This is a genomic window from Escherichia sp. WS2035 (genome assembly GCF_046487065.1).
Classification (GTDB): domain Bacteria; phylum Pseudomonadota; class Gammaproteobacteria; order Enterobacterales; family Enterobacteriaceae; genus Escherichia; species Escherichia coli.
The window spans coordinates 1-53,973 of record NZ_JBJQKD010000013.1; the positions used below are offsets into that span (position 1 = coordinate 1).

General features: G+C 49.6%; 63 protein-coding genes, 3 tRNA genes and 2 pseudogenes (1 of these 68 only partly in view). 31 read left to right on the plus strand and 37 right to left on the minus strand.

The features are described 5' to 3' along the window. Window positions 1–79, plus strand: a 79-nt coding sequence (locus tag ACJHX4_RS19245; protein WP_322967685.1) for an IS3 family transposase, incomplete at its 5' end; no start/stop codon positions are given. Between the two features lie 83 nt (window positions 80–162). On the opposite strand, the gene msrQ is transcribed toward ACJHX4_RS19245, so the two are convergent. The 3 genes from msrQ to hiuH all read right to left on the minus strand — a co-directional run bounded on the left by msrQ (window position 163) and on the right by hiuH (window position 2,325). After that, complete coding sequence (msrQ, locus tag ACJHX4_RS19250; protein WP_001240063.1) at window positions 163–798, minus strand: protein-methionine-sulfoxide reductase heme-binding subunit MsrQ; 636 nt, start codon at window positions 796–798, stop codon at window positions 163–165. Beyond that, window positions 799–1,803 (minus strand): protein-methionine-sulfoxide reductase catalytic subunit MsrP, encoded by a 1,005-nt coding sequence (gene msrP, locus ACJHX4_RS19255; RefSeq protein WP_000740067.1) that lies wholly within the window; start codon window positions 1,801–1,803, stop codon window positions 799–801. Between the two features lie 108 nt (window positions 1,804–1,911). Then, a complete protein-coding gene (gene hiuH, locus ACJHX4_RS19260) occupies window positions 1,912–2,325 on the minus strand; it encodes a hydroxyisourate hydrolase (RefSeq protein WP_000920127.1) in 414 nt (137 codons plus the stop codon). 132 nt (window positions 2,326–2,457) lie between these two features. Between hiuH and hprR the strand changes: the two genes are divergently transcribed. Next, the gene (hprR, locus tag ACJHX4_RS19265; protein WP_001347103.1) at window positions 2,458–3,129 is read left to right on the plus strand and encodes a response regulator transcription factor HprR; all 672 of its coding nucleotides are present in this window, start codon (window positions 2,458–2,460) and stop codon (window positions 3,127–3,129) included. Continuing rightward, window positions 3,129–4,487, plus strand: coding sequence for a two-component system sensor histidine kinase HprS (hprS, locus tag ACJHX4_RS19270; RefSeq protein WP_000826711.1), 1,359 nt, complete (start codon window positions 3,129–3,131; stop codon window positions 4,485–4,487). Before hprR ends, hprS begins: the two co-directional genes overlap by 1 nt. Before the next feature lie 107 nt (window positions 4,488–4,594). Here the strand turns inward: hprS and hchA are convergent, their stop codons facing one another. Both hchA and ACJHX4_RS19280 read right to left on the minus strand, forming a co-directional pair. Further along, window positions 4,595–5,446: a glyoxalase III HchA gene (hchA, locus tag ACJHX4_RS19275; protein ID WP_000218217.1), complete on the minus strand. Its 852-nt coding sequence runs from the start codon at window positions 5,444–5,446 to the stop codon at window positions 4,595–4,597. A gap of 592 nt (window positions 5,447–6,038) precedes the next feature. Beyond that, entirely contained in the window at window positions 6,039–7,154 is a 1,116-nt protein-coding gene (locus ACJHX4_RS19280) for a porin (protein ID WP_000824383.1), read from the minus strand. 649 nt (window positions 7,155–7,803) lie between these two features. Between ACJHX4_RS19280 and drpB the strand changes: the two genes are divergently transcribed. The 4 genes from drpB to vsr all read left to right on the plus strand — a co-directional run bounded on the left by drpB (window position 7,804) and on the right by vsr (window position 10,756). After that, entirely contained in the window at window positions 7,804–8,085 is a 282-nt protein-coding gene (gene drpB / locus ACJHX4_RS19285; protein WP_001441990.1) for a cell division protein DrpB, read from the plus strand. Between the two features lie 39 nt (window positions 8,086–8,124). Next, window positions 8,125–8,820 (plus strand): phosphohydrolase, encoded by a 696-nt coding sequence (locus ACJHX4_RS19290; RefSeq protein WP_001296176.1) that lies wholly within the window; start codon window positions 8,125–8,127, stop codon window positions 8,818–8,820. A gap of 66 nt (window positions 8,821–8,886) precedes the next feature. Continuing rightward, a complete protein-coding gene (gene dcm, locus ACJHX4_RS19295) occupies window positions 8,887–10,305 on the plus strand; it encodes a DNA-cytosine methyltransferase (RefSeq protein WP_001157265.1) in 1,419 nt (472 codons plus the stop codon). After that, window positions 10,286–10,756 carry a VSPR family DNA mismatch endonuclease gene (vsr, locus tag ACJHX4_RS19300; RefSeq protein ID WP_000228686.1) on the plus strand — a complete coding sequence of 157 codons (471 nt, stop codon included), beginning with the start codon at window positions 10,286–10,288 and terminating at the stop codon, window positions 10,754–10,756. The genes dcm and vsr overlap by 20 nt, the downstream gene beginning before the upstream one ends. On the opposite strand, the gene yedA is transcribed toward vsr, so the two are convergent. Then, entirely contained in the window at window positions 10,745–11,665 is a 921-nt protein-coding gene (gene yedA, locus ACJHX4_RS19305) for a drug/metabolite exporter YedA (protein WP_001212226.1), read from the minus strand. The genes vsr and yedA overlap by 12 nt on opposite strands. 172 nt (window positions 11,666–11,837) lie before the next feature. On the opposite strand from yedA, the gene ACJHX4_RS19310 reads away from it, so the two are divergent. The 3 genes from ACJHX4_RS19310 to dgcQ all read left to right on the plus strand — a co-directional run bounded on the left by ACJHX4_RS19310 (window position 11,838) and on the right by dgcQ (window position 14,881). Further along, a complete protein-coding gene (locus ACJHX4_RS19310; protein WP_000922683.1) occupies window positions 11,838–12,755 on the plus strand; it encodes a DUF808 domain-containing protein in 918 nt (305 codons plus the stop codon). 78 nt (window positions 12,756–12,833) lie between these two features. Then, entirely contained in the window at window positions 12,834–13,016 is a 183-nt protein-coding gene (locus tag ACJHX4_RS19315) for a YodC family protein (protein WP_000009307.1), read from the plus strand. Window positions 13,017–13,186: 170 nt separating this feature from the next. Continuing rightward, a complete protein-coding gene (gene dgcQ, locus ACJHX4_RS19320; protein ID WP_001531784.1) occupies window positions 13,187–14,881 on the plus strand; it encodes a cellulose biosynthesis regulator diguanylate cyclase DgcQ in 1,695 nt (564 codons plus the stop codon). Here the strand turns inward: dgcQ and ACJHX4_RS19325 are convergent. Continuing rightward, window positions 14,878–15,693 (minus strand): mannosyl-3-phosphoglycerate phosphatase-related protein, encoded by an 816-nt coding sequence (locus tag ACJHX4_RS19325; protein ID WP_000491527.1) that lies wholly within the window; start codon window positions 15,691–15,693, stop codon window positions 14,878–14,880. The two genes, dgcQ and ACJHX4_RS19325, sit on opposite strands and share 4 nt — an antisense overlap. A 295-nt stretch (window positions 15,694–15,988) precedes the next feature. Next, window positions 15,989–16,216 carry a peroxide/acid resistance protein YodD gene (yodD, locus tag ACJHX4_RS19330; RefSeq protein WP_000844800.1) on the minus strand — a complete coding sequence of 76 codons (228 nt, stop codon included), beginning with the start codon at window positions 16,214–16,216 and terminating at the stop codon, window positions 15,989–15,991. A gap of 162 nt (window positions 16,217–16,378) precedes the next feature. Here yodD and dsrB point away from each other — a divergent pair, with 162 nt between their 5' ends. Then, window positions 16,379–16,567 (plus strand): protein DsrB, encoded by a 189-nt coding sequence (gene dsrB, locus ACJHX4_RS19335; RefSeq protein ID WP_000867217.1) that lies wholly within the window; start codon window positions 16,379–16,381, stop codon window positions 16,565–16,567. 43 nt (window positions 16,568–16,610) lie between these two features. Here the strand turns inward: dsrB and rcsA are convergent, their stop codons facing one another. The 14 genes from rcsA to fliF form a co-directional block, all read right to left on the minus strand. Then, the gene (gene rcsA, locus ACJHX4_RS19340; RefSeq protein ID WP_000103992.1) at window positions 16,611–17,234 is read right to left on the minus strand and encodes a transcriptional regulator RcsA; all 624 of its coding nucleotides are present in this window, start codon (window positions 17,232–17,234) and stop codon (window positions 16,611–16,613) included. 289 nt (window positions 17,235–17,523) lie between these two features. Next, entirely contained in the window at window positions 17,524–18,309 is a 786-nt protein-coding gene (gene fliR / locus ACJHX4_RS19345) for a flagellar biosynthetic protein FliR (RefSeq protein WP_000983988.1), read from the minus strand. A gap of 8 nt (window positions 18,310–18,317) precedes the next feature. Beyond that, window positions 18,318–18,587 carry a flagellar biosynthesis protein FliQ gene (gene fliQ, locus ACJHX4_RS19350; protein ID WP_000187358.1) on the minus strand — a complete coding sequence of 90 codons (270 nt, stop codon included), beginning with the start codon at window positions 18,585–18,587 and terminating at the stop codon, window positions 18,318–18,320. A 9-nt stretch (window positions 18,588–18,596) separates the two neighbouring features. Continuing rightward, on the minus strand, window positions 18,597–19,334 hold the full coding sequence (gene fliP / locus ACJHX4_RS19355; protein ID WP_001253318.1) for a flagellar type III secretion system pore protein FliP: 738 nt from the start codon (window positions 19,332–19,334) through the stop codon (window positions 18,597–18,599). After that, window positions 19,334–19,699, minus strand: a complete 366-nt coding sequence (gene fliO, locus ACJHX4_RS19360) for a flagellar biosynthetic protein FliO (protein WP_001313947.1) — start codon at window positions 19,697–19,699, stop codon at window positions 19,334–19,336. Before fliO ends, fliP begins: the two co-directional genes overlap by 1 nt. A 2-nt stretch (window positions 19,700–19,701) precedes the next feature. Then, window positions 19,702–20,115 (minus strand): flagellar motor switch protein FliN, encoded by a 414-nt coding sequence (gene fliN / locus ACJHX4_RS19365; protein WP_001282103.1) that lies wholly within the window; start codon window positions 20,113–20,115, stop codon window positions 19,702–19,704. Beyond that, window positions 20,112–21,116 carry a flagellar motor switch protein FliM gene (fliM, locus tag ACJHX4_RS19370; RefSeq protein ID WP_001295641.1) on the minus strand — a complete coding sequence of 335 codons (1,005 nt, stop codon included), beginning with the start codon at window positions 21,114–21,116 and terminating at the stop codon, window positions 20,112–20,114. The genes fliN and fliM overlap by 4 nt, the downstream gene beginning before the upstream one ends. 4 nt (window positions 21,117–21,120) lie before the next feature. Then, the gene (fliL, locus tag ACJHX4_RS19375) at window positions 21,121–21,585 is read right to left on the minus strand and encodes a flagellar basal body-associated protein FliL (protein ID WP_000133106.1); all 465 of its coding nucleotides are present in this window, start codon (window positions 21,583–21,585) and stop codon (window positions 21,121–21,123) included. Between the two features lie 104 nt (window positions 21,586–21,689). Further along, complete coding sequence (locus ACJHX4_RS19380) at window positions 21,690–22,817, minus strand: flagellar hook-length control protein FliK (RefSeq protein ID WP_000620069.1); 1,128 nt, start codon at window positions 22,815–22,817, stop codon at window positions 21,690–21,692. After that, on the minus strand, window positions 22,814–23,257 hold the full coding sequence (gene fliJ / locus ACJHX4_RS19385; RefSeq protein WP_000807584.1) for a flagellar export protein FliJ: 444 nt from the start codon (window positions 23,255–23,257) through the stop codon (window positions 22,814–22,816). The genes ACJHX4_RS19380 and fliJ overlap by 4 nt, the downstream gene beginning before the upstream one ends. 18 nt (window positions 23,258–23,275) lie before the next feature. After that, complete coding sequence (gene fliI, locus ACJHX4_RS19390) at window positions 23,276–24,649, minus strand: flagellar protein export ATPase FliI (RefSeq protein ID WP_000213308.1); 1,374 nt, start codon at window positions 24,647–24,649, stop codon at window positions 23,276–23,278. After that, window positions 24,649–25,335: a flagellar assembly protein FliH gene (gene fliH, locus ACJHX4_RS19395; protein ID WP_001282677.1), complete on the minus strand. Its 687-nt coding sequence runs from the start codon at window positions 25,333–25,335 to the stop codon at window positions 24,649–24,651. The genes fliI and fliH overlap by 1 nt, the downstream gene beginning before the upstream one ends. After that, on the minus strand, window positions 25,328–26,323 hold the full coding sequence (fliG, locus tag ACJHX4_RS19400; protein ID WP_000067950.1) for a flagellar motor switch protein FliG: 996 nt from the start codon (window positions 26,321–26,323) through the stop codon (window positions 25,328–25,330). The genes fliH and fliG overlap by 8 nt, the downstream gene beginning before the upstream one ends. Continuing rightward, window positions 26,316–27,974, minus strand: coding sequence for a flagellar basal-body MS-ring/collar protein FliF (fliF, locus tag ACJHX4_RS19405; protein WP_000994425.1), 1,659 nt, complete (start codon window positions 27,972–27,974; stop codon window positions 26,316–26,318). Before fliF ends, fliG begins: the two co-directional genes overlap by 8 nt. Before the next feature lie 214 nt (window positions 27,975–28,188). Here fliF and fliE point away from each other — a divergent pair, with 214 nt between their 5' ends. From fliE to ACJHX4_RS19425, 4 genes are all read left to right on the plus strand, one after another. After that, window positions 28,189–28,503 carry a flagellar hook-basal body complex protein FliE gene (fliE, locus tag ACJHX4_RS19410; RefSeq protein ID WP_001274299.1) on the plus strand — a complete coding sequence of 105 codons (315 nt, stop codon included), beginning with the start codon at window positions 28,189–28,191 and terminating at the stop codon, window positions 28,501–28,503. 343 nt (window positions 28,504–28,846) lie between these two features. Further along, window positions 28,847–29,179, plus strand: coding sequence for a multidrug efflux SMR transporter EmrE (emrE, locus tag ACJHX4_RS19415; protein WP_001070440.1), 333 nt, complete (start codon window positions 28,847–28,849; stop codon window positions 29,177–29,179). 168 nt (window positions 29,180–29,347) lie between these two features. Next, on the plus strand, window positions 29,348–29,899 hold the full coding sequence (gene ybcL, locus ACJHX4_RS19420; RefSeq protein ID WP_001310919.1) for a Raf kinase inhibitor-like protein YbcL: 552 nt from the start codon (window positions 29,348–29,350) through the stop codon (window positions 29,897–29,899). Window positions 29,900–29,908: 9 nt separating this feature from the next. Beyond that, complete coding sequence (locus ACJHX4_RS19425; RefSeq protein WP_000879824.1) at window positions 29,909–30,706, plus strand: helix-turn-helix transcriptional regulator; 798 nt, start codon at window positions 29,909–29,911, stop codon at window positions 30,704–30,706. Window positions 30,707–30,862: 156 nt separating this feature from the next. Here ACJHX4_RS19425 and tnpA read toward each other — a convergent pair whose 3' ends face one another. After that, window positions 30,863–31,387, minus strand: a complete 525-nt coding sequence (gene tnpA / locus ACJHX4_RS19430; RefSeq protein WP_001347174.1) for an IS200/IS605 family transposase — start codon at window positions 31,385–31,387, stop codon at window positions 30,863–30,865. Between the two features lie 22 nt (window positions 31,388–31,409). Between tnpA and ACJHX4_RS19435 the strand changes: the two are divergent. After that, window positions 31,410–31,700 (plus strand): annotated as a pseudogene (locus ACJHX4_RS19435) (helix-turn-helix domain-containing protein); the annotation flags it as partial. Here the strand turns inward: ACJHX4_RS19435 and ACJHX4_RS19440 are convergent. The 3 genes and pseudogenes from ACJHX4_RS19440 to yedE all read right to left on the minus strand — a co-directional run. Next, window positions 31,693–32,118 (minus strand): annotated as a pseudogene (locus ACJHX4_RS19440) (SOS response-associated peptidase family protein); the annotation flags it as partial. The pseudogenes ACJHX4_RS19435 and ACJHX4_RS19440 sit on opposite strands and share 8 nt — an antisense overlap. 108 nt (window positions 32,119–32,226) lie before the next feature. After that, window positions 32,227–32,460 carry a sulfurtransferase-like selenium metabolism protein YedF gene (gene yedF, locus ACJHX4_RS19445; RefSeq protein WP_000790504.1) on the minus strand — a complete coding sequence of 78 codons (234 nt, stop codon included), beginning with the start codon at window positions 32,458–32,460 and terminating at the stop codon, window positions 32,227–32,229. Continuing rightward, window positions 32,457–33,662, minus strand: coding sequence for a selenium metabolism membrane protein YedE/FdhT (gene yedE, locus ACJHX4_RS19450; protein WP_000118897.1), 1,206 nt, complete (start codon window positions 33,660–33,662; stop codon window positions 32,457–32,459). Before yedE ends, yedF begins: the two co-directional genes overlap by 4 nt. Window positions 33,663–33,848: 186 nt before the next feature. Between yedE and yedD the strand changes: the two genes are divergently transcribed. Next, window positions 33,849–34,262: a lipoprotein YedD gene (yedD, locus tag ACJHX4_RS19455; protein WP_001296171.1), complete on the plus strand. Its 414-nt coding sequence runs from the start codon at window positions 33,849–33,851 to the stop codon at window positions 34,260–34,262. Window positions 34,263–34,295: 33 nt separating this feature from the next. On the opposite strand, the gene amyA is transcribed toward yedD, so the two are convergent. From amyA to fliD, 4 genes are all read right to left on the minus strand, one after another. Beyond that, complete coding sequence (gene amyA / locus ACJHX4_RS19460; RefSeq protein ID WP_001245699.1) at window positions 34,296–35,783, minus strand: alpha-amylase; 1,488 nt, start codon at window positions 35,781–35,783, stop codon at window positions 34,296–34,298. Window positions 35,784–35,860: 77 nt separating this feature from the next. Next, window positions 35,861–36,226 (minus strand): flagella biosynthesis regulatory protein FliT, encoded by a 366-nt coding sequence (fliT, locus tag ACJHX4_RS19465; protein WP_001057839.1) that lies wholly within the window; start codon window positions 36,224–36,226, stop codon window positions 35,861–35,863. After that, window positions 36,226–36,636: a flagellar export chaperone FliS gene (fliS, locus tag ACJHX4_RS19470; protein ID WP_000270663.1), complete on the minus strand. Its 411-nt coding sequence runs from the start codon at window positions 36,634–36,636 to the stop codon at window positions 36,226–36,228. The genes fliT and fliS overlap by 1 nt, the downstream gene beginning before the upstream one ends. A 15-nt stretch (window positions 36,637–36,651) precedes the next feature. Next, window positions 36,652–38,067, minus strand: a complete 1,416-nt coding sequence (fliD, locus tag ACJHX4_RS19475) for a flagellar filament capping protein FliD (protein ID WP_000146831.1) — start codon at window positions 38,065–38,067, stop codon at window positions 36,652–36,654. A gap of 247 nt (window positions 38,068–38,314) precedes the next feature. Between fliD and ACJHX4_RS19480 the strand changes: the two genes are divergently transcribed. From ACJHX4_RS19480 to sdiA, 8 genes are all read left to right on the plus strand, one after another. Further along, window positions 38,315–39,364 carry a flagellin FliC gene (locus ACJHX4_RS19480; RefSeq protein ID WP_000079759.1) on the plus strand — a complete coding sequence of 350 codons (1,050 nt, stop codon included), beginning with the start codon at window positions 38,315–38,317 and terminating at the stop codon, window positions 39,362–39,364. Window positions 39,365–39,527: 163 nt separating this feature from the next. After that, a complete protein-coding gene (gene fliA, locus ACJHX4_RS19485; RefSeq protein WP_001087463.1) occupies window positions 39,528–40,247 on the plus strand; it encodes an RNA polymerase sigma factor FliA in 720 nt (239 codons plus the stop codon). Window positions 40,248–40,292: 45 nt separating this feature from the next. Further along, window positions 40,293–40,844, plus strand: coding sequence for a flagella biosynthesis regulatory protein FliZ (gene fliZ, locus ACJHX4_RS19490; RefSeq protein WP_001296169.1), 552 nt, complete (start codon window positions 40,293–40,295; stop codon window positions 40,842–40,844). 87 nt (window positions 40,845–40,931) lie between these two features. Continuing rightward, window positions 40,932–41,732 (plus strand): cystine ABC transporter substrate-binding protein, encoded by an 801-nt coding sequence (gene tcyJ / locus ACJHX4_RS19495; protein WP_001296168.1) that lies wholly within the window; start codon window positions 40,932–40,934, stop codon window positions 41,730–41,732. Window positions 41,733–41,836: 104 nt separating this feature from the next. Next, on the plus strand, window positions 41,837–42,823 hold the full coding sequence (gene dcyD / locus ACJHX4_RS19500) for a D-cysteine desulfhydrase (RefSeq protein ID WP_001128232.1): 987 nt from the start codon (window positions 41,837–41,839) through the stop codon (window positions 42,821–42,823). A 14-nt stretch (window positions 42,824–42,837) separates the two neighbouring features. Next, window positions 42,838–43,506 (plus strand): cystine ABC transporter permease, encoded by a 669-nt coding sequence (gene tcyL, locus ACJHX4_RS19505; protein ID WP_001158220.1) that lies wholly within the window; start codon window positions 42,838–42,840, stop codon window positions 43,504–43,506. Further along, a complete protein-coding gene (tcyN, locus tag ACJHX4_RS19510; RefSeq protein ID WP_001273000.1) occupies window positions 43,503–44,255 on the plus strand; it encodes an L-cystine ABC transporter ATP-binding protein TcyN in 753 nt (250 codons plus the stop codon). Before tcyL ends, tcyN begins: the two co-directional genes overlap by 4 nt. A 229-nt stretch (window positions 44,256–44,484) precedes the next feature. Continuing rightward, window positions 44,485–45,207, plus strand: coding sequence for a transcriptional regulator SdiA (sdiA, locus tag ACJHX4_RS19515; protein WP_001154255.1), 723 nt, complete (start codon window positions 44,485–44,487; stop codon window positions 45,205–45,207). A 67-nt stretch (window positions 45,208–45,274) separates the two neighbouring features. On the opposite strand, the gene yecF is transcribed toward sdiA, so the two are convergent. After that, window positions 45,275–45,499, minus strand: a complete 225-nt coding sequence (gene yecF, locus ACJHX4_RS19520; RefSeq protein WP_000106474.1) for a DUF2594 family protein YecF — start codon at window positions 45,497–45,499, stop codon at window positions 45,275–45,277. Next, window positions 45,486–45,662, minus strand: coding sequence for a protein YecU (gene yecU, locus ACJHX4_RS19525; protein WP_001307856.1), 177 nt, complete (start codon window positions 45,660–45,662; stop codon window positions 45,486–45,488). Before yecU ends, yecF begins: the two co-directional genes overlap by 14 nt. 295 nt (window positions 45,663–45,957) lie before the next feature. Here yecU and uvrY point away from each other — a divergent pair, with 295 nt between their 5' ends. The 6 genes from uvrY to ACJHX4_RS19555 all read left to right on the plus strand — a co-directional run bounded on the left by uvrY (window position 45,958) and on the right by ACJHX4_RS19555 (window position 49,501). Continuing rightward, on the plus strand, window positions 45,958–46,614 hold the full coding sequence (gene uvrY, locus ACJHX4_RS19530; protein ID WP_000611328.1) for a UvrY/SirA/GacA family response regulator transcription factor: 657 nt from the start codon (window positions 45,958–45,960) through the stop codon (window positions 46,612–46,614). Continuing rightward, a complete protein-coding gene (gene uvrC / locus ACJHX4_RS19535; protein ID WP_001283421.1) occupies window positions 46,611–48,443 on the plus strand; it encodes an excinuclease ABC subunit UvrC in 1,833 nt (610 codons plus the stop codon). The genes uvrY and uvrC overlap by 4 nt, the downstream gene beginning before the upstream one ends. Window positions 48,444–48,499: 56 nt before the next feature. Further along, window positions 48,500–49,048 (plus strand): CDP-diacylglycerol--glycerol-3-phosphate 3-phosphatidyltransferase, encoded by a 549-nt coding sequence (gene pgsA, locus ACJHX4_RS19540; RefSeq protein ID WP_001160187.1) that lies wholly within the window; start codon window positions 48,500–48,502, stop codon window positions 49,046–49,048. Window positions 49,049–49,199: 151 nt separating this feature from the next. Next, window positions 49,200–49,275: transfer RNA gene (locus tag ACJHX4_RS19545), tRNA-Gly, on the plus strand. Between the two features lie 53 nt (window positions 49,276–49,328). After that, a tRNA-Cys gene (locus ACJHX4_RS19550) sits at window positions 49,329–49,402 on the plus strand. A 12-nt stretch (window positions 49,403–49,414) separates the two neighbouring features. Beyond that, window positions 49,415–49,501, plus strand: a tRNA-Leu gene (locus tag ACJHX4_RS19555). Window positions 49,502–49,631: 130 nt separating this feature from the next. Here ACJHX4_RS19555 and ACJHX4_RS19560 read toward each other — a convergent pair. From ACJHX4_RS19560 to ACJHX4_RS19580, 5 genes are all read right to left on the minus strand, one after another. Continuing rightward, on the minus strand, window positions 49,632–50,648 hold the full coding sequence (locus ACJHX4_RS19560) for a tyrosine-type recombinase/integrase (protein ID WP_001531780.1): 1,017 nt from the start codon (window positions 50,646–50,648) through the stop codon (window positions 49,632–49,634). After that, a complete protein-coding gene (locus tag ACJHX4_RS19565; RefSeq protein WP_000833838.1) occupies window positions 50,617–50,880 on the minus strand; it encodes a DUF4224 domain-containing protein in 264 nt (87 codons plus the stop codon). Before ACJHX4_RS19565 ends, ACJHX4_RS19560 begins: the two co-directional genes overlap by 32 nt. A 209-nt stretch (window positions 50,881–51,089) precedes the next feature. Beyond that, window positions 51,090–51,272, minus strand: a complete 183-nt coding sequence (locus ACJHX4_RS19570) for a hypothetical protein (RefSeq protein ID WP_000916334.1) — start codon at window positions 51,270–51,272, stop codon at window positions 51,090–51,092. Further along, the gene (locus ACJHX4_RS19575; protein WP_000100753.1) at window positions 51,272–51,841 is read right to left on the minus strand and encodes a siphovirus Gp157 family protein; all 570 of its coding nucleotides are present in this window, start codon (window positions 51,839–51,841) and stop codon (window positions 51,272–51,274) included. The genes ACJHX4_RS19570 and ACJHX4_RS19575 overlap by 1 nt, the downstream gene beginning before the upstream one ends. Continuing rightward, window positions 51,838–53,973 carry the 3' portion of a hypothetical protein gene (locus tag ACJHX4_RS19580; protein ID WP_000151806.1) on the minus strand. It continues 81 nt past the right edge of the window, so 2,136 of the gene's 2,217 nt are visible here — the last part of the coding sequence; its start codon lies beyond the right edge, outside the window; the stop codon is at window positions 51,838–51,840. The genes ACJHX4_RS19575 and ACJHX4_RS19580 overlap by 4 nt, the downstream gene beginning before the upstream one ends.

Sequence of the window (53,973 nt, forward strand, 5' to 3'; positions counted from 1 at the left end):
GAATCAAAAAAGAATAAAACTCAGTCTTGGGGGACTCAGCCCGGTAGAATACCGGACTGAGTATCAAAAAGCCGGTTAACTGAAACTGTCCAGGTTTTGGGGTTCAGTTCAGCTCGCGCCGCATCCGGCCGGGATAACGCGAAGTTTGTCGGCAATATGAAGTTATAGAGATAATTTGTTGTGGGCCTGCTTGCGTAACCGGTTGAAAAGGGAAAGCAACTTCTTATACCGTAAGGCTAAAAGCAGTACAGCCAGCCCAGCGTAGATGAGTGGCTGCGGTGAAATAATCTTCACTGACCACAGATAATGTATTGGGGTCAGGATCGCGACAAGATAGACGAAGTTATGCAACTGTTGCCAGTGTTTGCCGAGTTTTCGCTGCATCGACTGGGTTGAAGTGAACGCTAAAGCAAGCAAAATAACCCAGCTGATAATTCCTAACGTTAAATAAGGCCGGGTAATTAACTCCTTACCTAATAACGCCAGATTATTCACGCCCAACTCCAGCAATGCGTAACTGGTTAAATGCAGTGTCGCCCAGGCAAAGCACCATAAGCCTAACAGGCGGCGAGTGCGTATCAATAACGGCTGTTTTGCGTAGCGTGCCAGAGGTGTGATTAACAAGGCCGCAAGCAAAAATTTCAGTGCAGTGCGACCGGTAAAATGCTGAATATCTTTCACCGGATCGGCACCTAGTCCACCGTGATTGATCGCCCAGACCAGCCAGAGAAACGGCAACAATCCGGCAAGATGCAGGCAAACTTTCAGCCATATCACCTGTTTTGCTGTCAGGCGCATTTAGAAATTCTCCCGCAAATCCAGGCCACGATACAGCGATGCCACCTGGTCGGCGTAACCATTAAACAGTAGTGTTGGCTGGCGCTGAACATCGAGAATGCCGCCTGAACCAATAAATCGTTCGGTAGCCTGTGACCAGCGCGGGTGATCAACATGCGGATTAACGTTGGCGTAAAAACCGTATTCGTCAGGCGCTGCCAGATTCCAGGTGGTTGGCGGACGCTCGCGGGTCAGCTTAATACTGACGATCGATTTAATCCCTTTAAAGCCATATTTCCACGGCACAATCAGTCGCACCGGCGCGCCATTTTGCGGTGGTAACGCCTTGCCATAAACACCTACGGTCATCAGTGTGAGCGGATGCATTGCTTCGTCGAGACGCAATCCTTCGACATAAGGATATTTCAGCCCGCCGCCGATAAAGCGGTCCTGCTGGCCTGGCATCTGTTCCGGCGCATAAATCGTTTCGAAAGCGACATATTTCGCATTGCTGGTGGGTTCGGCAAGCGCCAGCAATTTGTGTAGCGGAAAACCAATCCACGGCACCACCATCGACCACGCTTCCACGCAGCGCATACGATAAATACGCTCTTCCAGCGGGAAGCGACGGGTTAAATCATCATGATCGAGGGTCAATGGTTTTGCCACTTCGCCGCTGATTTTCAGTGTCCATGGATCGGTTTTCAGGCTACCAGCATTAGCAGCGGGATCGGCTTTATCCAGCCCGAATTCATAGAAGTTGTTATAACCGGAGACTTTATCTGCTGGCGTCAGTGGCAGGTTATTTTGCCAGGCGGCAGGCTTGCTGAACTCCAGCGGTTTTCCGGCGGGGGCGGGCGGACGATCGTTCCCTTTAAACCAGCTAAGCAGATCGGCATGCGCAGCGTGAGGCAAAGAAAATGCAGCTGCGCTGATGCCCAGTGCTTTTAACACCTGCCGACGCTTCATAAAGAATACCGACTCGGCCGTAACATCTGATTCTTTTAAAAATTGATTCTTTTTCATAAGCCATCACACTTTTTTGTCGTTAGCCAACAAGAGCCGTTTACTGTTAATCTGTCAGGGAGTCACCTCCCTAACAGTAGCAGAGATCAGCTTTTACATATTTACGCATTAACTGCCACGATAGGTTGAATACCCATATTGGCTGAGTAACAAAGGCACATGATAATGCTCGTTCACTTTATTAATATGAAATTCAACGGGGATCTCAGGGAAGAAACTTTCAAGATTTTGTTTCTTGAAATAGTCCCCGGTTTTAAATACGACACGGTAATCGCCAGTAGTCGCAGTTTGCTCGGGCCACAGTGCCTTAATTCGTCCATCCTTATCTGTTTTGGCGGTATTAAGTTGTAACCAGCCGTTATCCGCTTTCTTTTCAAGAGTGACTGTCACGTCGGCAGCGGGTTTTCCTGTTTGCTGGTTCAAAATGTGCACGCTAAGAATGTTTTGTTGTGCGGCATAAACCAAAGAAGGTAATGAAAATGCTGCCGTTGCTACCGAGAGTACTAAATAACGCTTTAACATGTTTATATCCTTGTCATGTGAATGAGTTTTGAGGATAGCGAAAAAACGTCCAGGGTAACCTTACAGCAGCATTACAATTTTGTAATGAACCAGGTTGTTTCTATAACATATGATTTATGGCATATTATTTTCATGAAGATTCTACTTATTGAAGATAATCAAAGGACCCAGGAATGGGTAACGCAGGGGCTTTCCGAAGCGGGTTATGTCATTGATGCCGTTTCTGATGGCAGAGATGGGCTTTATCTTGCGCTGAAGGATGATTATGCATTGATCATTCTGGATATTATGCTTCCGGGTATGGATGGCTGGCAGATCTTACAAACGTTAAGAACGGCAAAGCAAACTCCTGTTATTTGCCTTACAGCAAGGGATTCTGTCGATGACAGAGTCAGAGGGCTGGACAGTGGAGCAAATGATTATCTGGTAAAACCTTTTTCATTTTCTGAGTTGCTGGCAAGGGTTCGGGCACAATTAAGGCAACATCACGCTTTGAATTCAACATTAGAAATCAGTGGCTTAAAAATGGACTCTGTCAGTCAAAGTGTGAGCAGGGACAATATCAGTATTACACTGACGCGCAAGGAGTTTCAGTTACTTTGGCTACTGGCCTCCAGAGCTGGCGAGATTATACCCAGAACGGTTATTGCGAGTGAAATTTGGGGAATCAACTTTGATAGTGATACCAATACGGTGGATGTCGCCATTCGCAGGCTCCGCGCAAAAGTTGATGATCCTTTTCCTGAAAAGCTAATCGCCACAATCCGGGGGATGGGCTATTCATTCGTAGCGGTAAAAAAATAATGAAAAGATTATCTATAACCGTCCGTTTAACCTTGCTTTTTATATTTCTGCTGTCTGTTGCTGGCGCTGGAATTGTATGGACTCTCTATAATGGCCTGGCAAGTGAGTTGAAATGGCGCGATGATACAACACTCATTAACCGGACAGCGCAGATCAAGCAGTTGTTAATTGATGGGGTAAATCCAGATACATTACCTGTCTATTTTAACCGGATGATGGATGTTAGTCAGGATATCTTGATCATTCATGGTGATGGCATCAATAAAATTGTTAACCGGACAAATGTCAGTGATGACATGTTAAATAACATACCTGCTAGTGAGACAATCAGCGCAGCAGGCATTTACAGAAGCATTATTAATGATACAGAGATAGATGCTTTACGAATTAACATTGATGAAGTTTCGCCATCATTAACGGTTACTGTGGCTAAATTGGCTTCAGCCAGACATAATATGCTTGAACAGTATAAAATTAATAGCATTATAATTTGCATTGTCGTCATTATATTGTGCTCATTATTAAGTCCGTTGTTAATCAGAACGGGGTTGCGAGAGATCAAAAAGTTGAGTGGCGTAACGGAAGCGCTGAATTATAACGATAGCCGAGTGCCGGTTGAGGTTAACGCATTACCGAGAGAACTAAAACCTCTTGGGCAGGCGTTGAATAAAATGCATCATGCTTTAGTCAAAGATTTTGAGCGCCTTAGTCAATTTGCTGACGATCTCGCTCATGAACTTAGAACGCCAATTAATGCATTACTGGGTCAGAATCAGGTTACGCTCAGTCAAACCAGAAGTATCGCTGAATATCAAAAAACAATTGCCGGAAACATCGAAGAGCTGGAAAATATTTCGCGGTTAACAGAGAATATACTGTTTCTTGCCAGGGCAGACAAAAACAATGTTTTGGTGAAACTGGATTCGCTTTCTCTCAATAAGGAAGTTGAAAATCTTTTGGACTATCTTGAATATCTTTCAGACGAGAAAGAGATTTGCTTTAAGGTCAAGTGCAATCAACAAATCTTTGCGGATAAAATTTTACTGCAACGAATGTTATCGAATCTTATTGTTAACGCCATTCGATATTCACCAGAAAAATCGCGTATTCATATAACCAGTTTTCTTGATGCCAACGGTTCTCTTAATATTGATATCGCCAGTCCTGGAACGAAAATTAATGAGCCTGAAAAACTCTTCCGTAGATTTTGGCGGGGAGATAATTCGCGTCATTCCGTAGGTCAGGGACTTGGCCTTTCTTTAGTCAAAGCGATTGCCGAATTACATGGAGGAAGTGCTACGTATCACTATCTCAGTAAGCATAACGTGTTCCGAATTACGTTACCGCAAAGAAATTAACATCGGGCTTCAGTACGCCATAAGTTAACCGTGAAAAAACGCAGCCACGTCGTGAGTATTAACGTGGCTGCGATTGATTATGCGCTTACATTACAATGTAACAGGGATTAACTCGCGTAAGCTGCCAGCATTTCCTGCGCCGCCAGTTTACCCAACGCATTCGCTGCAAAAGGACTGTCGCCGGTGAGAAGTTTACGGTCCTTATGTACTCGCCCGGTGATGTCGTCATTAATGATGTTCATGCCCATTTTCTTCAACTCTTCGCCGAAGTACCAGGTGAGATGACCCGGCATATAGCCAATATCTGGCGTTTGTTTGTCTGCGGCGTCTGGGAATGCGCAAATAGAATAACCATTCAGTGGGTTATCGCTGTGGCGAAGTGCCAGAAAAGCTGCCGGACCGTGGCAAAGGGAGATAACAAAACGGTCATTTTTGATTGCCCACTGTAAAGCGGCAGCCACGTCCTGGCTTTCTGGTAAACCAATAAGTGCGCCATGCCCACCAGGAACAAAGATTGCTGCATATTCGCTATCAGCGTTGAGGCTGGCGACAACATCCGCGAGTTTCTTCGGATTACGGAATAACGATTTATGCTGTTCAAAGAATGGCATTACTTTTTCATCTTTGTGCGGCATAGCCCAGTATTCAAACTTGGTCATCAGACCGGAAATGGTCGCCACTTCGAATTCGAAACCTGCAGCATGGAGATGATACAACGGCAGCAACGTTTCAATCGGATGGTTACCGGTCGAGAACAGTTTTCCGTTATCGGTCGGCAAATAACGTTCGTCCGCGGCGATCACCAGAATTTTATGTTTACCGCGATACGGTTTTGGATAGTCCACGCCATCAAGATCAGAGACGGGACTCGTATATTGGCTAAGCGAATATTCTGAAGGGAAGAACGCATTATCTTCAGCAATATCGACCTGCGGGTTTTTACTTGTTTGAACAGTCATAGTGTATTCCTTATTGTTGCTTAGTTAGGGTAGTCACTATATTTGCGACTGAGCTGGTCGCTATTTTTAACCAGGCTGAAAAATTGAGTCAATATATCGAAAGCGGTAGTTGGCGGGCATAAGTATGTAATGATGATGCTGCACTGGTGTTGAATATTATTCACGCCAAACTTTCCTTATTGAGTAACGTCGTCGCAAGTGGCCTCAATGATTTTAGACCATTATCAGAGGTTTGGGGGCGATGGGGAGAGATTTAGTGCTGTGGAATGTTGTGGTACTGATGAATATTTATATCCCGGATTGGTAGGGAAAAAGTTTTTTTCATGCACTATTTTTGCAAATATTTCTATATGGGAAGCGGTTTTGTTGCGGATTAATTCATAAAGAAATGCATTTGGGTGTTGGCTGGAAGAGACGCTGGTAGATTTTATTGAGCCAGGAGGGGCGGGGTAATGTGCTGTATCGATATGCTTTGGCAATTGCGTGTGCCGCAGATGGAGATGAAATGCCAATAAAAAAGCCTGAGTTCGATGAGGGACGAACTCAGGCTGGTGTTATGTTTTACAGTAACACGCCTCGGCGCGTTGGCTGATTAGAACTGGTAGACGATACCAACTGCAAACTGGTCATCAGCTGCTGCGCCAGTAATGGCGGCGTCATCTTTATCCAGCATGTTGAATTTGTATGCAGTATAAACGTTCATGTTCTTATTGAAGTAGTACCAGGTACCAACTTCAATGTAGTTCACACGGTCAGCGTCAACATATCTATGTCCAGGTACACCTTTGATATCTTTACCTTTAGAGTACACATAACCTAAGGACGGACGCAGACCAAAGTCGAATTGGTACTGAACAACCGCTTCAAAGTTCTGGGTTTCATTGATAAGTTGATCACGCATTATTGTATTGCCTTCTTGATCGGCAACACCTGTATCAATAGAACCCGGAGTCATATTACGAGTTTCACCGTACATTACAGCTGCGTAGACATTGTTCGCGTCATACTTTGCAGCCAATGACCACAGTTCAGCATTTGAACCGTTTCCATCGGCAACTTGATCGTTGGTGCGATCAGATTTGCTATATGCACCAACGATACCAAAACCATTGATGTTATAGTCTACAGACAACGCATAGCCGTCACCATTTTGTTTCTTAGTGCTACGGTTGCTGTTTTTGCCTTGGTACTGAATCGCAAAATCAAGACCATCAACCAGGCCAAAGAAATCAGAGTTACGGTAGGTTGCAACACCGTTGGTACGACCGTTCATGAAGTTGTCAGCGGAAGCCCAGGAATCGCCACCCCATTCAACTAACATATCGGTATAAGCTGCGGCATCATAAGCAACACCGTAGTTACGGCCATAGTCAAATGATCCTAACTCGTTATATTTCAAACCGGCGAAGGTTAAACGGGTTTTTTCTTGGTTTTCACCTTCAGGCTTGCTGGCGTCGAGGTTGTATTCAAACTGACCGAAACCAGTCAGTTCGCTGGTGATTTGGGTTTCACCTTTAACACCGAAACGAGCATAGGAGGTATCTTCGTTTTCGCTGTTATTATCATCAGTATTTGACCAGATGCGTTCGCCAACCATCTTGCCGTAAAAATCAACTTTATTGCCATTTTTATTATAAATTTCAGCCGCATTTGCTGCGCCAGCAACTAATAACGCCGGGACCAGCATTGCCAGAACTTTTCTTTTCATTATGTATTCCCTTGTGATTATAATCTTCATGAATATATCAATAAGTGCTGTTATCCAAAAAAAGCACATTTGGATACTATTCTATGAAGTTCATTTTATTTTAAAGATTACATGTAACAAATGTATTTAAAAGATTTCAAAATGTTTCTAATCTATTTAATATAATTCATAGTTATGAATTCTGAATATAAATATTCACGAATATTATGGATATATATCAATATTTTATGAGTTGATCGAAAAAATAGGGAGTATCAATGATTGTTGCGCTAAACGGCTGGTGTGATCTCGCGCACATTAATGAAGGCATAAAAAAAAGCCGGCATCATGCCGGCCCAAAAAATATAAACAAGACGATAAAAGGCTAATAACGGAGGCATGATGACACAGAAAAATAAAAAGGTATAATTGTAATCAGTACCAATATATTGATTGAATGAATTAATAAAGCCGAAATCAAAGATAAATAACATCGTTCAAATCGATTTTTCCTGTATTCACCGCCGTTGCGCAAAATTTATCTATTTGTTCAAAAAATGATTGAGTCTTGACTGGCTCATCCAATGTGGAAAAATGTGACTTTTATCACATAATAGTTCTAAGTCTGAATTTTCCGGGTTATCTCAAAATGGAATACGGTTCGACAAAGATGGAAGAGAGACTCTCTCGCAGCCCTGGCGGCAAATTGGCTTTGTGGGCTTTCTATACATGGTGTGGCTATTTCGTCTGGGCAATGGCGCGATACATCTGGGTGATGAGCCGGATCCCCGATGCCCCCGTGTCGGGATTTGAAAGTGATTTAGGATCTACCGCGGGGAAGTGGTTAGGAGCATTGGTCGGATTTCTGTTTATGGCCCTGGTTGGTGCCTTGTTAGGCGGCATTGCATGGTACACCCGACCTCGTCCCGCACGTTGCAGACGCTATGAATAAAAACTGCTAAGGTTGCGACTCTTTGGCAACGGAGCGCGTATGGAGTTACAACACTGGCAGGCACAGTTCGATAACTGGTTGAAAAACCATCATCAACATCAGGACGCGGCGCATGACTTGTGTCATTTTCGCCGTGTCTGGGCTACGGCACAGAAACTGGCGGCAGATGACGATGTCGATATGCTGGTGATTTTAACCGCCTGTTATTTTCACGATATCGTGACCCTGGCGAAAAATCATCCGCAACGGCAGCGTTCTTCAATCCTGGCGGCAGAAGAGACGCGTCGCCTGCTCCGTGAAGAGTTCGCGCAATTTCCGGCGGAGAAAATTGAGGCCGTTTGTCATGCCATTGCCGCTCACAGTTTCAGCGCGCAAATCGCCCCCTTAACAACGGAAGCTAAAATCGTCCAGGATGCGGATCGGCTGGAAGCCCTGGGGGCGATTGGCCTGGCGCGCGTATTTGCCGTTTCAGGGGCATTGGGCTTGGCGCTGTTTGATGGCGAAGATCCGTTCGCACAGCATCGCCCGCTTGATGATAAACGCTACGCGCTGGATCATTTCCAGACAAAGTTACTGAAATTACCGCAAACCATGCAAACCGCAAGAGGCAAGCAGCTGGCACAGCACAACGCGCAATTTTTAGTCGAGTTTATGGCGAAGCTCGGTGCCGAACTGGCGGGGGAGAATGAAGGTATCGATCACAAGGTGATAGATGCGTTTTCACCCGCTGGCTGAGCGCGTGGCCCTAAACGGCAGTAATTATGTTAACCTGTCGGCCATCTCAGATGGCCGGTTAAATCTATGCAGGAAAATATATCAGTAACCGATTCATACAGCACCGGGAATGCCGCACAGGCAATGCTGGAGAAACTGCTGCAAATTTATGATGTTAAAACGCTGGTGGCGCAGCTTAATGGTGTGGGTGAGAATCACTGGAGCGCGGCAATTTTAAAACGTGCGCTGGCGAATGACTCGGCATGGCACCGTTTAAGTGAGAAAGAGTTTGCCCATCTGCAAACGTTGTTACCCAAACCACCGGAACATCATCCGCATTATGCGTTTCGCTTTATCGATCTATTTGCCGGAATTGGCGGCATCCGTCGCGGTTTTGAATCGATTGGCGGACAGTGCGTGTTTACCAGCGAATGGAACAAACATGCTGTACGCACTTATAAAGCCAACCATTATTGCGACCCGGCGACGCATCATTTTAATGAAGATATCCGCGACATCACCCTCAGTCATCAAGAAGGCGTGAGTGATGAGGCGGCGGCGGAACATATTCGTCAACACATTCCTGAACACGATGTTTTACTGGCCGGTTTCCCTTGTCAGCCATTTTCGCTGGCTGGCGTATCGAAAAAGAACTCGCTCGGGCGGGCGCACGGTTTTGCCTGCGATACCCAGGGTACGCTGTTCTTTGATGTGGTGCGCATTATCGACGCGCGTCGTCCGGCGATGTTTGTGCTCGAAAATGTCAAAAACCTGAAGAGTCACGATAAGGGAAAAACGTTCCGCATCATCATGCAGACGCTGGACGAACTGGGCTATGACGTTGCCGACGCAGCAGATAACGGGCCGGACGATCCGAAAATCATCGACGGTAAACATTTCCTGCCGCAGCACCGTGAACGCATCGTGCTGGTGGGTTTTCGTCGCGATCTGAATCTGAAAGCCGATTTTACTCTGCGTGATATCAGCGAATGTTTCCCTGCACAGCGAGTGACGCTGGCGCAGCTGCTGGACCCGATGGTTGAGGCGAAATATATCCTGACGCCGGTGCTGTGGAAGTACCTCTATCGATATGCGAAAAAACATCAGGCGCGCGGTAACGGCTTCGGTTATGGAATGGTTTATCCGAACAATCCGCAAAGCGTCACCCGTACGCTGTCTGCTCGTTATTACAAGGATGGCGCGGAAATTTTAATCGACCGCGGCTGGGATATGGCCACGGGTGAGAAAGACTTTGACGATCCGCTGAATCAGCAACATCGTCCACGTCGGTTAACACCTCGTGAATGCGCGCGCTTAATGGGTTTTGAAGCGCCGGGAGAAGCGAAATTCCGCATTCCGGTTTCGGACACTCAGGCCTATCGCCAGTTCGGTAACTCGGTGGTCGTGCCGGTCTTTGCCGCGGTGGCAAAACTGCTTGAGCCAAAAATCAAACAGGCGGTGGCGTTGCGTCAGCAAGAGGCACAACATGGTCGACGTTCACGATAAGGCCACCCGCAGCAAAAATATGCGCGCGATTGCCACGCGTGATACGGCGATTGAGAAGCGCCTCGCCAGTTTGTTAACCGGGCAGGGCCTTGCGTTTCGCGTTCAGGACGCCAGTCTGCCCGGACGCCCGGATTTTGTCGTTGATGAATATCGCTGCGTGATATTTACCCACGGCTGCTTCTGGCATCATCATCACTGCTATCTGTTTAAAGTGCCTGCGACTCGAACCGAGTTCTGGCTGGAGAAGATAGGTAAAAATGTTGAACGCGATCGCCGCGATATCAGTCGCTTGCAGGAACTCGGCTGGCGCGTACTGATTGTCTGGGAGTGTGCGTTACGTGGGCGCGAGAAGCTTACGGATGCGGCGCTTACCGAGCGTCTGGAAGAGTGGATCTGCGGCGAAGGTGCCAGCGCGCAGATCGACACGCAGGGGATTCATTTACTCGCTTGATGCATCCTGAATAACTGGCGCGACAACGGGTTTGGCCGGGAAGAGATATTTTCCCAACGTGACCAGTACCACCGCGAAGACAATTACGCCGAGCGCCAGCCATTCAATCTTCGACAGCGTTTCGCCACCCAGTCCCGTACCCAGCAAGACCGCGACCACCGGGTTAACGTAGGCGTAGCTGGTGGCGAGAGCCGGACTGACGTTGCGGATTAAATACATATAAGCGTTAATGGCGATAATCGAACCAAACAGCGCCAGATAGCCGACCGCAAGGAAGCCTGAAAGGGAAGGGAGCGCCGTCAGTTTTTCACCCGCAATCATCGACGCAATCATTAACACCACGCCAGCCGCCAGCATCTCAATCGCACCCGCCATCATCCCTACAGGTAAGGTAATGCGCGAGCCATAAACCGAGCCAAACGCCCAGCTAATCGAGCCGATTAAAATCAGAATCGCGCCCCATGGATTGCCGCTTAAGTTTCCACCGCTATTGAGCATGATGATTCCGGCAAGCCCAATGGCGATACCCACCCATTCCAGTTTGCGCGTTTTAATGCCAAACAGGCGGCTGAAGCACAGGGTAAAAAGGGGCACGGTTGCAACCACTACGGCGGCGATGCCGGAAGGAACATTTTGATGTTCGGCAACCGTCACCATGCCATTACCGACAGCCAGCAATAACAGGCCAATCAGCGCGGCATTGAGCAGCGGACGTAGCGGGGGAAGTTTGTGTCCGCGCAGTAGCAAAAATGCCAGCAATAAAATACCGGCTGCCAGGAATCGAACGCCCGCCATCATTAACGGAGGCCAGCTTTCCACGCCAATCCGAATGACAAAATAGGTTGAGCCCCAAATGATATACAACGCAAACAGCGCGCCAAAAAGCGGTAACAACTGGCGGAAACGCATAATCCCTCACGGCTGAAATAAAAAGGTGGTTCATAGTAAACGTGAAAATCATTCTGCTGGCGAGAGATATAATTGCACTTGATTGTTAAATAAATGTTGACCTGTGAAGCAAGTATCAGAGCTGCCGTTTTTGCTTCATACTTACACCCTTCAACAATAAAAATGAGAGGGAATGCTTTTGGCCGGGAGTAGTTTACTGACGTTGCTCGATGATATCGCCACACTGCTGGACGATATCTCCGTGATGGGCAAACTGGCGGCGAAGAAAACCGCCGGTGTATTAGGGGATGACTTATCGCTCAATGCGCAACAAGTTTCAGGCGTGCGGGCCAACCGGGAACTTCCCGTGGTCTGGGGCGTGGCGAAAGGTTCGCTGATCAATAAAGTGATTCTGGTGCCGCTGGCGCTGATCATCAGTGCGTTTATCCCGTGGGCGATTACGCCACTGTTGATGATTGGCGGCGCGTTTCTCTGCTTTGAAGGGGTAGAGAAAGTGCTGCATATGCTGGAGGCGCGTAAACATAAAGAAGATCCGGCGCAGAGTCAGCAGCGTCTGGAGAAGCTGGCGGCGCAGGATCCGCTGAAGTTTGAAAAGGACAAAATAAAAGGGGCGATTCGTACCGATTTTATATTGTCTGCGGAAATCGTCGCCATCACGCTGGGGATTGTGGCAGAAGCGCCGTTGCTTAATCAGGTGCTGGTGCTTTCAGGCATCGCGCTGGTAGTGACCGTGGGCGTCTACGGTCTGGTAGGGGTTATCGTTAAGATTGATGACCTGGGGTATTGGCTGGCGGAAAAATCCAGCGCGCTGATGCAGGCATTAGGTAAAGGGTTATTGATCATTGCGCCCTGGTTGATGAAAGCGTTATCGATTGTCGGCACGCTGGCGATGTTCCTCGTCGGCGGCGGGATTGTGGTACATGGTATTGCGCCGTTGCATCACGCCATTGAACATTTCGCCGGGCAGCAAAGTGCAGTGGTGGCGATGATATTACCGACTGTTTTAAATCTGATTCTTGGATTTATCATCGGCGGCATCGTGGTGCTGGGAGTGAAAGCCGTAGCGAAAATGCGCGGTCAGGCACATTAATACTCGCACAGGCTATTATGCAAAATTCGCCATCTTCAACTAAGGTGAACAAGTTTCACTCGAAAAAAGGAGGCGAGTATGAGCTTTATGGTTAGTGAGGAAGTTACGGTTAAAGAGGGCGGCCCGCGGATGATTGTCACTGGATACTCCAGCGGTATGGTTGAGTGTCGTTGGTATGACGGGTACGGGGTCAAGCGGGAAGCTTTTCATGAAACCGAGCTTGTTCCGGGGGAGGGGAGTCGTTCTGCGGAAGAAGTTTGAAAGGGTATCATTAACACCAGGCCGGATCACATCCGGCCTGGTGTCCCAATGCCTGCAATGAATGATAGTCGCGTCTTATCATGCCACCATTATAAAATTATCGCTGTTTTGCGGTACGCTATCGCCGGGTTATGCCAGAATCATAAAAAAGCAGGTTGGGAGTCGTCAGGGTGCAGCACGAGACAAAAATGGAAAACCAGAGCTGGTTGAAAAAACTCGCACGCCGCCTGGGGCCCGGTCATGTCGTTAATCTCTGCTTTATCGTGGTATTGCTTTTTTCCACCTTGCTCACCTGGCGTGAAGTGGTGGTGCTGGAAGATGCCTATATCTCCAGCCAGCGTAATCATCTGGAAAACGTAGCCAACGCGCTCGATAAGCATTTGCAGTATAACGTCGACAAACTGATCTTTTTGCGTAATGGCATGCGCGAAGCTCTCGTGGCGCCACTGGATTTCACCTCTCTGCGTAATGCCGTAACCGAGTTCGAACAGCATCGCGACGAGCACGCCTGGCAAATCGAACTCAACCGACGGCGCACCCTGCCAGTCAATGGCGTATCGGATGCATTAGTCAGCGAGGGGAATCTCCTGTCTCGCGAAAATGAAAGCCTCGACAATGAAATTACCGCTGCACTGGAAGTTGGTTACTTGCTGCGACTGGCGCACAACTCCTCGTCGATGGTTGAACAGGCGGTGTATGTCTCGCGTGCTGGATTTTACGTTTCGACGCTGCCGACCTTGTTTACGCGCAATGTACCAACGCGTTATTACGGCTATGTCACCCAACCCTGGTTTATCGGCCATTCACAACGAGAAAATCGTCACCGCGCGGTACGCTGGTTCACTTCGCAACCGGAACACGCCAGCAATACTGAACCGCAGGTTACCGTCAGTGTTCCGGTAGACAGTAATAACTACTGGTATGGCGTGCTGGGGATGAGTATTCCCGTGCGTACTATGCAGCAATTTTTAAAAAACGCCATCGATAAAAACCTCGATGGTGAGTATCAGCTCTATGACAGTAAGCTGAGATTTTTGACCTCTTCAAATCCTGACCATCCAACAGGGAATATTTTTGATCCTCGTGAACTGGCCTTGCTGGCGCAGGCAATGGAACATGACACGCGGGGCGGCATTCGTATGGACAGTCGCTATGTTAGCTGGGAACGTCTGGACCATTTCGACGGTGTGCTGGTGCGCGTCCATACGCTAAGCGAAGGCGTGCGCGGCGATTTCGGCAGTATCAGCATTGCATTAACCCTGCTGTGGGCGCTCTTTACCACCATGTTACTCATCTCCTGGTATGTGATTCGCCGGATGGTCAGCAACATGTATGTTCTGCAAAGCTCGTTGCAGTGGCAGGCGTGGCACGACACCTTAACGCGTTTATATAACCGTGGCGCATTGTTCGAAAAAGCCCGTCCGCTCGCTAAATTGTGTCAGACGCACCAACATCCTTTTTCTGTCATTCAGGTCGATCTTGACCATTTTAAAGCGATTAATGACCGCTTTGGTCATCAGGCGGGCGACCGTGTTCTTTCTCATGCTGCCGGATTAATTAGCAGTTCCTTGCGTGCGCAGGACGTTGCCGGGCGGGTCGGTGGTGAGGAGTTTTGTGTGATTCTGCCAGGCGCGAATCTGACGCAGGCTGCGGAGGTCGCAGAACGTATTCGCCTGAAGTTAAATGAAAAAGAGATGCTGATCGCCAAGAGTACAACGATACGCATCAGTGCCTCGCTGGGGGTAAGTAGCAGCGAGGAAACCGGTGATTATGATTTTGAACAACTCCAGTCATTGGCCGACCGTCGGCTTTACCTCGCAAAACAGGCCGGGCGTAATCGGGTATTCGCGAGCGATAACGCTTAACGGGCGGAGAAAAAATGGTCCAGCCCTTCACGCCAGCCTTCCGGTCCTTCACGCTGCGTTCGCCAGACGCGGGCCGGATCCTCATCATGCAGATGGACCCCTTCACGGTTTAGCCCTTTCACAATCACCGCGTAATCCATTACCTCCAGTAAAGGCGCATCGTTTGGCCCATCGCCCAGGCCAAGTGTGGTTGGGCGTCTGCCTGACAATTGTTGATAGGTCGCGGTAATCCAGTTGGCAGCCTGATCTTTTCCGGCAGAGGCATCCAGTACGTGCCAGAAGCGCGCACCCTGCATAAACTGCAAGCCCAGTTCGTTCAGACGAGCGATAAATTGTGCCATACGCTCGTCACTGTCGCGCCAGATTAGCGTTACCGACGCCTCATGCAGCTGCGTCAGCGCCGCCTGGCTACGGCTTAATCCCGTCCATTCGGCAATGGTTGCATCGTCGACATCATCAAAAGTCGTGAATTTAAAATGTTCTTTCTCGCGTAGCGTATTTAAAACCTGGCAGATTTCGCCATGGCTAATACCTGAGATGATGCGTGGAAAACCGTCTATATCCTGCCATTGTTCAGCAAGCTGGATCACTGCGCCATTCTCTGCAATCAGCGGTAAGCCTTGTAGCCCCAACATTTTTTGCAAGTACAGCATTTCCGCTGAAGTTTTACTGCTACAGAGAATGACGGGAATATTGGCTTCGTGTAAACGGCTGAGCCAGGGGGCTGCCGGTTGCCAGTCATAACTATGACTGTCCAGCAGGGTGCTATCAAGATCGCTAAAAACCAGTAGTGGTTGTTGAATTGAAAACATGGGCGCAGTACTCCCCTTACCAGGATGATTCTCAAAACAGCACAAATAATCAAAGATGATTTTTTCGGGAGCGATCCCGTTGACACCAGAGCCACCAAGGGGTGACGCGCGTCACATTTCTATTCATAAGTAGCGTTAATCATTCATAGCGCGAATATTTTCTTGTCAGCGAAAAAAATTGCAGATAAGGTGATGAACACATCAGATTTCCTGGTGTAACGAATTTTTTAAGTGCTTCTTGCTTAAGCAAGTTTCATCCCGACCCCCTCAGGGTCGGGATTTTTTTATTGTGCATTCAACGATTCACTTCAGAGACGCTGAAGTCATGAATATCCAGTTCGAAGGCATCCGCCAATTCACGCCATGTATGATATTCACGTCCATCGACGCTAACGTGTTCAGAATCGTTCTGGCTGCGATGAACTTCGCTTTCGCTAATTTCATTGATCGCCGCCAGCAGGGCATCGACATCGACGCTGACCTCACGTTTTGCGGTATCGCTGTACTCTTTTGCGGTTTTCATCATCTTTCCTCGCAACCGTTACTCTGTTGTTGCCGCCAGTCGTTAAGTCCGCCTGGCATCTCTTAAGTATAGACCGTCGAGAAAATCAGCACTCGCGCGCGCCTGGCGCTGCCAGAAAAACGAAATTGTTCTACACTGGCACAAAGCCACAGGAGGAAAACGATGAAGGTGAATGATCGGGTAACAGTCAAAACGGATGGCGGTCCGCGTCGTCCTGGCGTGGTACTGGCAGTTGAGGAGTTTAGTGAAGGCACAATGTACCTGGTTTCGCTGGAAGACTACCCGCTCGGCATCTGGTTCTTTAATGAAGCAGGGCATCAGGACGGTATCTTTGTTGAGAAAGCAGAGTAATCTTATTCAGCCTGACTGGTGGGAAACCACCAGTCAGAATGTGTTAGCGCATGTTGACAAAAATACCATTAGTCACATTATCCGTCAGTCGGACGACATGGTAGATAACCTGTTTATTATGCGTTTTGATCTTACGTTTAATATTACCTTTATGCGATGAAACGGTCTTGGCTTTGATATTCATTTGGTCGGAGATTTGAATGGTTCCCTGACCTGCCATCCACATTCGCAACATACTCGATTCGGTTCGGCTCAATGATAAAGTCGGCATATTTAAAAACGAGGTTATCGTTGTATCTTTTTTCAGAATATCGCCAAGGATATCGTCGAGAGATTCCGGTTTAATCGATTTAGAGCTGATCAATAAATTTTTTCTGACCAATAGATATTCATCAAAATGAACATTGGCAATTGCCATAAAAACGATAAATAACGTATTGGGATGTTGATTAATGATGTGCTTGATGCGCTGACTGTTAGAAGCATCGTGGATGAAACAGTCCTCATTAATAAACACCACTGAAGGGCGCTGTGAATCACAAGCTATGGCAAGGTCATCAACGGTTTCAATGTCGTTGATTTCTCTTTTTTTAACCCCTCTACTCAACAGATACCCGGTTAAACCTAGTCGGGTGTAACTACATAAATCCATAATAATCGTTGACATGGCATACCCTCACTCAATGCGTAACGATAATTCCCCTTACCTGAATATTTCATCATGACTAAACGGAACAACATGGGTCACCTAATGCGCCACTCTCGCAATTTTTCAGGCGGACTTACTATCCCGTAAAGTGTTGTATAATTTGCCTGGAATTGTCTTAAAGTAAAGTAAATGTTGCGATATGTGAGTGAGCTTAAAACAAATATTTCGCTACAGGAGTATCCTGGAAGATGTTCGCAGATATTATTTTTCGGATAATCCTTAGGGTAGCATGATAAACGTTACGGAATTATATTAATGGTAATTCACTAATAATATCAGCCAGCAAATTAAAAATTTCACTGAATAAATGTTCGCAAAAAGGCGCAATTAACGGCATTAATGCCGCCATTAAAGAGATGCCGACAGTCAGAGTTAATGGAAATCCAATAACAAAAATGGATAATTGCGGGGCCATACGATTCAGTAAACCTAATGCCAGATTCAGGGTCAGCAACAGAGTAATGAGCGGTAACGCCAGCATCAGCCCGTTAAGGAAAATCAAACTCCCTGCTTTGGTGAGTGCCAGAAACGCATTGCTGTTCAACGGTTCGCTACCAATCGGCAGGGTGTGAAAGGTATCGACCAGCAGTGAAATCAACCATAAATGACCGTTAAATGTCAGGAACAGCAGTAATGCCAGCATATCCATGATGCGCGCTAAAACGGGCATATTGAGATGGCTGCCAGGATCGACAAATGTCGCAAATGACAGCCCCATTTGCAGACCGATAATTTCGCCAGCGGTTCGCACAGCGGCAAAGGCAAATTGCATGGTAAAACCAAGCGCAATGCCGATCAGGATCTGCTGCACGGCCAGCCACAGAGCAAAGAACGAAAAAACAGGAACATCGTTGGCAGGTAATGATGGGGCAATGGCGAACGTGATCATCATTGCCAGACCCAGTTTTACCCGTTTCGGCACGCTGCGTTCGCTCAGAATTGGCGCGGTAGAAATGAGCGCCAGCACGCGCAGTAACGGCCAGAAGTACAGGCTTAACCAGGAAAGCCATTGATCGCTTGTTACCTGCATCATTGTACGGCCTACCCGATGATATACGGCAGGTTAGTGAACAAGGTGCGGACGTAATCCAGCAACAGATTGAGCATCCACGGTCCGGCAATAATAATGGCGATAAATACGGCGATGATTTTTGGAATAAACGACAGCGTCATTTCGTTGATCTGCGTGGCGGCCTGCAAAATACTGATGATAAGACCCGTGACCAGCGCCACCAGCAACAGTGGGGCAGCCAGTGCCAGCGCGACTTTCATCGCTTCAGTCCCCATCATCATGACCGATTCAGGTGTCATTTTGCCTCTCTAGCTGTAAAAGCTCTGCGCCAGCGAACCGACCAGCAATTGCCAGCCATCCACCAGTACAAACAGCATCAGTTTAAAGGGCAGAGCAATGGTGGCTGGGGGAACCATCATCATCCCCAATGCCATCAACACGCTGGCAATCACCAGGTCGATAATCAAAAAAGGGATGAAAATCGTGAAGCCTATCTGAAATGCGGTTTTCAACTCGCTGGTCACGTAGGCCGGGAGCAAAATGCGCATCGGCACAGCTTCAGGCCCCTGCAACGGGCCGGTATTCGCCAGTCTGGCAAACAACCCTAAATCCGCCTCGCGGGTCTGACGCAGCATAAACTCACGCAGCGGCTGCGCCCCTTTTTCCAGCGCCTCCTGCATTGAGATTTTCTCTTCGCTGAATGGCTGGTACGCATCGACATAAATTTTGTCGATCACTGGCGACATAATAAAAAAGGTCAAAAACAGTGCCAGTCCCAGCAATACCTGGTTAGGTGGCGCGGAGGGCGTTCCCAGCGCGTTACGCAATAAACCAAAAACAATAATGATGCGGGTGAAACTGGTCATCATCAGTAAAATCGCTGGAATGAACGTCAACGAGGTGATGAACACCAGCGTCTGCACCGGGAGCGACCAGCTTTGTCCACCGCCAGGTAGCGGCTGGCTGGTGATACCCGGCAGTTGCGCGAAGGCGAGGGGCGTAATCAGCCAGAGAAGGACCGGTGCGACAGAAAACAAACGACGCATCAGGATCTCCCGCCACGCTTAAGCAAATTTTTCATGACCGACTGAAAATCGGTCTGCGGTATCTCCTCCGTTGGTGCTGAAGGGGGAAGTTTATGTAGCAGATTGATTTGCCCTGCGGTAACGCCGAGCACCAGCCGTGCATCTTCCACATCGACCACCACGACCCGTTCACGCGCGCCCAGCGAAGCACTGGCGCTAATTTTCAGACCGTTAACGCCAGTGCGTTTAGGGGCAAATCCCAGCCGTTTTACCAGCCAGGCGGCAGCGAGGATCAGGGCAATAATGGCGATGAGTGCGCCGCTCACCTGCAGCAGTGGCGCAGCAGAAACCGGCGCGGAAGATTGCACAGTAGCATGGTTATTCATCACTAACGGCTCAGGCGGCGCATCCGCTCGGACGGGGTAATGATATCGGTGATCCGCACGCCATATTTATCGGCAACAACCACCACTTCGCCCTGGGCGATTAAATAACCGTTGATCAGAATATCCAGCGGTTCGCCCGCCAGACCGTCCAGCGCCACGACTGATCCTTGCGTCAGACGCAACAGCTCTTTGATGGTCATCCGCGTACGGCCCAGCTCGACGGTCAGCTTGACCGGAATATCCATAATCAGGTCGATATCCTGCAACGTTCCGCTGACATCTCCGCCGCCAAATTGCTGGAACATTGCGTCGGCAGCGCTTTTTCCGCTGGTTGATTTTTGCTCGCTCAACGCTTCAGCCCACATATCGTCCATTGCGCCGTTGTTGTCATCGGCCGGATTATTCATGTCACTCATTTGGGCTGTTCCTCGTTCAGAGAATTTAAAATCGGGTTAATCAAATGTTCTATCCGTAACGCATACTGACCGTTGAGAGTGCCGTACTGACTGGTCAGAACCGGGACGCCGTCAACATGGGCGATGATGCGATCGGGTTTTTCTATCGGCAGGACGTCGCCGGGTTTCAGTTTTAAAATCTGCGACAGGCGTAGCGAGATATCGGCAAAGTTGGCCACCAGTTCCAGCTGTGAATGCTGCACCTGGCGCACCAGGTTATCGCGCCAGTTCTGATCTTCATTACGCGAGTTTTCCAGCGGCGGGTTAACCAACAATTCCCGTAGCGGCTCGATCATGCTGAATGGCAGGCAGATATTAAATTCGCCGGTCAGGTTGCCAATCTCCACATGGAACGGCGTGTTAACCACAATGTCGTTCGGCGAGGTGGTGATATTGGTAAATTTCACCTGCATTTCCGAACGCACGTACTCAACTTCCAGCGGATTAATCGCTTTCCAGGCGTCGCTATAGCCTTCAAGCGCCAGCTTTAACATGCGGTTGATGACGCGCTGTTCGGTATGAGTAAACTCGCGACCTTCCACTTTGGTCGGGAAGCGTCCATCGCCGCCAAACAGGTTATCCACGGCGATAAACACCAGGCTCGGCGAGAACACCACCAGCCCTGTGCCGCGCAGCGGTTTAAGGTGGATAAGGTTCAGGTTGGTCGGCACCGGCAAGTTGCGGGCAAATTCATGGTACGGCTGAATGCGGATGGCCCCGACGGTAATGTCCGGGCTACGGCGCAGCAGGTTGAACAGCCCCATACGAAAATGGCGGGCAAAGCGCTCATTAATGATTTCCAGCGCCTGCAAACGTTCGCGCACAACCCGTCGTTGGGTATTCGGATCGTACGGACGAATGTCACTTTCGCCGCTAACACTGGCTGTCGGTTCGTCTTTGACTTCGCTGTCACCATTCAACAGCGCATCAATTTCAGCTTGAGAAAGAATACTATCGCCCATGTCGTTATCGCAGAATAAAAGCGGTATACAGCACGTCGGTGACATCCTGTTTCGGTTGCCCGGCAACAAGCGGGGTGGAAAGTGTGGTTTTAATCTCGGCAATCAGGTTTTTCTTGCCTTCTTCTGTCGCCAGTACGGCAGCATCCTGACGTGAAAACAGTAACAGCAAGCGACTACGGACTTCCGGCAAATACTCACTCAGCCGCGAGCGGGTTGCTTCATCTTTCAGTCGCAGGGTTATGCCGATATAAAGCACGCGATCCGCATCGCCCAAATTGACCGTAAAGGTATCCAGCGCATAGAAGACCGGGGAGGGCACGACGCGTTGCTGCGCTTTGTCGTCAGCGGCAACCTGATGCGAATGCCAGTAGCTGTAACCTGCGCTGGCACAGGCCGCGAGGGTAATGAATACCAGAATCGGGATCCAAAGCGATCGCTTGCTTTTCTTGCTTATCGCGTAATCAGTCATGTGTTGCGGTCTTCCTGTGTCGCTACTGCTTATCGGCTAATTATCCTGCGTCTTGAGCGCAACAAAGCGGGGAAAAGACGCGGATTACGGTGCTACCTCTGACGTTAGGCGAAAATATCAACGCCGCTGTTGCCTGTTACACGCCCTTGTAAAGAGACGGGAACCGGAAGCGTATCGTCGTCTTCCCCCGTCAGAGGTTCATGGTTTGCTGTGCGTTGGCTTTGCTGTTGCTGGGAAGCGGCCTGCTGCTGACCACTAAAGCTTTCGCCACTAATGTTGCTTTGCCCTAACTGAATGCCACTTTCGGCCAGCTGCGTACGCAGTACCGGCAGCGCTGCTTCCAGGGCTGCGCGTACGTGCTGATGCGGTGAAATCATCTGGATCTGCGCCTGGTTATCATCCACTTTGAGGGAAATTTGCACTTCACCTAAATCCTGTGGGTGCAGACGCAACTCTGCACTTTGTTGCCCCTGGCGGGTGAACAGCGAAATATGCTGGCTTAATGATTGTTGCCATTCGTGAGAACCCAGCGGTGCACTCAAAACAGGCGCGGCGACGGTGGGCAGTGGCTGTGTCTGGTGTGGAGTGATTAGCGGGCTGGCGGCAGCAGTCACCGGCGAAGGTGTGCTGATGACTTCCGCTTTACTCTGGGCTTCTGCTACCAGCGGTGTTAATGGCTGAGCTGGTGTGCCGGGGGCGTCATCAGGCTGTGCTGTTGTGAGTTGCGCAGAAGTCAGTTTTGTGAAAAGCGTTGGTTTCTCTGCCGGTAACACGGTTGACGGTGCATCAGTCACTTTGGGCGTATTGTCAAAACCCGGCAACATCGCAAAAAGGGCGCTCAGGCTTGCGGTGACGTCTTCATTAAGATCATCCGCTTTTTCGTCTTTTGTCGTATTTTTGTCAGCCACCGCAGCCAACGTCATCGTCTGAGCGGTGGTTAACGGTGTTGATGTGGATTGTTCGTCGTTGATGACAGGCAGTGTTTCATCCACGGGGATCAGTAAATCCGCTTGTTGCGCGTCGGAAACAATATCGCTGATCAGCGGCTCGCCTTTTGTCGTGGGCTTATCTGTTGCCACCAGCAACTGGGGGGCCGCTTTGTCGGTAGTTGTCTCGCCTGCTAATGCTTCGCTCAACAACGCGAGAAAATCTTGTGCAGCATCGCTGGCTTTGCCGCCAGGCAATGTGGTGGTGTCAACGTCGGCGGTAATTAAGGGCGCTAAGCGAATCATTCAGGTTTCCTCATGGCGGCGCGCTGGGCGAACTCATCCATCTTTTTCTGATCGAGGCGGTTTTCTGCAAGCAGTGCCGCCGTGGATTGCCGTTCCTGCAGTGTCTGCCAGGCCTGCAAACGTTGTTTCTTTTCTCGCCAGCTGTTCAGGGCAATGTCAACTTTCTGCGTCCACTGATTAAGTTGCTGGCGATGCTGAGTAATGGCTTTTTCCAGCGTCTGGATAAACTGCTGATAGTTGATCCAGCGGTTGCTGGTCATCCCGGCACTCATATCGCTATTGAGGTTATTGCGATATTCATTCTGATAATCGATCAGCATTTTGAGCTGTTCTTCCGCCTGCTGACATCCGCGACGCATTTCACCCAGCAGGCGCGCGGCATCCTCTACCTCTTTTTCTGCCAGATCTTTCAGGGTCGCCAGCGCGCCATGTTCTGCCATCTGCCGTTATCTCCTGGGTTATGACACTGTCGGGAAAATACGCTCCAGCCCCTGGAGAGACGCTTCCCAGTCCGCGCGTTCAAAAATGCCTTGTTGCAAATAGCCCTCCAGCTGCGGCCACAGGGCGATGGCTTTGTCGAGCATCGGATCGCTGCCTTTGGCATACGCGCCGACGCTAACCAGATCTCGGTTACGCTGAAAACTCGACAACAGCTGTTTGAAGGTGCGCACTCGTGCGTAATGTTGCTCACTGATCAACGCCGTCATTGCGCGGCTGATCGACGCTTCAATATCGATAGCCGGATAGTGCCCGGCTTCCGCCAGTCGGCGAGACAGCACAATGTGACCGTCGAGGATGGCCCGCGCGGAGTCGGCAATGGGGTCCTGCTGGTCATCGCCCTCGGTGAGCACGGTATAAAACGCGGTAATCGAGCCGCCGCCGCTAATGCCATTTCCGGCACGCTCGACCAGTGCCGGTAATTTGGCAAACACCGACGGTGGATAACCTTTAGTAGCAGGTGGTTCGCCAATCGCCAGCGCAATTTCACGCTGGGCCATCGCGTAGCGGGTGAGGGAGTCCATAATCAGCAACACATGCTGACCACGATCGCGAAAATCTTCGGCAATGCGCGTGGCATAGGCGGCACCTTGCATTCGCAGGAGCGGAGAAACATCCGCCGGAGCGGCAATCACCACTGAGCGTGCACGTCCTTCGGCACCGAGGATATTCTCAATAAAATCTTTTACTTCGCGCCCACGTTCACCAATCAAACCCACGACAATGACATCGGCGCGGGTGTAACGTGCCATCATCCCCAACAGCACACTTTTACCAACGCCGGACCCGGCAAACAGCCCCATACGCTGCCCGCGCCCGACGGTAAGCAGGGCATTGATTGGGCGCACGCCGGTGTCCAGCACATGTTCAATCGGTGTACGTTGCAATGGGTTAAATGGCGGGGTAATCAGCGCACCGGTTTCCGTCGTATCGGGGGAGGGGAGGCCATCGAGCGGTTTACCGCTGCCGTCCAGAACACGACCTAATAACGCCGGACCGAGCGGCAACTGCTTGCCGCTTTGCAGCCCTTCTGCCGAAATGTTTTTGGCATATACACGCGCGCCGGGCAGGACACCTTCCACTTCCTCCAGCGGCATTAAAAACAGCCGTTGACCGTTAAAGCCGACGACTTCGCTTTCTACTTCGTGCGTTTTGCTGCCGTTCTGGCGCTCAATGACACAGGTTGCGCCGAGCGGCAATTGTAATCCGGTGGCTTCCAGCACCAGCCCGGTAGCGCGGGTTAATCGCCCGTAGCGACGTACCGCAGGCAACTGCGCCATTTTGGCTTCAAAGTTATCTAGCGTGGTTAGCCAGCGAGTCAGGCGCGTGGTCATTACACCACTCCTGGTGCTGCCAGACGGCAGAGTTCTTGCCAGCGAGTGGCGACACTGGCGTCGAGATCGCCTTCATCGGCGGAGACTTTGCAACCGCCAGGATGGAGGGTGGGATCGCCCCGCAAGCGCCAGCCATGCAAACTTAAAGTTGCGCCGAGCATATCATCAACACGTTGCAGATCATCCGGGTGTACGCGCAGCTGTGGTTTACCGCTGAATAACGGTTCTTGCTGCAACAACTGTTGGATCTGTTTGATCAGTGCCGAGTTATCCACCGTTGGCGTCTGACCTATGACCTGACGTGCTGCCTCCAGCGCCATCTGCATCAGGCGCGAAGCTATCACACTATCAAGCGCATCAAGGGTAGTTTGAAATTCGCTGACCAGTTGCTGCATCCGGGCATGAATTGGCGCTTGTTGAGCCTTCGCCTCTGCCAGACCTTGTTCCAGCCCCTGGGCCAGTCCTTCCTGATAGCCCTGTTCATGACCTTGCTGGCGACCTTCGGCAATCCCTGCCTGATAACCCTGCTCGTGGGCCTGCATTTGCAGTTGCGCCAGTTGCTGCTCAAGGCTGGGTTCGGCCTCTTCAATAATGGTTTCTTCCGACTCGACCATTGGCACAAACTCTGCCGGTGGTGGCGCGAGATCGTCCGGCGTCCAGGTTTTCCACGGCAGATTATCAGACATAGGTATCCTCGCCGCTGCCAATCACCATCTCGCCAGTTTCGGCAAGACGGCGCACAATCAGCAGAATCGCTTTCTGTTCGTTTTCCACCTGCGACAGACGCACCGGACCACGGTTGGCGAGATCGTCGCGCAGAATATCGGCGGCACGCTGCGACATATTGCGCAAGAATTTCTCGCGCAGTGGCTGCTCGGCCCCTTTCAGCGCGATCAGCAGCGATTCGGAATCCACTTCCTGCAACAGACGCTGAATGCTGCGATCATCGACATCCACCAGATTCTCGAACAGGAACATCTCGTCGATGATTTTCTGCGCCAGCTCGCCGTCGAATTCACGCACGGCGGTAATAACGGCTTCTTCCTGCTGCGTTTTCATCAGGTTGATAATTTCGGCTGCCGTTCTCACGCCGCCCATTTTGCTGCGCTTGAGATTCTGACCGTCGAGCAAGCCATTCAGTACTTCGGTCAGTTCCGCCAGCGCGGCTGGCTGCACGCCGCCAAAGGTGGCGATACGCAACATCACGTCGTGGCGCAGACGTTCATCGAACAACGCCAGAATATCGGCGGCCTGGGCGCGCTTCAGATGCACCAGAATGGTGGCGATAATTTGCGGATGCTCATCGCGAATCAGATCGGCGGCGCTCTGCGGCTCCATAAAGTTGAGCGTTTCAATACCGCTGGCGGTATCGCGGGTTTCGAGAATATCTTCCAGCAGGCTGGCGGCACGTTCTTCACCCAGAGCTTTGACCAATACCGAACGCAGATAATCGTTGGCGTTGATATTCAGTGCGGCAAACTGTTCAGCTTCTTGCTCAAACTCCGCCAGCACATCGGTTAGCTGCTTGTTGGAGATCTGCGTGACGTTCGCCATTGCAGCGCTAAGGGTTTGCACTTCGCGCTGGGAGAGGTGCTTGAACACCTCTGCCGCCCGGTCTTCGCCAATGGTCATCAGCAGGATGACGCTTTTATCGGTGCCTGTCAGGTTACTCATGATCGTTATTTATCCACTGGCGAATGACCAGCGCCACCACGCGCGGATCGTTATCAGACATTTCACGGATACGCTGGCTCATGACTTCTGCCCCCAGTCGTTGGTTAGCGCGCCGTTGTTGGAGTTGTTCGTCTTTGCTCAGACGGACTTCCACCGCATCTTCCATTTCCTCGCGGGCCAGCGCTTGTTGCTGCACAGTCTTCACCGCCTCGGCGCGACGTGTTAGCTGCGGGCGTACCGCTTTCCGCCACAGCAACCACGCCACCAGCAGTACCAGCAACCAGCGACCGGCAGCCAGCAACTGATCGATAAACACTTGCTGTTGCCAGAACGGCAGTGCTCCGCCGCTTTCGTCACTGCTATTGAACGGCGAGTTAACAACATTGAGCGAATCACCGCGTTTTTCAGAAAAGCCCATCGCCTCGCGGGTCAGAGCTTCAATTTGCTTCATCTGTTCGTTGCTGAGAGGCAATGGTTTACCGTCTGGCAAGGTTTTGTAATTCACCACTACCGCGACTGACAGACGTTGCACATCGCCCACGTTCATTTTGGTATGACGAATGGTGCGATCGACTTCGTAGTTACTGGTTTCATTCCGCTGTGTGCTACGCGGCCCACTATTGCTGGTGGTGCTCGCCTGCTGCTGGCGGTTATTTTGATTTGCCGGAGGCGTGCTGATTGGTGCGTTATTCGCAGGTGCCGGTTGATTCGACAACGCCCCCGGTACGCCGCCCGGATAACCGGAACCGCTTTGCTCGCTCTCATTAAGCTGGCGTGAACGAAGCGCCGCATGAGATTCATCACCGTTAGGGCGATACTGTTCTTCCGTTTGTTCTTTACTGGCGAAGTCCAGTTGCGCCGTGACCTGGGCGTGAATATTACCGTTACCAACAATAGGCGACAGGATCGCTTCAATACGCCGCTGAATACGGCCTTCGACATCGCTGGCATATTTCAACTGAGCGTCATTAAGATCGCGCCCGCTGGTATTGGACTGGGTTAACAGATGCCCGCCCTGATCCACCAGCGTGACGTTTCCTGGCGGCAGACCAGCAACCGCGCTGGAAACCAGATGTACAATAGCGCTAATTTGCCCTTCATCGAGTGCGCGGCCGGGTAACAGATTTACCGTCACCGATGCAGAAGGGGATTTTTGTTCACGGACGAATAAAGACGGTTTCGGCATTGCCAGATGTACGCGCGCCCCTTTTACCGGGCCGATAGTTTCGATGGTACGAGAAAGCTCGCCTTCCAGCGCCCGCTGATAATTCACCTGTTCGCTGAACTGGCTGATACCAAACTTTTCCTGATCGAGCAGTTCGAAACCGACCGCGCCGCCTTTGGGCAAACCTTGTTGCGCCAGGCGCAGGCGCAGTTCGTGAACTTTATCTGCCGGAACCTCAATAGCGCCGCTGGCTTCGCTGAAGCGGTAAGGAATATTCATTTGCGTCAGTTGGCTGACAATTGCGCCACCATCCTGATCGGAAAGATTGCTGAATAATGTGCGGTAGTCGGGGGCTTTCGCCCACAGGATCAGTGCGACCATGACCGCCACTGCTGCGGAACCGGCAACAATCAATGGAATTTTCGGATTCGCACGCAGGCGATTAAGCCACTCAAGAGATTTTGTCTGGGCTGCAGTCGCATTCATCGCGCACCTCGTGGCTGATTATGGACGGCGTTATTGGCAAAGTGGAACAAGACTCACTCCCGGGTCAGCAAACTCGAAAAATTGACGCTCCCATTATTTGTGCTTTCGTTTTTTTCTATCCGCCAATAAACCCGTTTTTTTGTTGCTATTTAGCGCCTTTGTCTTATTGACTTACTGGTAGGCTTTGCTATCAGAAATTATCCGGGAGACGAAAATGTCAGCGATACAGGGGATTGAAGGGGTTATCAGCCAGTTACAGGCTACGGCGATGAGTGCGCGTGCGCAGGAATCACTGCCGCAACCGACCATTAGTTTTGCCGGGCAGCTGCACGCCGCGCTCGATCGCATAAGCGATACACAAACAGCCGCCCGCACGCAGGCAGAAAAATTCACCCTCGGTGAACCCGGCGTGGCGCTAAACGATGTGATGACCGATATGCAAAAAGCCTCAGTTTCTATGCAAATGGGGATTCAGGTGCGTAATAAGCTGGTGGCGGCGTATCAGGAAGTGATGTCCATGCAGGTGTAGGTTGTGTAACCTGTTGACTATGCTTGTTTAATTATATCCGATCCCACAGCGTGGGGCATGGATGGGCAAACTCACTCAATTTCTGGTTTAAAATGGATACCTGATCCTGGTTGTTTTCTGCCATCCACGATCCGTAAACGCGATAACATGTTTTGTCTTCGCTTTGCTCCCAGGAAGAGTGAACTCTTTCGTTAGCCTGGGGTTCCTTCTGATCATTATTGTTCCTGCCTTTATCTCTTGCCACGCCAGAGCCCCCTGGATACACATACACCAGGATGAAAACAGTGAGTTGTGTTCAAACTGTAGTACAATTCTCTCCAGTATGAACAGGAAAGAATATGCTATGAACCCTTATATTTATCTTGGTGGCGCAATACTTGCAGAGGTCATTGGTACAACCTTAATGAAGTTTTCAGAGGGGTTTACACGGTTATGGCCCTCTGTTGGCACAATTATTTGCTATTGTGCATCATTCTGGTTATTAGCTCAGACGCTGGCTTATATACCTACAGGGATTGCTTATGCTATCTGGTCAGGAGTCGGTATCGTTCTGATTAGTTTGCTTTCCTGGGGATTTTTTGGTCAACGACTGGACCTGCCAGCTATCATAGGCATGATGTTGATTTGTGCCGGTGTGTTAGTCATTAACTTGTTGTCACGAAGTGCACCGCATTAAAAAATAATTATCCTTGAGATAACAGGAATCTGATTTGTGCATATTATGGCTAATGTTCGGGGCACCTTTATAATTATGATTGCATTTGCGCGATCATTGCGCCTTTATGCATAATGAGATCAAGGCACATCAAATAAAATAACGATAGGTCACAACAATGAGGTTTTTATGAAAAAACTTATCGTTTCAAGTGTATTGGCATTCATAACATTTTCTGCGCAGGCCGCAGCATTTCAGGTCACTAGTAATGAAATAAAAACAGGAGAGCAACTTACAACGTCTCATGTATTTTCTGGATTTGGGTGTGAAGGTGGTAATACATCGCCCTCATTAACCTGGTCTGGTGCTCCTGAAGGCACCAAAAGCTTTGCCGTAACTGTGTATGATCCAGATGCTCCTACAGGCAGTGGATGGTGGCACTGGACTGTTGCTAATATTCCAGCAACTGTAACATATTTGCCCGCTGATGCAGGAAGACGTGATGGTACAAAACTTCCGACTGGTGCTGTTCAAGGCCGAAATGATTTTGGTTATGCAGGATTTGGTGGAGCATGTCCTCCCAAAGGAGATAAACCCCATCATTACCAGTTTAAAGTATGGGCTCTAAAAACTGATAAAATTCCTGTGGATTCTAATTCCAGCGGAGCGTTAGTTGGTTATATGCTTAATGCCAATAAAATTGCAACCGCTGAGATAACACCAGTTTATGAGATAAAGTAGGGTAAGAGTATGCTGGCAAAAGATAAGACTAACCTAAAGATTGAAGAAATACGGATGCATAAACATCATGAGATTCACAGGGTTAAGCCTCTTATGCCAGCTTTATGTCGTATCCGTCAGGGAAAAAAAGTTATCAATTGGGAGACGCATAGTCTAACTGTTGATAATAATCAGATAATATTATTTCCCTGTGGATATGAATTTTATATTGCGAATTATCCAGAAGCAGGTCTTTATCTTGCAGAAATGCTTTGTTATCCCATTGATCTAATTGAAAAGTTTCAAAAATTTTATGCGATAACTGATCAAATTCGTAACACGACAGGTTTCTGCTTACCTCAGAACCCCGAGTTAATATATTGTTGGGAGCAACTAAAAACATCTATTTCCCGAGGCTTCTCAACGCAAATTCAGGAACACTTAGCAATGGGCGTTCTACTTTCATTAGGAGCACATCATGTTAATTGTTTACTTTTATCAGATAGTAAACAATCATTAATAAGTCGTTGTTATAACCTAATGCTATCCGAACCTGGAACAAAATGGACAGCAAACAAGGTAGCGAGATATCTCTACATTTCTGTTTCCACATTGCATCGCCGTCTGGCAAGCGAGGGAGTAAGTTTTCAAAGTATATTGGACGACGTGAGGTTAAATAATGCGTTGTCTGCTATACAAACGACAGTAAAACCCATCAGCGAGATTGCCAGGGAAAATGGTTACAAGTGTCCTTCTCGTTTTACTGAAAGGTTCCATAATCGTTTTAAGATAACACCAAGAGAGCTAAGAAAAGCGTCCAGAGAGTAAAAGTATTTTATGAAGGAGCAACAGCATCGATTTTTATTTTGGAAAATAAATACGGCATACTCAACCTATTGGAGTCTGAACAATCCGGTGACTTCTGCGCTAATCGGGGACGTTTCTAAGCACATATAATTGATACTATCTTCCTCCATCACAATTTCAGAAATGCACGTGTGATTTTTTTGCATCCGGCGTTTGGACTATGTGGAGCTCAAGAGTGGGAAAGTTACAAGAGGTTGAGGGGATAATTAAAGGGATGCTTATGACATTAGATATCCGGTTAGGTACGGATATCGTTGTTATTAAATCTAGTTGATACGTTAAGATGCAGCTACTGACAAAATAGCCAGGACTCCACAAAACGCCTTTGTCGTAATACCTGACTGCAATATCTGGTCGATCTCGTCGCAGTAACCTACTCGATACGCCTTTGAGGCTGTTTACCAGACTGGATATCGCCAGTTTGGGAGGATAGTTAATTAACAAATGGACGTGATCTGGTCCGCCATCCATTTCAACCCGTTCAGCTTCAAAATCAGCACATACATTTGAAAAGTAAGTGCGTAGTTTTTCTGTCGCGTCATGGTCAAAAATCTGACGTCGGTATTTAGTAACGAAGACCAGGTGAACATGCTTCAGGAAAACACAATGCCTTCCGCGTCGGATATCGGTTTCTTTTTTCATAGGCCAAAGTATGATTTGGCCCATGAAACGACTACAGGCATTCAAATTCCGGTTAAGACCAGGTGGTCAACAGGAGCGTGGAATGAGGCGCTTCGCAGGCGCATGTCGTTTCGTTTTCAATCGTGCTCTGGCGCTTCAGAATGAGAATCATGAGGCCGGTAATAAATACATCCCTTACGGGAAAATGGCTTCCTGGTTGGTTGAGTGGAAAAATGCCACTGAAACGCAATGGCTTAAAGATTCGCCCTCACAGCCATTGCAACAGTCACTGAAAGACCCTGAGCGGGCTTACAAAAACTTCTTCCGGCTTCGTCACCACGCTCAAACGGTGTGCTACCTATCGCGGCTATAAAAACAGCTTGTCCATCAGCACGATAGATAAAATAAGGCTGCTTTTTGTCGCCTTCTTTTTTCCACTCAAACCAGCCATCGGCAAAACAGATTGCCCGACCATGTTGCCAGAGCGGTTTAAACATGTGACTGGTTGCGGCAGTTTCTACGCGGGCGTTAATCAGCGGCGGTTTATCCCACCATCCGGGAGCATATCCCCAGAAAACCGGATCCAGATGAAGGTGTTCATCACGTTCACTGAGCAGAAGGACTTTGGTTCCCGGCGCGACGTTGTATCTGCCAATAGGTTCGGGATCGTAGGGAATATCGCGTTCAATATCTTCCGCGAGAAACGCGAGGTAATCTTCACGCGTTTGGGATTGGGCAAAGCGTCCACACATAGAAACCTCCTGAGAGCACACTGAAAAGAATAGGAGAGAGGGCGGGTAAAATCTATGTGATAGAGAGGTAACGATGTTCCCGCTGTGGGCCACAGCGGGAATGAGGGATTACTTCTGAATTAAATAACGAATGGTCGGCCCGTCTTGCTGAATATCCAGCACCGTATAGCCGTGATTACGCGCATCCAGTGGAATATTATTGATCGACTGCGGACAGTCGCTCACCACTTCCAGGATCTCCCCTTTTTTTAACTGCGGCATCGCCTCAAGGGTTGCGACTGCCGGATAAGGGCAGGGTTCACCCACCATATCAAGACGGTAATCAGGAACGATATTTTTCATGCGATCTCCTTAGCAGTCTGCGGTGCCGCACGGCGGAAGAAGCGTTTTTCCCAGCCAATAATCAACATTAGAGCAGCAAACAACAGCAAATATGTCACCAGCAGGCCGCCCATCGGGCCAAAGGTTTTCAGCAGGTTGATTTTGTCCCAGTCGGTGGCCAGCGCCGGAGCGAAATCATCCCAGTAGTACGCCAGAATCGTTGAGCCGATCACGTTGCCCAGACCGACCCACCAGTAGTGCACCTGGCCTTCTACCGCGCGGTACATCCAGCCGGTTTCGCAGCCGCCTGCCAGCACGATGCCAAAACCAAACAGTAAACCACCAATTACCGCGTTTGGTCCCGCCCACATGATTTTGGGTTCAACGCCTAACTGTACGTAACTGAAGATCCCGATGGCACTTACCGCCATACCGATAATGATTGCTTTCGCCATATGGGTACGTCCGGTGATCCACATATCGCGGAACGCCGAAGTAAAGCAGATTTGCGCACGTTCAATCAGTAAACCAAAGCCGACGCCAAACAGCATTGCCAGCCCCAGTTTGGGCTGGTTCATCGCCGTCAGCAGCGCCCAGCCCAGCATGCCGAAAAAGACCAGCATCCCGAGACGAAAACGACGCCGCGCCTGATCCGGTTTTTGCGTCAACGGTGAGGCAGCAGAAACTTTCTGCATTTTCACGGGAATACGGAAGATGGGCAGAAGGGTAAAGCGCGCGCCAAACCATGAACCAATGGCAGTGGCGATGGCAAAGAACCAGGCGTGCAGCGAGAACTGTGGAATTCCGGTAAAGAACGCCGCCAGGTTACAGCCCATTGCCAGACGTGCGCCAAAACCGGCGATAATACCGCCAATGATGGCCTGCATAATGCGGATACGGCTGCGCGGCATGCGCAGTTTGACATTGTTGGCCCACAGCGCTGCGGCAAAACAGCCGCCAAACATACCGAGGATCATCATTCCGTCGATGCGGGTTAATGGCGATCCTTCCAGATGGATAATTTTAAAATAACCCCACTCTTCAGCATGGACGCCGAACAACTGCAGGAGCTGACCGCCCCAACGGGTAAATTCACCCGTGACTGCCCAAAAGGTGCCAGTGATGCCAAAATAGTAAGTGGAGAGAATACCCGCCGCGATGACCGCGGGGATGGGCGCCCAGAATTTAATCAACCAGGCGTGTTTGAATTGCTGCCATGACATGAATGTAGCCTCTGAACTCAGAAGGTTTGAAACAAGAGTCGCGAATCATACACCATGCAAATTTATTTTCGGGGTAATAATTCACAAAAATAATGGTTAGATCAAATTTCTCTCTGAACCTGGAAAGGCTGGCGACATCAGGGCTTTAATGCCACAATCCTCTTTTCTTCTCATGCAGGACGAATGATGAAAAAACTCGCAATTGCAGGTGCGCTCATGTTGCTGGCGGGCTGTGCCGAAGTCGAAAACTATAACAATGTCGTGAAAACCCCCGCGCCGGACTGGCTGACGGGTTACTGGCAGACCAAAGGGCCGCAACGTGCGTTGGTCAGTCCGGAAGCGATAGGCAGCCTCATTGTCACTAAAGAGGGCGATACCCTGGATTGCCGTCAGTGGCAGCGGGTGATTGCCGTGCCGGGTAAGTTGACATTGATGTCTGATGATCTCACTAACGTTACCGTAAAACGTGAGCTGTACGAGGTTGAGCGTGACGGTAACACCATTGAGTACGATGGTATGACGATGGAGCGTGTGGATCGCCCGACGGCAGAGTGTGCCGCCGCGCTGGATAAAGCGCCGTTACCGACGCCACTGCCGTAATGAAATCTCCCCGGCTTGCCGCCGGGGATGGATTTAAATCACCTCTTCGATAACCCACACGCTGACGCTGCCGCCGTTGCAAAAGAAGGTCGCTTCGCCGTTTTCGTCTGTCACTACGCTCTCTTGCCGGTTCCCCAGAAAATCGCGCCAGGTTTTATTGCCGTAATTCTCTCCCAGATGAATGGTTTTTTCGCCATCATCTCCGTTCGACATGACCACCACGCAGCCGGGATATTCGTCGGTGCCACTGCGGCTAAAGGCAATGCAGTTCGGATGGTCGAAAAATAACGTCTGTACACCGTGGGCGAAACGCTGACGGGCGAGAATTAACTCATCAAGCTGTTCGATTATTGGCATATCTATCGGATAGGTTTGCCCGTCACCACCGACATCTTCGTAATGTGCACCGTAGAGGTCCGGATAGAACACCGAAGGAACGCCATTTTCCCGCAACAAAATTAAGGCATACGCCAGCGGTTTAAACCACGGTTCGACGGGGGCTTCGAGGGCTTGCAACGGTTGGGTGTCGTGGTTGGCAACGAGGGTTACGGCGTGAAAAGGATCGGCTTCCACCAGCGTCCCAGTGAAGATCTGCGTCATGTCGTAGTCGCGACCCATGCGCGATGCTTCATGGAATTTCATCTGCAGCGGCGCATCAAACAGCATGGTTTTGCCTTCCACCTGATCAATATACGTTTGCAGTTTATCGACTTCATGCGACCAGTATTCAGCCACAATAAACAACGGCTTTGGCGCAACTTCCTGTACGTGTTCGATCCACTCTTTATAAAACCATGCCGGAATATGTTTGACCGCATCAAGACGAAAGCCGTCGCATTGCGTTTGTTCCATCACCCAGCGCGCCCAGTATTTAATCTCTTCCGTCACGGCATGATTGCGAAAATCGATATTCTCCCCCATCAGATAATCGAAATTACCGAGTTCATCATCAACCTGATCGTTCCAGCCTTCTCCGGTATAGTCGTTAACAATTTTAAAAATGCCATCTTCATCAGGGTTTTCGATATGGTCGATACCGCTAAAACATTTGAAATCCCAGATAAACTGCGAGTATTGCCCGGCACGAGCGGGGAAGGTGTAACGCGTCCAGCCTTCACACTCAATGATTTCTTCGTCAATTTGCGTACGGTCATCAGCATTTACACGCTGCACGCGAATAGCTTCTTTTTCATCCGCGCCCATTTTGTGGTTGACTACCACGTCCAGCAGCACCGCAATGTCATTACGTTTCAGGGCGTCAATGGCGGCCAGCAGTTGTGCTTTATCACCATATTTAGTAGGGATGCTGCCTTTCTGATCAAACTCACCTAGATCAAATAAATCATAGGAGTCGTAGCCGACCGAATAGCCGCCCGATGCGCCTTTATAGGCGGGCGGCAACCAGACCATATTGATACCAATATCATTAAAACCGTCTGCGCGCTCGGCCAGTTCAGGCCAGAGCTTACCGCCTTCCGGGTAATACCAGTGAAAACATTGTAACAGCGTGGGATTACGCATTCTTCGACTCCATTCAAGGGGAATATTAGAAGCGTAGCCGTAATCGGATTATTCGCGAGCCATCGGCTCATTAAGATTCAAAAGAGGTTATCCTGCGGAGCCAGCACAAAGCCGCCCTGATCGCCATAGGCACTTAACACCGATTTTTGCACCGATGACTGACCGACCAGTTTCGCCAGTTCATCCATCCGAATCTGTAATAACTGCTTTATCTTGCTTTCGTTGTCGAGAATCAGGCGCAGCATCGGGCGGAGCTGCTCCTGCATCGTAGTGGACGGGGCAACCTCTTCAGTCAGGTGTGCGATCTCCTGCACCGCATTCACATACGCCATTTCGCTGGCGATGAGTTCGTCCCATTGTTCTTCCGTTGCCAGGCGTAACATGAGCTGGCTTTTTTCGACGAGTTGTTGCCAGGCGAAATACAAATGCGGTGCATTGTTCATCAGACTGGGTCCTGAATCAAAGAAGGGGAGAGTAAAGACTCTTTCCAGGCATCGGCAATATTGCGCATTAATGCTTCCACTTCTTCGACTGCGGAGACATCGTTGCGTAAATTGGCTTGCAGCAAACGCCTGACCATATAGCTATAAAGAGCAATCAAGTTTTGGGTTAGTTCGTCTTTGCTCTCTTCATCAAGACTCACCCGCAGTCCGTTCTCAATGATGTTGATCGCTTTTGACAAAGAGACGCCTTTGCCTTGCTGATTGTTGTCCTGCATAAACAGGCGCGCTCTAACCAGTGCGCTCAACACTCCATCAAATAGCATGGTGACCAACTGCTGTTGGCTGGCGCTCATTACGGCGCTTTCGACGCCAATTTGTGCATAGGCCTGGGTGCCTTTTGCCGCGTACATAGTCTCTCCTGAAGATTATTTCGAGTTGCTATTTGAGGTGTCGAACTGCTGTGTCAGATAGCTACTAGTGGAGTTCAGCGAGTTCATTAACACATCTAATTGGGTGAACTGGGCTTTATAGCGCGTCATTAAGGTATCGATACGTTCACTGGCTGCGTTGTACTGGTCGGTCAAATTATTCAGCGTTTTGCTGACGCCATCTTTTGCTGCCTGGATTATCCCGGTGGAAGAGAGCCAACTGGTCAGGTTGCTACTAATGCCGGTGGTTACCCCAGTACTTTTGCCGTCACCTATAAACATTTCACCGATACCAGCGGCATCATTTTTTAGCGCCGTTTGCAGTTTGTCGGTCGCGATTTCCAGCTTGCCGGTACTGGCATCGCTGGTAATGCCAATCTGTGCCAGCGTTTTATAGTTTGAACTGCTGTGAGTATTGGCGAGCAAGGTTTTAAGCTGAGTCTGGATGGTACGCAGTGTGGAGTCACCGAGTAATGCGCCATTACTGGAGTCCTGACTTTCAGCTCCGGCATCGACAGCGGTGTATTTGGTTAAGCTGCTGAATGTATCCTGCAATGTGTTATAGGCATCCACCCACGCTTTAACCGCATTTTCAGCTTTGGATGTGTCTTTACTGATGGTCAGTGTCTGATTACCGGTGGTGACGTCATTCAGGTTGAGGGTGATATCTTCCAGTGAGTCGCTGATAGTGTTACTGCTGTTTTCAATCTCAACGTTATTGACTGTCAGTTTGGCGTTTTGCGCGGTGACGCTTTCAATCATGCCATTGCTGCTATCACCCGGCGTTCCGTTGTAACCCATAAAACTTTCCAGGGCGCTGTCGCCGCTGACGCTAAGTTTCATAGCGTTATTGCTGCCCGTATCGTTAGCGGTGATGGACAGACGATATTCGCCGTTTCCCACATTGATGATACTGGCGCTGACACCAGCTTTGGCGTTGTTAATGGCATCGCGAATGCCGGAAAGTGACGAGTTACCCGCGCTGATATCAATCGTGACCGGATCTTTACCGCCGCCTTGTTGGATGGTCAGTACGCTATCGCTGGTGGCGATGGCGGCTTTACTGTCTTTTTGACTATTTTTTGTTGTCAGCGTCTGTGCCTGCGCCAGTTGGCTAACGCTAATGGTGTATTTCCCAGCAATCGCGCTGCCCGTGGTGGTGGCGCTGAAAGCCGATGAACTGCTGGTGGTTGAGGTGGCGGTAAATAAATCGGCTTTATTCAGTGCTGTGTTGGCTGTCTGGAAACTCTCTAGTGCACTTTTCAGCGTCCCGTAGGCGCTCAGTTTCGCGGTGTAAGAGCTTTGCTGTTTTGATATCGGCGTCAGGGTAGATTTTTCTGCCGCCTCCAGACTGTCAAGGATGCTGCTTAAGTCCAGCCCCGACCCAACCCCAAGCGTTGAAATACTAGCCATATAGTTTCCTTAATCATGCGACGTGTATAGAACGAATACCGGGGTTATCGGCGTAAGCGGGGTAAAGTTTACGATTTATTTTTTGCCTTAATGGCACGAACAGCAACGAGGAAGGGGAGTATTTCGACCGCTAGAAAAAAATTCTAAAGGTTGTGAGTGACCAGACGATAACAGGGTTGACGGCGACGAAGCCGAAGGGTGGAAGCCCAATACTTAAACCGTAGACTTGAAAACAGGAAAATGAATTATGGCACAAGTCATTAATACCAACAGCCTCTCGCTGATCACTCAGAACAACATCAACAAAAACCAGTCTGCGCTGTCGACTTCTATCGAGCGCCTCTCTTCTGGTCTGCGTATTAACAGCGCTAAAGATGACGCCGCGGGCCAGGCGATTGCTAACCGCTTTACTTCTAACATCAAAGGTCTGACTCAGGCCGCACGTAACGCCAACGACGGTATTTCTCTGGCGCAGACGGCTGAAGGCGCGCTGTCAGAGATTAACAACAACTTGCAGCGTATTCGTGAACTGACCGTTCAGGCCTCTACCGGCACGAACTCTGATTCCGACCTGTCTTCTATTCAGGACGAAATCAAATCCCGTCTTGATGAAATTGACCGTGTATCTGGTCAGACCCAGTTCAACGGTGTGAACGTGCTGTCGAAAAACGATTCGATGAAGATTCAGATTGGTGCCAATGATAACCAGACGATCAGCATTGGCTTGCAACAAATCGACAGTACCACTTTGAATCTGAAAGGATTTACCGTGTCCGGCATGGCGGATTTCAGCGCGGCGAAACTGACGGCTGCTGATGGTACAGCAATTGCTGCTGCGGATGTCAAGGATGCTGGGGGTAAACAAGTCAATTTACTGTCTTACACTGACACCGCGTCTAACAGTACTAAATATGCGGTCGTTGATTCTGCAACCGGTAAATACATGGAAGCCACTGTAGTCATTACCGGTACGGCGGCGGCGGTAACTGTTGGTGCAGCGGAAGTGGCGGGAGCCGCTACAGCCGATCCGTTAAAAGCACTGGATGCCGCAATCGCTAAAGTCGACAAATTCCGCTCCTCCCTCGGTGCCGTTCAAAACCGTCTGGATTCTGCGGTCACCAACCTGAACAACACCACCACCAACCTGTCTGAAGCGCAGTCCCGTATTCAGGACGCCGACTATGCGACCGAAGTGTCCAACATGTCGAAAGCGCAGATTATCCAGCAGGCGGGCAACTCCGTGCTGTCTAAAGCCAACCAGGTACCGCAGCAAGTTCTGTCTCTGTTACAAGGCTAATGGCCTTAACCTGCCTGACCCCGCCAACGGCGGGGTTTTTTCTGCCCGCAATTTACCGGTAACCCCCAAATAACCCCTCATTTCACCCACTAATCGTCCGATTAAAAACCCTGCAGAAACGGATAATCATGCCGATAACTCATATAACGCAGGGCTGTTTATCGTGAATTCACTCTATACCGCTGAAGGTGTAATGGATAAACACTCGCTGTGGCAGCGTTATGTCCCGCTGGTGCGTCACGAAGCATTGCGCCTGCAGGTTCGACTGCCCGCGAGCGTGGAACTTGACGATCTGCTACAGGCGGGCGGCATTGGGTTACTTAATGCCGTCGAACGCTATGACGCCCTACAAGGAACGGCATTTACAACTTACGCAGTGCAGCGTATCCGTGGCGCTATGCTGGATGAACTTCGCAGCCGTGACTGGGTGCCGCGCAGCGTGCGACGCAACGCGCGTGAAGTGGCACAGGCAATAGGGCAACTGGAGCAGGAACTTGGCCGCAACGCCACGGAAACTGAGGTAGCGGAACGTTTAGGGATCGATATTGCCGATTATCGCCAAATGTTGCTCGACACCAATAACAGCCAGCTCTTCTCCTACGATGAGTGGCGCGAAGAGCACGGCGATAGCATCGAACTGGTTACTGATGATCATCAGCGAGAAAACCCGCTACAACAACTGCTGGACAATAATCTGCGCCAGCGGGTGATGGAAGCCATCGAAACGTTGCCGGAGCGCGAAAAACTGGTATTAACCCTCTATTATCAGGAAGAGCTGAATCTCAAAGAGATTGGTGCGGTGCTGGAGGTCGGGGAATCGCGGGTCAGTCAGTTACACAGCCAGGCTATTAAACGGTTACGCACTAAACTGGGTAAGTTATAACGTCAGTAAATGCCGCACTTTAATTTTGACTACCAGGAGTTCTTAATGATGGTGCAGCACCTGAAAAGACGGCCATTAAGCCGCTATCTTAAAGACTTTAAACACAGCCAGACCCATTGCGCGCATTGCCGTAAATTACTCGATCGCATTACCCTCGTTCGCGACGGCAAAATAGTGAATAAAATCGAGATTTCCCGCCTGGACACGCTGCTTGATGAAAATGGCTGGCAAGTGGAACAACAATCATGGGCGGCATTGTGCCGATTTTGCGGTGATTTACATTGCAAAACGCAGAGTGATTTTTTCGATATTATCGGCTTTAAGCAATTTCTTTTTGAGCAAACTGAAATGAGCCCTGGTACGGTGCGTGAATATGTCGTTCGTCTGCGCCGTTTGGGGAATCATCTACACGAGCAAAATATTTCCCTCGATCAGCTGCAGGACGGTTTCCTCGATGAAATCCTCGCCCCGTGGCTGCCCTCCACCAGCACCAACAATTACCGCATCGCGTTACGGAAGTATCAACACTATCAGCGTCAAACGTGTACCGGACTTGTGCAGAAATCCTCCAGCCTGCCTGCTTCTGATATATATTAAATAAGAATAAGATGTAGCGGAGTTGTTTTTGTGTTTACAAACAATGGCTCTACACTGCAAACAGACATAACAACATTCGGGGTGAATATGAAATTAGCACATCTGGGACGTCAGGCATTGATGGGTGTGATGGCCGTGGCGCTGGTTGCGGGTATGAGCGTTAAAAGTTTTGCAGATGAAGGTCTGCTTAATAAAGTCAAAGAGCGCGGCACGCTGCTGGTAGGGCTGGAAGGAACTTATCCGCCGTTCAGTTTTCAGGGGGATGACGGCAAATTAACCGGTTTTGAAGTGGAATTTGCCCAACAACTGGCAAAACATCTTGGCGTTGAGGCGTCACTAAAACCGACCAAATGGGACGGTATGCTGGCGTCGCTGGACTCTAAACGCATTGATGTGGTGATTAACCAGGTCACCATTTCTGACGAGCGCAAGAAAAAATACGATTTCTCTACCCCGTACACCATTTCTGGTATTCAGGCGCTGGTGAAAAAAGGCAACGAAGGCACCATTAAAACGGCTGATGATCTGAAAGGCAAAAAAGTGGGTGTCGGTCTGGGCACCAACTATGAAGAGTGGCTGCGTCAGAATGTTCAGGGCGTCGATGTGCGTACCTATGATGATGACCCGACCAAATATCAGGATCTGCGCGTAGGCCGTATCGATGCGATCCTCGTTGATCGTCTGGCGGCGCTGGATCTGGTGAAGAAAACCAACGATACGCTGGCAGTAACCGGTGAAGCATTCTCTCGTCAGGAGTCTGGCGTGGCGCTGCGTAAAGGAAATGAAGACCTGCTGAAAGCGGTGAATGATGCAATTGCGGAAATGCAAAAAGATGGCACTTTGCAAGCCCTTTCCGAAAAATGGTTTGGTGCTGATGTGACCAAATAATCAGCATAATGACAAAAAAGGGCGCTTTCACTAGCGCCTTTTTTATTTACGCGTTTTCAGCGTGCATAATAAGAAAATCACAACAACACACATCGGAGGCTGTTATGCCACTGCATAATTTAACCCGTTTTCCACGGCTGGAGTTTATTGGCGCGCCAACGCCGCTCGAATATCTGCCGCGCTTTTCTGATTATCTTGGACGGGAAATTTTCATCAAACGGGATGACGTCACTCCCATGGCAATGGGCGGCAATAAATTACGTAAGCTGGAATTTCTCGCGGCAGATGCTCTGCGTGAAGGTGCCGATACGCTGATTACTGCCGGGGCGATCCAGTCTAACCATGTGCGCCAGACTGCCGCAGTCGCTGCGAAACTCGGTCTGCACTGCGTGGCGCTGCTGGAAAATCCTATTGGTACAACCGCGGAAAACTATTTAACCAACGGCAATCGTTTGTTGCTGGATCTGTTCAATACCCAGATTGAAATGTGCGACGCACTGACCGATCCCAATGCCCAACTGGAAGAGCTGGCGACGCGAGTCGAAGCACAAGGCTTTCGCCCGTATGTCATTCCGGTTGGCGGTTCTAATGCTTTGGGCGCGCTGGGTTATGTGGAGAGTGCGCTGGAAATCGCGCAACAGTGTGAAGTGGCGGTTAATATTTCGTCGGTGGTGGTCGCATCGGGCAGTGCCGGAACTCACGCCGGACTGGCTGTTGGGCTGGAACAGCTGATGCCTGAAAGCGAACTGATTGGCGTGACTGTGTCGCGTTCAGTTGCCGATCAATTGCCGAAAGTGGTTAACCTCCAACAGGCGATTGCGAAAGAACTGGAGCTGACCGCATCAGCGGAAATTTTACTCTGGGATGACTATTTTGCACCTGGCTACGGCGTGCCGAACGACGAAGGCATGGAAGCAGTGAAATTGCTGGCGAGGCTGGAAGGCATTCTGCTTGATCCTGTGTATACCGGAAAAGCGATGGCGGGGCTGATTGACGGTATCAGTCAGAAACGCTTCAAAGATGAAGGGCCGATTTTGTTTATTCATACCGGCGGTGCGCCTGCGCTGTTCGCCTATCATCCCCACGTTTAGCTCCGGGAACGCTCATGCAAGAAAGTATACAACTGGTTATTGATTCCTTGCCGTTCCTGCTGAAAGGGGCTGGGTATACGCTGCAACTCAGTATCGGAGGCATGTTTTTTGGCTTACTGCTCGGGTTTATTCTCGCGCTGATGCGCCTGTCGCCAATCTGGCCCGTGCGCTGGCTGGCGCGTTTTTATATCTCTATTTTTCGTGGTACGCCGCTCATCGCACAACTGTTTATGATCTATTACGGACTGCCACAGTTTGGTATCGAATTAGATCCCATTCCGTCAGCAATGATTGGTCTGTCGCTGAACACTGCCGCCTATGCTGCTGAAACGCTGCGCGCCGCCATTTCTTCTATTGATAAAGGTCAGTGGGAAGCTGCAGCCAGTATTGGTATGACGCCATGGCAGACCATGCGTCGCGCGATTTTGCCACAGGCGGCGCGGGTGGCGTTGCCGCCGCTGTCGAACAGCTTTATCAGCCTGGTAAAAGATACGTCGCTGGCCGCGACAATCCAGGTGCCGGAGCTGTTCCGTCAGGCGCAGTTGATTACCTCGCGCACGCTGGAGGTGTTCACCATGTACCTGGCGGCTTCGCTCATCTACTGGATCATGGCGACTGTGTTATCGACGTTGCAGAACCATTTTGAGAATCAACTTAATCGCCAGGAGAGAGAACCCAAATGAGTGCCATTGAAGTTAAGAACCTGGTGAAAAAATTCCACGGTCAGACGGTGCTGCATGGTATCGACCTTGAGGTGAAGCCAGGCGAAGTAGTGGCAATTATCGGTCCGAGTGGTTCCGGCAAAACCACGTTGCTACGCAGCATAAATCTGCTGGAACAACCGGAAGCGGGAACCATCACCGTTGGCGATATCACTATTGATACTGCACGTTCATTAAGTCAGCAAAAATCGCTGATTCGCCAGTTGCGTCAGCACGTCGGGTTTGTCTTCCAGAACTTTAATCTGTTTCCGCATCGTACGGTGCTGGAAAACATTATTGAAGGGCCGGTGATCGTCAAAGGCGAACCGAAAGAAGAGGCCACGGCGCGCGCTCGCGAGCTGCTGGCGAAAGTTGGGCTGGCCGGTAAAGAAACCAGTTATCCACGTCGTTTGTCTGGCGGTCAACAGCAGCGCGTTGCGATTGCGCGTGCTCTGGCAATGCGTCCTGAAGTGATTTTGTTTGACGAGCCAACGTCGGCGCTGGATCCAGAGCTGGTGGGCGAAGTCCTGAACACCATTCGTCAGCTGGCGCAGGAAAAGCGCACGATGGTGATTGTGACGCACGAAATGAGCTTTGCCCGGGATGTTGCGGACCGGGCGATTTTTATGGACCAGGGGCGGATAGTCGAGCAGGGGGTAGCAAAAGCGTTATTTGCTGATCCTCAGCAGCCTCGCACCCGCCAGTTCCTGGAGAAGTTTCTGCTGCAATAATAAGAAAAAATCAGCCCCGACGATTCACCAGTCGGGGCGGGACGCCATTTCAAACGTGATAAAACTGCTTAACAAATCAGCATAACTCATTAATAACATAAGAGAATGCGATGGCTTGCAAAAGTAATTCATTGCCTGAATAATATAAATTATATATAAATCTTATTTATGTGATAGTTTGAATTATCATTATAAATGATACTCACTCTCAGGGGCGTTGCGGTTTACTATGCAGGATACGGATTTTTTCAGCTGGCTTCGCACGATGCTGTTGCGTTTTCAGAGGATGGAGGCCGCAGAAGAGGTCTACCATGAAATAGAGCTTCAGGCTCAGCAGCTGGAGTACGATTACTATTCGTTATGTGTTCGCCACCCGGTACCATTCACGCGACCTAAAGTGGCTTTCTACACCAATTACCCTGAGTCGTGGGTTAGTTATTATCAGGCAAAAAATTTTCTCGCAATTGATCCGGTGCTGAACCCTGAAAACTTTAGTCAGGGCCATTTAATGTGGAATGATGACTTATTCAGCGAAGCACAGCCGTTATGGGAAGCTGCGCGCGCACATGGTTTACGCCGCGGTGTCACTCAGTATTTAATGCTGCCAAATCGGGCGTTGGGCTTTTTGTCCTTTTCCCGTTGCAGCACGCGCGAAATACCCATTCTTAGTGATGAACTGCAATTAAAAATGCAGCTACTGGTGCGCGAAAGTCTGATGGCTCTGATGCGTTTAAATGATGAAATAGTGATGACGCCAGAGATGAATTTCAGCAAGCGCGAAAAAGAAATTCTGAAATGGACGGCGGAAGGTAAGACATCAGCAGAGATAGCGATGATTTTGTCAATCTCTGAGAATACGGTCAATTTCCATCAGAAAAACATGCAGAAAAAAATCAATGCACCGAATAAGACGCAGGTTGCCTGTTACGCGGCCGCTACTGGCTTAATTTGATCTCTTTTCTGTTCTGCGTGCCAGATGCAAAAACCGGCTGAAAGGCACGCTCTCAGCCGGTTTTATATTACTGACGGTAGGCTTGTTTAATTTGCTTAACCGTTTTGGAAAATACTGCAGCCTGGGTTTCGTCTTCGATCAGCGCAAGCTGTTTTTCCATCTTTAACATCACGCGGCCCGCGTCAGCTTGTCCCATCGCCTGCAGCATCAGCGTCAGCATCGCTTTCAGGCAGGAGACTTCATTTGCCAGTTCTTGATTATTCTCGGCAGTAGAAAAATCAGGCGTACTCATTTATTTTCCTCGTCATGTTGCAATGAAAATTTGCGGTGAAAAATGTTAAGGCGGCGGAGTATACCATAAGCTTTGCTAAAAATAGCAGTGGTTGTTTTTTGAGCGTGATATCAACAGTACTATAAAATACGTTAATATAATGACCAATAAATATTTTTATCATGAATGTTTTTTGCCCGTATTATTCGGGTTAATTAATGTTACATATTCAGCGGGCTGATTTTCATTTTTGCTGAATAAAGTCAATTTTTGTCACATTTCATCGCCGGGCTTACTGTGAAACGATCCCGGAAGCCGTTGGTGACGGGCGTGACCATAACTGTGGACAATCGAATTGACAAAAACGAGAGAAAAATCGAATACCCACCATTTTTAACGTTTCAAAGTTGCAATAAAAACCGCTAATATACGAATGACTAACTATCAGTAGCGTTATCCCTATTTCTGGAGATATTCCTTTGATCAACGTTCTACTTGTTGATGACCACGAACTGGTGCGCGCAGGGATACGACGCATTCTGGAAGATATAAAGGGTATAAAAGTCGTCGGTGAGGCATCGTGCGGTGAAGACGCCGTTAAATGGTGCCGGGCAAATGCCGTTGACGTGGTGCTAATGGACATGAGTATGCCGGGCATTGGCGGTCTTGAGGCGACGCGTAAAATCGCGCGTTCCACAGCTGATGTCAAAATCATCATGCTTACCGTCCATACAGAAAACCCTTTACCAGCGAAAGTCATGCAGGCCGGAGCTGCGGGCTACCTCAGCAAAGGCGCGGCTCCGCAGGAAGTCGTGAGTGCGATTCGTTCTGTCTATTCAGGGCAGCGTTACATTGCTTCTGATATCGCTCAACAAATGGCGTTAAGCCAGATCGAACCAGAAAAAACAGAAAGCCCATTTGCCAGTTTGTCTGAACGTGAATTGCAGATTATGCTGATGATCACCAAGGGCCAGAAGGTCAATGAGATCTCAGAACAGCTCAATCTCAGTCCGAAAACGGTGAACAGCTACCGCTATCGTATGTTCAGTAAACTAAACATTCATGGCGATGTTGAGCTGACTCACCTGGCAATTCGCCATGGTCTGTGTAATGCGGAGACATTATCAAGTCAGTGAGTGATCAGTTTGACGCAAAAGCGTTTTTAAAAACCGTAACCAGCCAGCCAGGCGTTTATCGCATGTATGATGCTGGTGGTACGGTTATCTATGTCGGCAAAGCGAAAGACCTGAAAAAACGGCTTTCCAGCTATTTCCGTAGCAACCTCGCTTCGCGCAAAACCGAAGCGCTGGTCGCCCAGATCCAGCAAATTGATGTAACGGTTACTCATACAGAAACCGAAGCGCTGTTACTGGAACACAACTACATCAAACTTTATCAGCCGCGTTACAACGTTTTGCTACGCGATGATAAATCATATCCTTTTATCTTCCTGAGTGGCGATACCCACCCGCGTCTGGCGATGCATCGTGGAGCGAAGCATGCCAAAGGTGAATATTTCGGCCCGTTCCCGAATGGCTATGCCGTACGTGAAACACTGGCGCTACTGCAAAAGATTTTCCCCATTCGCCAGTGCGAAAACAGTGTTTATCGCAACCGCTCGCGTCCGTGTCTGCAATATCAGATAGGGCGCTGTCTGGGGCCGTGCGTTGAAGGACTGGTGAGTGAAGAAGAATACGCTCAGCAGGTCGAGTATGTGCGCCTGTTTTTGTCTGGCAAAGATGATCAGGTGCTTACGCAACTCATTAGTCGTATGGAAACTGCCAGCCAGAATCTGGAGTTTGAAGAAGCGGCGCGGATTCGCGACCAAATTCAGGCGGTGCGACGTGTCACCGAAAAACAGTTTGTTTCCAATACCGGCGACGACCTTGACGTTATTGGAGTGGCGTTCGATGCGGGTATGGCTTGTGTCCACGTATTGTTCATTCGTCAGGGCAAAGTGCTCGGCAGCCGCAGCTATTTCCCGAAAGTGCCTGGCGGTACGGAACTGAGCGAGGTGGTGGAAACCTTCGTAGGTCAGTTCTATTTACAAGGCAGCCAGATGCGCACCTTACCGGGTGAGATCCTGCTCGATTTTAATCTTAGCGATAAAACGCTGCTCGCCGATTCCCTTTCAGAACTGGCGGGACGCAAGATTAATGTTCAAACCAAACCTCGTGGCGATAGAGCGCGTTATCTGAAACTCGCGCGTACCAATGCGGCGACGGCCTTAACCAGCAAACTTTCGCAGCAATCTACCGTTCACCAGCGGCTGACCGCGCTTGCCAGCGTGTTGAAATTGCCGGAAGTGAAGCGGATGGAGTGCTTTGACATCAGCCATACCATGGGTGAACAAACCGTCGCTTCCTGTGTGGTGTTTGATGCCAACGGCCCGCTGCGTGCGGAGTATCGGCGCTATAACATTACTGGCATCACGCCGGGCGATGATTACGCGGCGATGAATCAGGTGCTGCGTCGGCGTTATGGTAAAGCTATCGACGACAGTAAGATCCCGGATGTGATCCTTATTGACGGCGGCAAAGGCCAGCTTGCGCAGGCGAAAAATGTTTTCGCCGAACTGGATGTCTCATGGGATAAAAATCATCCGCTGCTACTTGGCGTTGCCAAAGGAGCAGATCGTAAGGCTGGGCTGGAAACGCTGTTCTTTGAGCCGGAAGGTGAGGGATTTAGTTTGCCGCCAGATTCTCCCGCGCTGCATGTTATCCAGCATATTCGCGATGAATCACACGATCACGCGATTGGCGGGCACCGTAAAAAACGGGCGAAGGTCAAAAATACCAGTTCCCTGGAAACCATTGAAGGCGTCGGGCCAAAACGTCGGCAAATGTTGTTGAAATATATGGGCGGTTTGCAAGGTTTACGTAACGCCAGCGTCGAGGAAATTGCAAAAGTGCCGGGTATTTCGCAAGGTCTGGCAGAAAAGATCTTCTGGTCGTTGAAACATTGATGTCTCTGTAGCAACATAGGGGTAATCTTACTGACAACAGATAGTTACCCGTCATTATGCAATTTAATATCCCTACGTTGCTTACACTGTTCCGTGTCATCCTTATCCCATTCTTTGTATTGGTCTTTTATTTGCCTGTCACCTGGTCGCCGTTTGCCGCCGCGCTCATTTTCTGCGTCGCGGCGGTGACTGACTGGTTCGATGGTTTTCTGGCACGCCGCTGGAATCAGAGTACCCGGTTTGGTGCTTTCCTTGACCCTGTCGCAGATAAAGTTCTCGTGGCTATCGCCATGGTGCTGGTAACCGAGCATTACCACAGCTGGTGGGTGACCTTACCGGCAGCAACGATGATCGCCCGTGAAATTATTATTTCTGCGCTACGCGAATGGATGGCGGAGTTGGGTAAACGCAGTAGCGTGGCTGTCTCCTGGATTGGAAAAGTGAAAACCACTGCCCAGATGGTGGCGTTGGCATGGCTGCTGTGGCGTCCGAATATTTGGGTTGAGTACGCCGGTATTGCACTTTTCTTTGTGGCTGCGGTACTGACTCTGTGGTCAATGTTGCAATATTTGAGCGCTGCGCGTGCAGATTTGCTTGATCAGTGATCGTTTCGGCGCAATTTTCAGCAAACGATCAAAAGTGGTGAAAAATATCGTTGACTCATCGCGCCAGGTAAGTAGAATGCAACGCATCGAACGGCGGCACTGATTGCCAGACGATAATAAAATCAAGTGATTAACTGATTGCTTGATGAATGCGGGAATAGCTCAGTTGGTAGAGCACGACCTTGCCAAGGTCGGGGTCGCGAGTTCGAGTCTCGTTTCCCGCTCCAGTTTAAAAGGCATCGGCGTCAGCGGATGTCTGGCTGAAAGGCCTGAAGAATTTGGCGCGTTAACAAAGCGGTTATGTAGCGGATTGCAAATCCGTCTAGTCCGGTTCGACTCCGGAACGCGCCTCCACTTTTTTCCCGAGCCCGGATGGTGGAATCGGTAGACACAAGGGATTTAAAATCCCTCGGCGTTCGCGCTGTGCGGGTTCAAGTCCCGCTCCGGGTACCATGGGAAAGATAAGAATAAAATCAAAGCAATAAGCAGTGTCGTGAAACCACCTTCGGGTGGTTTTTTTGTATCTTCTTTCTCATTTCCGAAGATGCGTCCGAAGATGATTTTTCTCTGGACGCATCATCATTCATTTTCTCTGGCCACCAACTACGGGCACTACTTTAACTTTCCGGTCATATGCTGCTGTCTGTCGCGGGTTCTTATGCCCGGAAATTGCTTGCTTCTCTTCCAGGCTGCCTTCCAGATCAGAGATACCTTTTGCTTTCAGATCATGAAATGTGAAGTCTATTTGCAGATGAGGATATTTTTCCTGTGCTGCCGCTTTGACATCACGCCAACGAGAGTTAAAACCATCACGGGTATACTTGCCACCGGTAGTTTGATGAATCACAAACAGGCTACTGATTCCCGTTTTTAATGGCAGAGAACGAGCCAGAGCTATCGCTTTCTGCAGACGAGGCGACCAGGCTTTGATTTGCTTAACGCCGGTTTTTCCCTGACGAATGTAGATCCCGGAATCGAACAGCTGGTCTTTCTGCAATGAAAGTACATCACTCTGTCTGGCCACGCATAAGTAGGCAATCTCCATTGCTACGCGAACAACATCAGGAGACACTTCATAAACGGCCTGATATTCTTCATCCGTAATATAACGTTCGCGAGCTTTCTCTTTAAACTGTTTAACTCCCTGACAAGGATTCCTCTGAACATAACCTCGTTCATAACCCCAACGGAATACCCGGGACATAAAGCTTTTTTCCCTGTTTGCCTGAGTTCGGCTTGATAAACCGCGTTGATCCATATAGCGCCGAATATGTTCAGGTTTGATTTTATCCGGGTCGATCTTCCCGAAGACAGGCAGAACTTTTCCGGAATATTTTGTGTAGTCTTTCCGGGTTTCGACTGCCAAATCCATAAAATCAGGGGAGGTCATGAATTGTTCCGTGAGCGCCTGAAAAGTATTTCTTTCTTTTTCGTCACCGACCGCTTTTTCATATGCCAGCCATACGGCTGATCGTGGTGCATCCAATGCGCACAGGCGTATCGCTTTGTTATCTTTATTCCTGAATTCGTAGGCCGCTTTGCCCTGGTAAACACGAGGCGGCATCCAGTTATCTGCTGGGTTCTTTCTCTTTCCGGCCATTAAATATTGCTCCAAAATCAGGTTCATCATCTTTTCGCGTCGTCACCTCCTGTAAATTGCGAAATTTTATTGGGTTCATGAAATGGCCCCAGGTTGTTTTTGGGTGTCCGTCAGCCCTTTCCATGAAGAAAATTCCAGCCCGGCGAAGAGCCTCACATTGCTTTGATTTAAGTGGGCTTCCCGTCAGCTCGACCATTTCTTCTCTGGTGATTATGTCGTGATCGCTTTTCATGGTCTTTCCTCATTATGTAGCTTATTGCGTCATCTGCCTTCTGGCAGGCACGGGCAATATCAGACTCGGTCAAAGTCTGTTTCCTGACGCTGGCCGACAGTCGACCAATTTTGATATCAAATGCGGAGAGCAGAGTTGCTCCCGGTTGCCATCGCAGCATTGTGATCCTCCGGTGTCTGGTGAATCGCAATGCTAGCGATGGTGAGTTTTTATTTCTGATTAGGCGTAATCAGTTCTTGTGGGGTGAATGCCGATTTCTCCCGAGTGACCTTAATGTTTTCTGGCAGGTGTAGCCCAAGTTCGCAGCGGCTCCGTGCTTCAATAATGCCATTGGTACCATCGGCAAGTACCAGGTGAACCGCGTCACCACGCTTTAATGTGAGTTTAAGCATTAGCGTATCCTCAGTGACCGTTCGCCGCGTTCCAGATGTGCGCCTGGTACCGGGTTTAATAACTCGGCTGGTGGTGTTTCTCCACGCGCCAGTATTTCGGCGGCAACCGCCTCCGCAGATTCAATCACTTCTTTAATGGCTCGCTTGTTTGGTGTAATAACCGTTTCTACATCAACAAGTGACACGCCCTCATACTCATCCGGGATCTTATCTTTGCTATCGATAATTACCCGGATAGCCCCCTGTGCATCAGTAAATGTGTTTTTTGCGGTTTTCAGTTTATCCAGGCCAGCAGCTTGCAGGCAGGTGAGCATATGCTTTCGAATTGCTTTTTCCTTGCCTTCAAAGGACGTCTTACGGGTTGCCAGGCGAGACATTTCTTCAGCGCAGGTATTGGCATTGCCCTGTAAATTACGGCAGATGACCATCATGGCGTCCAGTTTGTCTCCCAGTTCTCCTTCCATGCCTTCAAGCGTGTCGGCGATCATCTCTGGCGTCAGTTCATCGGCGGTTTCTAACAGGTCAATCAGACTGGCATATTCTTTTGCAATAGCGATAGCAGTGCTCATGCTGTTTGCTCCTGTGCAGCGGTAAGGGCGGCGAGGCGTTCAGTTTTAATGTCGGTGATACGGCGCAGACGTGATCCCAGATACGATGAATATTCTTTATCGCCTTTGGTTTCCGCTGCTTTCCTGTGTACATCCACTTCGCGGGCGATGAGGCCAAATACCTTGTTTACTTCGTTGGCGGTTACCGCGGCGGCCAGCGTATTGGCAACGTTGATAAGCTTCTCATCCAGTTCCTTACGCAGACGGGTAGCATCTTCCGCATTCTCGCTGGCATTCTTGATATCAAACTCAGCTTTATTCCTCTGGCGGTATTCCGGATTGTCGTACAGGCCCATGAAAATATCGGCGCTGAATCCGAGAGGGGATAGCGCTTTCTTAACAGCATCCGTCCAGGATTTCTTCGGTGCTTCGCCGTCGCTTGTTGGTCCGTATTTAGTGTCGTAGATATAAGGTGTGCATCCGTAAGCCTCGGACTCACCGCGTACCCCATTCAATATGTACCAGACTCTCACTTTCATGGTGTGGTGCATTTCACATAGGTACCCGCCAACACCGTCTTGAATCAGATCCCATTCTATTTTTTCACCAACCTGTTTTTTGCGAACTATTGGTGCGCCTTTATCAAAGCGCTCCTCCAGCACCTCTACCCCCCAGCCAATACCAAATGGCCCAAATTCGCGAGTCGCTTTCATCGCTATATAAGTGCCGTTGATGGATGTGCCGCCGCCATTCTGAGAGAAAGCACTGGTGAAGCGCTCATCGGTTTTGAATACGTTCTTCCACAATGCCAGGTTATCCGTGTCATCTGAGTCCTTTAACTCCGTTTCGATAGCTGAGATTGCATTCTGCCGCTTGTGCTCTTCGGCATGGATCCGCTCAACCAGCGCGTCAACGTTCTGCACCAGATCCTTTACCTGCTCGCTAAGTTGTTCTTGTGGAGGAGTCTCTTCTGCCAGGGTAATAGCTGCAGGTTCCCTCTGTGATACGGCGTTATTTTCAGGTACGTCATACACATGGCGAGGCGTGACAAACTGCTCACGCAACTGCTGCAAACTACGTTCTCCAGCATTTGCAGCTTCGCTTTTTTCGCCCTGATTTGAGGGTGTTTCTGACATCATCCCATCAATTGAGAATCGTCCGCCGCCGTGGTTGGTGACTTTTACATCATCCTTGGGTGCTGCTTCCTTTGGCTTCTCTTCAACAGCATTTGCATCACGCTGCCCGTTAGCTTGCAGCCAGTTGTCGATGTGACTGCGCAGGGATTGTGGGAAGTGGTACGTGTCTTTTGCGGGGGCGCTCTGAATAACACCGAATACTGATGCGCGGTCATAGGCAAGGATCTGATCCGTTGTGCGCAAGGCCATTGACCAGCGTTTAAAATCTTCCCTGTCCTGACTGATTATTTCGTCTGCCGCTTTCAGGATGCTGGGGGTGATTTTTTCCGGGGCAACAGGTAACAGGGCGCAGGCAATTTCACGATCCAGAGTGGCGTGAGTCTGTTTGTAAGGACGTGCGGATGCTGTTTCTGGTTTTACCTCCGGCAGCATTTCATCTCGTTTACCGGGATTCTCTACCCATTTTTTTATAAATTTGGAGATAGTCCAACTGGTCGGGTTTTGTTCCTGGGTATCGCAACTTGCCAAAATTGCATGTACCAGATTATTCAATCCAGCAATATGCATGTACTCGATGGGCTTACACGCCACCATGGCATCAAGAACGATGCGGTTAAACGCGTCAACCTCATCCTCACTGTCAGTATCACTGTTATCGAGCATCTCCAGGTATTCACGCGTCTGCACAAGCAATTCACTGTCGACTTCGTTGGCGTCGTGGCTGAACAGCAGAACGGCGGCGAATCGTTCACGAGCCGGCAGTTTCATCAGGTCGCTAACCTGTGAGATATCTGCTGAACTGCAATCTGAATCAACAGGAGTGTTAACTACCCATTTTTCGCCATCAAAACTGTGTTCTGTGGCAAACGTCTCATCAAACTCACCGACGCCTGGGCGCGGTTGGCCCGGGGCATCTTCCCAGATTTTAGGTTTGAAATAGTTGTCGCCGTGGTCAGGGTAGGCTTCCCACAATTTGCCGATGATGATGTTCTCGGCAACTTTTTTGTTAGGGGCGGC

Excerpts from the sequence above, each read along its gene's own strand:
- ACJHX4_RS19310 (WP_000922683.1), top strand. The coding sequence starts at position 11,838 with ATGCTTTTGGCCGGGAGTAGTTTACTGACGTTGCTCGATGATATCGCC.
- yedF (WP_000790504.1), bottom strand. The coding sequence starts at position 32,460 with ATGAAAAATATCGTTCCTGATTACCGTCTTGATATGGTGGGTGAACCC.
- drpB (WP_001441990.1), top strand. The coding sequence starts at position 7,804 with ATGGAAGAGAGACTCTCTCGCAGCCCTGGCGGCAAATTGGCTTTGTGG.
- fliM (WP_001295641.1), bottom strand. The coding sequence starts at position 21,116 with ATGGGCGATAGTATTCTTTCTCAAGCTGAAATTGATGCGCTGTTGAAT.
- hchA (WP_000218217.1), bottom strand. The coding sequence starts at position 5,446 with ATGACTGTTCAAACAAGTAAAAACCCGCAGGTCGATATTGCTGAAGAT.
- hprS (WP_000826711.1), top strand. The coding sequence starts at position 3,129 with ATGAAAAGATTATCTATAACCGTCCGTTTAACCTTGCTTTTTATATTT.
- yedE (WP_000118897.1), bottom strand. The coding sequence starts at position 33,662 with ATGTCATGGCAGCAATTCAAACACGCCTGGTTGATTAAATTCTGGGCG.
- ACJHX4_RS19380 (WP_000620069.1), bottom strand. The coding sequence starts at position 22,817 with ATGATTCGCTTAGCGCCCTTAATTACCGCCGACGTTGACACCACCACA.
- hprR (WP_001347103.1), top strand. The coding sequence starts at position 2,458 with ATGAAGATTCTACTTATTGAAGATAATCAAAGGACCCAGGAATGGGTA.
- tcyJ (WP_001296168.1), top strand. The coding sequence starts at position 40,932 with ATGAAATTAGCACATCTGGGACGTCAGGCATTGATGGGTGTGATGGCC.
- ACJHX4_RS19290 (WP_001296176.1), top strand. The coding sequence starts at position 8,125 with ATGGAGTTACAACACTGGCAGGCACAGTTCGATAACTGGTTGAAAAAC.
- ACJHX4_RS19325 (WP_000491527.1), bottom strand. The coding sequence starts at position 15,693 with ATGTTTTCAATTCAACAACCACTACTGGTTTTTAGCGATCTTGATAGC.
- fliF (WP_000994425.1), bottom strand. The coding sequence starts at position 27,974 with ATGAATGCGACTGCAGCCCAGACAAAATCTCTTGAGTGGCTTAATCGC.
- amyA (WP_001245699.1), bottom strand. The coding sequence starts at position 35,783 with ATGCGTAATCCCACGCTGTTACAATGTTTTCACTGGTATTACCCGGAA.
- dcm (WP_001157265.1), top strand. The coding sequence starts at position 8,887 with ATGCAGGAAAATATATCAGTAACCGATTCATACAGCACCGGGAATGCC.
- tnpA (WP_001347174.1), bottom strand. The coding sequence starts at position 31,387 with ATGAAAAAAGAAACCGATATCCGACGCGGAAGGCATTGTGTTTTCCTG.
- fliI (WP_000213308.1), bottom strand. The coding sequence starts at position 24,649 with ATGACCACGCGCCTGACTCGCTGGCTAACCACGCTAGATAACTTTGAA.
- ACJHX4_RS19575 (WP_000100753.1), bottom strand. The coding sequence starts at position 51,841 with ATGAGCACTGCTATCGCTATTGCAAAAGAATATGCCAGTCTGATTGAC.
- ACJHX4_RS19425 (WP_000879824.1), top strand. The coding sequence starts at position 29,909 with ATGCTGGCAAAAGATAAGACTAACCTAAAGATTGAAGAAATACGGATG.
- fliH (WP_001282677.1), bottom strand. The coding sequence starts at position 25,335 with ATGTCTGATAATCTGCCGTGGAAAACCTGGACGCCGGACGATCTCGCG.
- tcyL (WP_001158220.1), top strand. The coding sequence starts at position 42,838 with ATGCAAGAAAGTATACAACTGGTTATTGATTCCTTGCCGTTCCTGCTG.
- fliO (WP_001313947.1), bottom strand. The coding sequence starts at position 19,699 with ATGAATAACCATGCTACTGTGCAATCTTCCGCGCCGGTTTCTGCTGCG.
- dcyD (WP_001128232.1), top strand. The coding sequence starts at position 41,837 with ATGCCACTGCATAATTTAACCCGTTTTCCACGGCTGGAGTTTATTGGC.
- fliP (WP_001253318.1), bottom strand. The coding sequence starts at position 19,334 with ATGCGTCGTTTGTTTTCTGTCGCACCGGTCCTTCTCTGGCTGATTACG.
- yedD (WP_001296171.1), top strand. The coding sequence starts at position 33,849 with ATGAAAAAACTCGCAATTGCAGGTGCGCTCATGTTGCTGGCGGGCTGT.
- dsrB (WP_000867217.1), top strand. The coding sequence starts at position 16,379 with ATGAAGGTGAATGATCGGGTAACAGTCAAAACGGATGGCGGTCCGCGT.
- rcsA (WP_000103992.1), bottom strand. The coding sequence starts at position 17,234 with ATGTCAACGATTATTATGGATTTATGTAGTTACACCCGACTAGGTTTA.
- ACJHX4_RS19280 (WP_000824383.1), bottom strand. The coding sequence starts at position 7,154 with ATGAAAAGAAAAGTTCTGGCAATGCTGGTCCCGGCGTTATTAGTTGCT.
- yedA (WP_001212226.1), bottom strand. The coding sequence starts at position 11,665 with ATGCGTTTCCGCCAGTTGTTACCGCTTTTTGGCGCGCTGTTTGCGTTG.
- fliZ (WP_001296169.1), top strand. The coding sequence starts at position 40,293 with ATGATGGTGCAGCACCTGAAAAGACGGCCATTAAGCCGCTATCTTAAA.
- ACJHX4_RS19570 (WP_000916334.1), bottom strand. The coding sequence starts at position 51,272 with ATGCTTAAACTCACATTAAAGCGTGGTGACGCGGTTCACCTGGTACTT.
- fliQ (WP_000187358.1), bottom strand. The coding sequence starts at position 18,587 with ATGACACCTGAATCGGTCATGATGATGGGGACTGAAGCGATGAAAGTC.
- ACJHX4_RS19565 (WP_000833838.1), bottom strand. The coding sequence starts at position 50,880 with ATGAAAAGCGATCACGACATAATCACCAGAGAAGAAATGGTCGAGCTG.
- fliJ (WP_000807584.1), bottom strand. The coding sequence starts at position 23,257 with ATGGCAGAACATGGCGCGCTGGCGACCCTGAAAGATCTGGCAGAAAAA.
- emrE (WP_001070440.1), top strand. The coding sequence starts at position 28,847 with ATGAACCCTTATATTTATCTTGGTGGCGCAATACTTGCAGAGGTCATT.
- ACJHX4_RS19480 (WP_000079759.1), top strand. The coding sequence starts at position 38,315 with ATGGCACAAGTCATTAATACCAACAGCCTCTCGCTGATCACTCAGAAC.
- yodD (WP_000844800.1), bottom strand. The coding sequence starts at position 16,216 with ATGAAAACCGCAAAAGAGTACAGCGATACCGCAAAACGTGAGGTCAGC.
- fliL (WP_000133106.1), bottom strand. The coding sequence starts at position 21,585 with ATGACTGATTACGCGATAAGCAAGAAAAGCAAGCGATCGCTTTGGATC.
- hiuH (WP_000920127.1), bottom strand. The coding sequence starts at position 2,325 with ATGTTAAAGCGTTATTTAGTACTCTCGGTAGCAACGGCAGCATTTTCA.
- vsr (WP_000228686.1), top strand. The coding sequence starts at position 10,286 with ATGGTCGACGTTCACGATAAGGCCACCCGCAGCAAAAATATGCGCGCG.
- sdiA (WP_001154255.1), top strand. The coding sequence starts at position 44,485 with ATGCAGGATACGGATTTTTTCAGCTGGCTTCGCACGATGCTGTTGCGT.
- fliS (WP_000270663.1), bottom strand. The coding sequence starts at position 36,636 with ATGTACGCGGCAAAAGGCACCCAGGCCTATGCACAAATTGGCGTCGAA.
- ACJHX4_RS19315 (WP_000009307.1), top strand. The coding sequence starts at position 12,834 with ATGAGCTTTATGGTTAGTGAGGAAGTTACGGTTAAAGAGGGCGGCCCG.
- fliD (WP_000146831.1), bottom strand. The coding sequence starts at position 38,067 with ATGGCTAGTATTTCAACGCTTGGGGTTGGGTCGGGGCTGGACTTAAGC.
- fliG (WP_000067950.1), bottom strand. The coding sequence starts at position 26,323 with ATGAGTAACCTGACAGGCACCGATAAAAGCGTCATCCTGCTGATGACC.
- yecF (WP_000106474.1), bottom strand. The coding sequence starts at position 45,499 with ATGAGTACGCCTGATTTTTCTACTGCCGAGAATAATCAAGAACTGGCA.
- msrP (WP_000740067.1), bottom strand. The coding sequence starts at position 1,803 with ATGAAAAAGAATCAATTTTTAAAAGAATCAGATGTTACGGCCGAGTCG.
- fliR (WP_000983988.1), bottom strand. The coding sequence starts at position 18,309 with ATGATGCAGGTAACAAGCGATCAATGGCTTTCCTGGTTAAGCCTGTAC.
- fliN (WP_001282103.1), bottom strand. The coding sequence starts at position 20,115 with ATGAGTGACATGAATAATCCGGCCGATGACAACAACGGCGCAATGGAC.
- fliE (WP_001274299.1), top strand. The coding sequence starts at position 28,189 with ATGTCAGCGATACAGGGGATTGAAGGGGTTATCAGCCAGTTACAGGCT.
- msrQ (WP_001240063.1), bottom strand. The coding sequence starts at position 798 with ATGCGCCTGACAGCAAAACAGGTGATATGGCTGAAAGTTTGCCTGCAT.
- yecU (WP_001307856.1), bottom strand. The coding sequence starts at position 45,662 with ATGATAAAAATATTTATTGGTCATTATATTAACGTATTTTATAGTACT.
- pgsA (WP_001160187.1), top strand. The coding sequence starts at position 48,500 with ATGCAATTTAATATCCCTACGTTGCTTACACTGTTCCGTGTCATCCTT.
- fliT (WP_001057839.1), bottom strand. The coding sequence starts at position 36,226 with ATGAACAATGCACCGCATTTGTATTTCGCCTGGCAACAACTCGTCGAA.
- ACJHX4_RS19560 (WP_001531780.1), bottom strand. The coding sequence starts at position 50,648 with ATGGCCGGAAAGAGAAAGAACCCAGCAGATAACTGGATGCCGCCTCGT.
- tcyN (WP_001273000.1), top strand. The coding sequence starts at position 43,503 with ATGAGTGCCATTGAAGTTAAGAACCTGGTGAAAAAATTCCACGGTCAG.
- ybcL (WP_001310919.1), top strand. The coding sequence starts at position 29,348 with ATGAAAAAACTTATCGTTTCAAGTGTATTGGCATTCATAACATTTTCT.